Source organism: Filimonas effusa, from assembly GCF_004118675.1.
Classification (GTDB): Bacteria; Bacteroidota; Bacteroidia; order Chitinophagales; family Chitinophagaceae; genus Filimonas; species Filimonas effusa.
In genome coordinates, this window is record NZ_SDHZ01000002.1 from 1 (window position 1) to 57,671 (window position 57,671).

A 57,671-nucleotide genomic window follows, 5' to 3' on the forward strand; every position below is an offset into this window, starting at 1 on the left:
TAATTACTACCAGACTCCGCCAAAAACCTGCCCACACCCGAAGAAAGATTACCATTGCCCTGCAACTGTGCCGCAGCATGACTGCCACTGCCAGCCCCCGCAATGCCTCCAACCAATGATCCGAGCAAATCTGCCACCTGCAACCCAACCGGCGAACCCGGGTTCGCACCATTCAGCCGGTACCAGCTGTTTGCACGGATATTCACCTTATCCCCCGACATTACCTTCAAAACCATTCCGGTGCCAATTCTTTGCCCGTTACCATTTAACCGCTGGGTCCAGTCATTAGGACTCGTATAACCATCAGCAGGATAACCAGGCACTGTGTTTTTGTTCACCCTCCCTCCATCGGGAATAGCATAATACAGCCGCTCATTGGCAAGGGTAGCGTCTTCCAGCGAAGCTACAGGATAAGCATCCGTCTGATGCTCATCTGTTAACACCATACGCGTATTACCCAGGTGATCCTTTAGGAAATAATCATAAGCATACCCGCTAACCGCACCGCCGGCAGCACGTTTCACTCTCGTCCTGCCTTCTTCATGACCCAGGAACTTAAGCACATTGCTCTCATAAACATAGCTGCCCAGATAGGTTGTGTAATGATGCCTGGCCTCGTTATTATTAGCCGGAGTAGCGTATTCTTCCACACGCTTCTCCAGCTTGTTACCCGCCGCATCGTAAACATAGGTGATAACACCTTTGTCCTGGCCGTTATCTCCTTTCACCTTAATCTGCCAGGGCAGGTTTAAATAATTATAACTGATGGCTCCACCGGAAGCCAGGTCCAACCCCGTGCTACCAGTAATACCTTTATTCTTATCAGTTAGCAGGTTACCATTCACATCATAACCATAGTCATCCCCATTGGTATTTTTATCCGTAAAGTCGCCCAGTTGCTGGGCTGCAGTAATGGAGTCTGTTACATGGCTTAGTTTATTACTATTGCCATAGTACCCGTACACCAGGTTATCTATCTGGTTACTGCTGCCGCCGGTCTGAAGCCCCCATTGCTGCATTCGCCTGATATTCCCATTCGCATCATAGGCCGTTCCGTCGTTCCGGCCGTTACCGCCCATCTTCATGCTAAAGTCAATTGTCCGTCCCCCACCAAGATCATTGTTCCAGTTAGCACCATTACGTTGCCTGAAATCAGCGGACAACAAGCGATTGGCAGCGTCATAATCATACCCATAGCTACGCTCCTGCTGGTCGCCGGCGGTTTGCCAGCGCATTCCGGCAATGTTACCATTCAACTGGTTCTTCGAGTATCCCCAGTCATAGCTTAAGTCCATAGCAAACCAGCGATTATCTATCGGCTTTGTAACAGCACTGGCGGCGCTTTCATAGCCTTTCCAGTTTAATCCCTTCAGCCAGCCACGAATATTATAAGCATAATCCTGTGTTTCAAGAAAACCAGATGCTGGCATATTGACCGCATCAGTTTGCTGCCCCAGTTGTTTCGTTTTCAATTGACCTAACTCGTCATAACTGTTATGGGCAATAATACGGGTAGTAGCAGCATCATCATTCAGCGTTTTACGTATCTCAAGCAGCCGGCCGGCATGATCATAATCCAGCTCCGTGTACACCCGGCTGTTGATGGTATTACCCGATGGATTATTATGAACCTGGTAAGTACTGATATTCTTCCCGCCAAAATCATGGCGGGCTATCGTAATATCAGCGCCTCCTTTGTAGTTGTCTGCTTGTACCTGTATCACACGCCCTTTGTCATCATAATAATTCACAGATTCCAGCCAGGCGCCTTTGCTTAAATCATTGGCATCTTCAATCACACGCACCCTGGTCCCGGTTACCAGCGCACTAACCATGCTGCTTGCGGCAGACGGCAACGGCTCTCCATAAACATTATTCCCCTGGCCCAGCTTGTTATTATAAGCAGAAGTATAAGCCTTGTTAGTCCATCCATACCCGTCATAATAAGTAAACGTCAGGGGAATGAACGTCCCTCCCGGAGGCACTGGGTTCATGCTCACATCTTGACTGCTCGTAAACGCAACACCATCTGCAGCTACAATTTCTGTTTCAAATTCTCCACTGCCCGTTAACGCTCCTTCAAACACAATGCTGTTGGTAGCCTTATACACAGCCCGTCCATCATGTTCCGAAACATATAGATCTGCTGGCGTACCTGCACGGGTGCCGGTCTGGGATGCAGCCTGTACCTGGTCAGGCTGCACATTAACATAAGTCTGTAAGTCGGCACGGGTAATAGCTAAGGTCAGCATACCTGTCTGAACAGGCCTGTTGAAAGCATCGTAAAGCGTACCTAACCACCAATCCTTTTTACGCATAGTACCGTCCTGCGTAAACACAAGCCGGTCGCGCAGATCATATACCATATACACCCAGTCGGCGCCAGGAACCTTTTTAGCATACATCCGGTTACGGTAGTCATAAGCATACCGGAAACAAAGCTCGTCGGTTATACCAGCCGCACTAATGCTCCAGTTAACGGAAGGCTGCAACAACGCTTCCACACCCAGCGGCGGAACTACAAAACGAAGCTGGCCAAGATCATCATAAATGTAATACGTACAAAGCCAGCCTTCATGTGCCGTAATAGCCGCAGCGCCGTCATGTTTTATTTCTACTTTTTTTAATACAACCCGCCCCTCCCTGTCTTTATACTCAACCACCCGTTTTCCATTTTCGTCGGTCGTAACGGTCCGGTATAAGGTGGCAGCGCCATAGTAACCTGCCGATGTGGGAATGGCTGCTTCACCGGCGCCAATATCCCAGCTACGCACTTCACCGCCCGTATTCGCTTCATAACTGATGCCAACGCCAATACCCCTTCCGCCCCAGCTATTACCTGGCGCCATCGTTTTAACCGGCCTGTTCAATGGCGAAGCCTCAAATTCTGTTTTGGAATAAAGCACCAGCTCGCCCGCCAGTGCAGGTTGCGCAGCAGCATAGGCACCGTAAAACGCAGCCTGCTGGTTAAAAGGATCTGTCTTGAATGCCCCGTTGGTACCACCGGCATAAGGAAGATATTGGTAAGCCTCGCGTCCAAAAGCATCGTACAACACCGGCTTCACAACATCCGGCGCAGCAGCGCCGCCGCCGCCCCGCCTCGTAACAGTTTGCAAAGGCCGGCCTAGCCCGTCAACATATTGTGTTTGCTGCTGCACCTGCGTGTACCCCGCCGACAACACGGTCAACTCACTGGCTATAGGCTGCACAGGCGTAAAACTGCGCACATAATTAACCGGGTAATCTGTATAGTAGCCGGCAGGTGTAGCAGTAACCGTAACCGCGGCAGGCACGCCGCCCGTAGAAGGCGTCACCTGCGCACATAATGTGGTTGACCACAAAACCGGTACCAGTGCCACCGCTAATTTTAAGAGTATGGTAAGGGTTGATTGGGTTTTCATCGTAATGCTGTTTAGGATTTAAGGGAGTCTTTAACAGGAACAGGCTGCACACCGCTTTCCGAAGCGTTCATCACCTTCTGAACAAAAGGCGACAACAATGATGAATTAGATCCAAGCACAGCATAAAGCTTCCCTTGCCCGTTTATAAAAAATTTATGACCGGAGCCTTTCACGTCCATATCAAAATGTCCGTTCTCCTCTTTGCTGGTCAGCCATTTCATGACAGGCGACTGCCCCCCGCCTTTCCTGGAATACAGCACATCAGTTAACAGTATCCCTGTGTTCCCGTAACGCGCATTTATCGCAGCTTTGGTAGCCTGCGAAGCACCATCCTCCTGCGAAAGCACGCCAATAACTTGTACCCGGTTACCATAAGCGGCCACAAAGCCCTTCAGTTGTACTATAAGCGAATCAGCCGGGTTCACAGGCAGAATCATAAAAAGGATCTTCTTGCCGGCAAAATCTCCCAGGCGCACTTCTTTGTTATTGATATCCCTGAAGCTATGATCGTACAGCCCCTGCCCCATAACAGAACAGGTAGCCAACAGGCAAAACACCGCAATGATGTATGGTAAAAAGACTCGTTGAAGTTTATATAGTTTATGCATAAAAATTAGTAATTGACGGTTATAGTATTGCAACTGCTGGTAAGAGGAATATCATCTACCCATATCTCGCCTTGCGTTTCTGTAAAATAATTACACCCGATCTCGTACGATCTCCAGTCATTGCTCGATGGCATGATATAGATATTGTAATTACCCTGCGGCAGGTTTTGTAACACCGCGTTAGCGCCGTTTACCGAATGCAGCGTGTATTGCTGTAAAGTAGTGGTGTTGGTTAGTTCTATGGTAAAACCACCACCGGCATTATTGATAAAAGTGAAGTTAATGGGCGGAACTACGCAACCACCATGCGCATCAGCATAAGTCTGGGCATAATGCGCAGCCTGCGCATTAGCGTCCGCAAGCGAAATGGTAGAAGTGAACTGCCCCGCAGGCACAGACACATAAATCGGTGTAGGCTGCGCAGGAGAAACACAAACAGAAGAGTAATAAGTACCACTGGCATCACCACTGGTAAAAAATGCCGGCAAAGGACAGGCATTGGTATTCATACCCAGGTTCTTCCAGCGAACGCTGTGGTAATATAAACTACAAGGATTAGGATCACCATACACCTGTTCCTGCTCCTGTTCTCCCGTATTCTGCCCGCTAATCTGTACACACCTGGGCGGTGTCGACGTATTCACCCAATACTGCTCCTGCATATCCTGTACCAACGGATCATAGAGCGGATCGCCAAAGCCAATATAGTAATCCACCCAGCGGATTTGGTTATAAGTCGAGCTGTTCGGATTCACATCCTTTTCTTCTTGCTGCCCCATTCTGCTGTTATAGGCAATATTCAGTTCACAAGGTTTAACCCGCCTGGCGCCGGTAGGCTGCCAGTTGGCACCCGCTACAGGCCCGCAGTTGGTACATTCGCCAAGGTAGTCGTATGTATACTTTTTAAGAATATTATTTTCCTTATCTCTTACAATAGAAAGCCTGCCAAACAAATCATACTCGTAATAAGTGATCCTGCCACCGGGGTCGGTTTCACTGGTAACACCTGTCAACGGCTTATAAGTATAGGTATTCACAAAACAATTCGACAATGTCCGCAGCTTCTGAAGCTCTGTTCGCATCACCGCATCGGTGGATGCACTATTGTTAAGAACCGGTAAACTAATGCCGCTTTGCGCTACTACATCAGCATAGGCCTTACCCACAATTTTAGCAACAGGATATTTCTGGTTATAACCCCATATATAGGTAGTGATCAAACCATCCCTTCCGGTAACCTGCAGTATATTCCCCTTATCATCATACGCATTAATGGTAGCCTCAGTTTCCAACGCATTGCCCGCGATCGATTTCTGAATGGTACCGGGCTGTATGATAGTATTGTTTTGCCAAAGGTTATAATTGGTTCTGCCCCTTCCCAGCTCTTTGTGTAAAGTAATGTTCTCATGCACCAGCTCTATAACAGGACTAAGAATATTACGGCTCACCATGTCGCTGTAAGGAGAAATAGTTGCAAAATCTTTGGGATAACTGTAGGTAGTTTTTACAACTTCATTCTTGCCGTTTTGCACCTGCTCAGTACGCAGAAAGTGATCAGTGGTCTCAAAACCCATGTCGTATTGCGTAACAACAGTTCCGGCAGGCGTAAAATCTTCAACCGTTTTGCTGGTGAGCACTTGGCTGCCAGAACGATATTTTCGATATCCGTATCCATAAACACTGCAACTGCTGTTATGATAATCCTTTGCCGTATTATAGTAGGCATCTAAATCTAAGTCAGTGTTAGGCTCCTGTCTTGTATACACAACGCTGGTATGGGCGTAGGTAGGCATATCCCATGCTTCTTCCTTCAGCAAATAATCATATACATAGCTTTCTCGCTTTACCAGTTCATACTGGTTGTTTGCATATTTATATAGGGATTTTCCCGTCATCACAGGCTTGTAGCATTCATTCTGCGGATCAGAAAATTTCCTCGGGTAAGTGATAGGTTCATCACGATCGCGAACAATGAAATCTGACAACTGCGGATTATCACCCCAGCTATAGGAGCTGGCTGTTTTATGATTTACATACCCATATCCTGCAACATACTCGCTTACATACTCCGCTACAGCATCATATTTAATCTGGCTGCCTTGTAAATCAAAACTAATATAAGGGTCAGAAAGATATTCCCGCATACGAAATCCCATCTGTACATCATGAGGCCAGGCTATCGGAAATGTGGCTCCCAGATCTGTATAATAACGCCAGAAATGCATGGCATTACTTTCCAGAATCGACAGCGCTGCGCGGGAAGTGGATCCCGGCCTTAAATGCTCATTGATAGTTCCATACCCGTTTTCATTGATACCGTATTTGTATGTTTTATGAATCTCCTTTCCTAATACCGGGCGGGAAATGATCTCCGAAATTCTTATACCAGCTGCATCTCCACCATTATACCTGTTATCTTCATACACAAATTCAGTATTCCCGCCTGTGGGGTAAGTAATCGTTTTTATCATCCCCGTTATTTTACTGGCTAGCTGCGGGTTTCTTTCTACAAAAGGCAAACCAACATCCTTGTACCCGCCACCATTCATAAGGTAAGTTACAGGCTGTGCCGGCTGATAAGGCAGCAGGTTAAAAACAAATCGGCTGTAGTTTCCCCACCAGTCTTTCCTGCTCTCCGGTGCCGCCTCGTTATTACCTCCCTCATAATAACTAAATCCGTATTTCTCACTAACGGTATTCTGATCTTCTCCGTAAAAAGCCATGCGATCAAGGTGATAAAGGGGATCTCCCGTAGTATTCTTCGATAGATCAAATTTTATTTTTTTATAGGGTACCGCCTCCCTTTTGAAAACAATATCACTCAATAAATCATTACTATAATTCAATGCAACACTCCCCCCTTCAAACTGAACACCCGACAGTATAGGTACTATTTTATTAATCGCCGATGTCTGGGCTTCACGGTCCGCCGATTGCTGCCAATAGTAGGAAGGACCAAACCGGTTCAATAAACCACACTCGTATGCATCCAACTCACAATCATCCCAGATATACAAAGTAGAACTATTCCTGCGCCTGTCGTATATGGTAGCATGTTGTGACGCTGATACTTGCATCTCATACCGCGTATTATAAGTAAGCAATAGCTCATCCGTTCCATCATTCGACACAACTTTTGTTAAATACCAGGCTGTAGGCACCTCCCCCAGCTTCCCGTCGCTTATATCCCATTCAGGAAGCGTCTCAATTGCATTTGCTGTTGCCGCTGATATTTTTCCAAAAAAATATTTAGTACCATCCACGTCTGTTATCTCTATACGCTCAAAATAGCCCTTATCAGTGGCAGCTTTCGCCATGCTTATTTTCATCGGCGTATAAGGCATGAACATGGGCACTTTTACGCCATTTTCATTTTTCAAAACAAAATGACCTTGTTTGCCATTAGGCAGGGCATAACTGAAAATATCCAGCTCACTATCATAATATGGCTTTGTGTAACCGTTCGATATTTTTCCATCTGTACAGGCACTGTACAACTCATCAAAAGAGGGCTCATGATTCGGGTTCACAGTGTAAGGGGTAAGATAGTTCCATTCATCAGGATTTCCCTTCATCGTACGCGTTACCAGGCCGCCACAATTAAACGTCCACCGGATCCCCAATACCCCGTTAATTTCATTCGCCATTCTGCCCGAAGCATGAAAACTAATGCTCATCGGCAACGAAAGTTTCCTGCCGGAGATATTATGAAGTGGAACCGAAATATCCGTCAGTCCGGTATAAGCCGCCATCGGGTAATCACCATACCGGGTAAATGCCATCGACTGGGGAGAAGGATTGATAACTTTAGGCAAACTATAAGTTTCCTGTCCAAAGGCAGCTGTAAAAAACAAGGTCAGCGCATAAAGCATCGCATATGCCAACGCATTCTTACGTATGAAACGCATATTTAGAGATAAATACATGATAATTGGGTATAGGTTGAAAATCAGGGATTACCCGGAAAGCATTACTTGTTAACCAGGATGAAACAAATTTGAACGCTGTAAATAATAACCAGCATTAGGTCGCATCTTGAAGATGCCGGGCAGGCAATAGTGCAAATAGGTTGAATCCATATCAGGCGTTTAGGGATCGCTGCCGCAATAGTAAGGTTAAAAAATTAGTTTTTAACCAATATGGGGGGTATGGCTCCTTAAAACTATAAAATCAGCAACTTTTGCACACCACACCGAAACATGACTTTTGTCATTGTTATCACCTCCCATTATCCCTATATTACTTGCAACAAAATCACCGCAAATGGCAAAACAAGGCGGCCCATTCATTTTCGAAAAAACACTCGGAATCGTCTCTCTTTACAAGAGATGCGGGGTAGGCCTTGCCCGTTGCAAAAGCAACCTCACCGCCGAACGCTGGCGCAACGATCCCGCCTTCGCAGGCAGCCGCAAAAGCGCCGCAGAACTGAAAGCAGCCGCCGTCATTGCCGCTCCATTCTACAAAGCCCTCCCGGAAAACATCCGCATATTCAGCCTCTATCGCCAGCTCGTAGGACTGGCCAAAAAGCTCTTGGCGAAGCAAACCCCCATACCTGCTATTGAGCAAACCCTGGCACTGGCAGTCATCCGCCTGCGCAAAATGGCAGATACCCTGGCCCAACAAAAGCCAAAGCAGCCCGCCAAAAAAGAAACCGGAAGCACATCGCATCCGGTTACAATAAAATCAGTTGAAAAATACTGGCGCGTAAAACATACGATGCCATTTAAACATACGCCGCCATCTATAAAAGTATTGCCATCGCCACATAGCCTCTGGCCCAATACCGTCCGCTTAAAATCACAGCGCCGACGAACCAGGGCAGGAAGTGCGCAGCTGCCGCTCTTCCCCAATAGCCTCGATAGTATCGCAGCTTAACAAAGGCCGGAAGATGACCAGGGCATTCCTTTGCCCATATCTGCCCCCAAAGATCATTTTTCGCATTAACCACCACCTTACACCGCCTCAGCACCGCCTCACTACCACCTTACACCACCTTACACCACCTTACACCACCTTACACCACCTCACCACCACCTCACCACCACCTCACCACCACCTTACACCACCTCACCACCACCTTACACCGCCGCATCACCACCCTATCCCCGCAAAAATCAGCCTCCCGCCACACATCTTCACATCCCCTTCAGCACCTCTTCCCATCTACGAAGAAATACGCTTTAAACCTATACCCACACTATACGAAAGAGCTTCCTTCAACCTCTCCTCACATCCCCCAAGCTCTCTCCCCACATACCTCAACATCTCCCCCCTCTCTAAAATCCCAATCCCCAAAAATCCTCTGCCCCTACTCTAATGCCTGCACCTCCTTTGCAAATACAGCCCCCGCCGCACCTGCTGCACAGGCACCCCCTGTATCTTGCTCTCCAGCCACGATATCAAATCCAAATACATATAAGATCGCGCCTCCAATGGCCGCCCCTTATACCGCTCCAGCTTCTCCTTCAACGCCTTGAAAGCAGGTATCACCTTATTCGGCGCCAGCGAAAACGACTTCCGCAAAAACTTGAACACCTCCTCCTCCACCACACTCAGGTTCTTCATATTCGCCATAAACCGGTAAACCGACTTGATCAAATACTCCAGGATATCCCAGTTCCCCAACTCAAAATGAGCGATCAGGTGTAATAACCGCGCATAACACTGCAAATCCGTCCGCAGGTCCATCTTCCAATTGATGATCTGGTTCAGGTAATCTATCGCCCGCTCATTATCGCCACTGCCAAAATAAAGACAGGCAATCTTATAATAGAACACCAGCACCCGGTGCCGGTCAATATGTATCCGGTACTCCTCCAGCTTCTCCTCCAGCGCAGGCACCAGCGATAACCCCTCGCTGAAAGTGCCCTCCAGGAAATGACGGTTGATCCGTGCCGTATTTAAATACAAAAAAGTTTGTATACGAACATTGGCGTTACTGCTCCCCGCTTCCGAAGCCCCAAATGCCTCAAACAAGGCCAGCGCCTTATTAAAACCCTCATAATTCTCTAAAGAGAAATGAGCGCTCAGCAAATTATGCAGCCCCTTTATATATTGCCCCGTCTCTATCCCCTTCATCGCAGGCTGCTTCTCAAACAAGTCCACCCACTTCTGCGTATAACGGTAATACGCCAGCAGATCCTGTAAAATAAAGCTATACCAGGCGTACGACTGGTACAAATACATCCGCTCATAAAACTGCATATCCGCTAACTGGTATGCCGGCAAATGCATCTCAAAGAACATCTTCACCGCACCTACATCCTTTTCATCCCGGGCATGCCCCATCTTTATATACCAGCTATATAACTGAAGAGAAAGATTAGATAATTTATTAATAAGTGTTAAATGGGTATTCGCGCTCTCAACTTCAAGCGATAACTGGCTCGCACGGTTCTCCATACTGCGCGTGATATGCAGCATTTCAATCTTTTTCTCGAAAATAAGCGCCTGCATCTCAAAGGTTACCTGGCTGTTCTGCACCGCCAGCTGCTTTATCTTCTCCAGCAACTTCAGGCTTTGATGGTACAACCCCTTATTATATAATATCCGCGCATAGCTCATCTGCTCGTTCAGCTGCATCTCCACATGCTCATCTTTGCTGAAACGAAGGCTCGTTAATATCTGCTTGTACAAATGCGCCTTCATATTCGAAAGCTGCTGCTTCTTTAGCTCAGGGGATTTCAGTAACAGTTGCGCCTCATCATATTGGCTCATACTATCCAGGGCATCAAATAAGGTCACCACCTTCAATTCCTCCGTTCCACCCGCATTTCGCTTCACAAATAGCTTGAAATTCCGCTTTTCTGCCTTTTCAAGCGATTTCACCAACTGAAACAGTTCGTCCGTTGACCTGTTAGACATCGTAATTGCTTTTTTAAAGAATCCTTTACCAGTAAGGGTTTCAGGTATTTTCTACCCGCTTATCCTCCGTAGAACCAGCCATATTTTGGTTTGATAGGCCAGGAAACTAAGGATATTTTCGAAAACTAATCTGTAAACAACAAATTTCGGAAGGCAGAACCAAATATAAAGACAGACAATCTTTCTTTAACAATAATTAGCTATGACAGATCAAAAAATCTACATTTTCGATACCACGTTGCGTGATGGTGAACAAGTGCCCGGCTGTAAGCTGAACACAAAGGAAAAACTGGAATTGGCGCTGCAACTGGAACAACTGGGCGTAGACATTATTGAAGCAGGTTTCCCCATCTCCTCACCAGGCGACTTCGCCTCCGTTCAGGAGATCTCCAAGGTCATCAAAAACGCCACCGTATGCGGCCTCACCCGCGCCGTCCAGAAAGATATCGAAGTGGCTGCCGAAGCACTTAAATATGCAGCGCACCCGCGTATCCATACCGGTATCGGCTCCTCTGATATACATATCAAACACAAGTTCAATACCACCCGCGAAAACATCCTCGAGCGCGCCGCACAGGCTACCAAATGGGCGCGTAACCTCGCCCCCGATGTCGAATTCTTCGCCGAAGACGCAGGCCGCGCCGATAACGCCTTCCTCGCTAAACTCGTCGAAACGGTCATCGCAGCAGGCGCTACCGTAGTCAATATCCCCGATACCACCGGCTATTGCCTCCCACACCAGTACGGCGAAAAAATAGCTTACTTATATAATAACGTACCAAACATAGATAAGGCCATCATCTCCTGCCATTGCCATAACGACCTCGGACTGGCTACCGCCAACTCCATAGCAGGTGCCATCGCAGGCGCCCGCCAGATCGAATGTACCATCAATGGCATCGGTGAAAGAGCCGGTAATACTTCCCTCGAAGAAGTAGTAATGGTCATCAAACAGCACAGCTCCCTGGGCTTGTATACCAACGTCAAAACGGAACTGCTTAACCCCGTTAGCCAACTCGTAGCCGATACCATGCGCGTACCCGTGCAACCCAATAAGGCCATCGTTGGCTCCAACGCTTTTGCGCACTCCTCAGGCATCCACCAGGATGGTTTCCTGAAAGAATCACTCACCTACGAGATCATTACCCCCGAAGAAGTAGGCGCCGGTGGATCTAAAATCGTCCTCACCGCTCGCAGCGGACGCAGCGCACTCGCGCACCGCTTCCAGAAACTGGGCTTCGAATTCAACAGGAATGACGTCGACGTATTATACGAACGCTTCCTCCAGGTCGCCGACACTAAAAAAGAAGTGGAAGACGCCGACCTGCAAATACTCGCAAAACAATACGCTTCAGTAGCAGTAGCAAACTAATATTTACCTACACAAGATATGGCTAAGACTTTATTTGATAAGATTTGGGAAAAGCACGTGGTCAAACAGATTGAAGGAGGCCCCTCAGTACTGTATATCGACAGGCACTTTATTCATGAAGTGACCAGCCCACAGGCTTTCCAGGGATTGGAAAAAAGGGGACTGCAGGTATTCCGCCCCAAACAGATCGTAGCAACAGCAGATCATAACGTTCCTACACTCGATCAGCACCTGCCCATTAAAGAAGAACTCTCCCGCAAACAGGTGCAGGCGCTGAAAGACAATTGCGAAAAATTCGGAATCGAATTATACGGCTTAGGCCATCCCTACCAAGGCATCGTTCACGTGATCGGACCCGAACTGGGTGTTACGCAACCTGGCATGACCATGGTTTGTGGCGATAGCCACACTTCTACACACGGCGCATTCGGCACCATCGCTTTTGGTATCGGTACCAGCGAAGTAGAAATGGTAATGGCAACACAATGCCTTATGCAAAGCCGTCCCAAACTCATGCGCATCAATGTAGAAGGCACTTTGAACAAAGGCGTCGTTTCTAAAGACATCATTCTTTATATTATTTCCCTGATATCTGCCTCCGGCGCTACAGGTTACTTCGTCGAATTCGCAGGCTCCGCCATCCGCTCCCTCAGCATGGAAGCCCGTATGACCATCTGTAACATGAGCATCGAAATGGGCGCACGCGGCGGCATGATCGCTCCCGACGACATCACTTTCGATTACATGAAAGGCCGCCTCTTCGCTCCCAAAGGACAAGACTGGGATAACGCCGTTGCTTACTGGCGTACCCTCTTCACCGATGCAGATGCTGCATTCGATACCGAAGTCAACATCAAGGCCGAAGACATCGAGCCCATGATCACCTACGGCACCAACCCCGGTATGGGCATTGGCGTCAATGGTCATGTTCCCGCGCTCAGCGAAATAGAAGAAAACGAAAAACCTTCCTTCCAGAAATCACTGCACTACATGGGCCTCGAACCCGGCAGTAATATCAAAGGCAAAAAGGTCGATTACGTTTTCATCGGCAGCTGTACCAACAGCCGTATCGAAGACCTCCGCATGGTAGCCTCCTTCGTGAAAGGCAAAAAGAAAGCCTCCGACGTAGAAGTATGGATCGTCCCGGGAAGTAAACAGGTCGAAAAACAAGCCATCGAAGAAGGTATCGATAAAATCTTCAGTGAAGCAGGCTTCCAGCTCCGCCAGCCCGGATGCTCCGCCTGCCTCGGCATGAACGAAGACAAAATACCCGCCGGTAAATATTGTATCTCCACCTCCAACCGCAACTTCGAAGGCCGTCAGGGGGCAGGTGCAAGAACACTGCTCGCCAGTCCGCTCACAGCAGCTGCAGCAGCAGTTACAGGCGTAATAAGCGATGTGCGGGAATTGATTTAACGATCAACGACGCCCCAACGTTAGAAAGGACATTGATTTAAGGGAATGCAGCAGCCAGATCATAAACGTTAGTAACAGAATTAGGCAAATACATTAATAAGTTACAACGTTAATAACAACATTGATCCAGGTAAACGCACCAGTCAGATCATAACAATAAAAAGTAAGAGAACCGGTTTAAACAGTAACTATGCCCGACATTAAATGGAACGCAGCCCTCTACGATAACAAACACAGCTTTGTTTCTGCCTACGGCGAAGACGTGGTAGGCTGGCTCAACCCGTTACCCGGAGAACGTATTCTCGACCTCGGATGCGGTACAGGCCAGCTCGCCAACGACATCGCCACCCGCGGCGCTTCCATCATAGGTATCGATAAGTCGCCCGAAATGATCGCAAAAGCAAAAGCTACTTATCCCGCCCTCACCTTCGATGTCGCAGACGCCACAACCTTTCAGTTCTCCGAACCGTTCGACGCCATCTTCTCCAACGCCACCCTGCATTGGGTAAACGAAAAAGAACTGGCCGCAGCCGCTATCTTCCGTAACCTCAAACCCGGCGGACGCCTGGTCCTGGAAATGGGAGGCAAAGGCAACGTGCATCATATCGGCCAGGCCATCCGCGAAGCCATGAAACTGCAGGGCCTCGAAAATAAAATAGCAGCCGACTTCTGGTACTTCCCCTCCCTGGGCGAATACACCAGCCTGCTCGAAGCCACAGGCTTCAGAATACTGTCTGCCGCCCATTTCGACCGCCCTACTCCCCTCACCGGCGAAACAGGCATGGAAGACTGGATCAATATGTTCGGCAGCTTCTTCTTCAAACACATCACCCCGGAACAGGCAACAGCCGTTACCAAACAGGCAGTTGAACTGCTCAAACCACAGTTCTGTAACGAAGGCGCATGGCACGCCGATTATGTTCGCCTTAGGGTGAAAGCCATTAAACCAGAAAGAAATTAGTATGAGCAAGAAAATAGATATCGTTGCTACATCAGCAGTACCATTGAATATTGAAAATATCGATACCGATCAAATCATCCCCGCACGTTTCCTTAAAGCTACCAGCAGGGACGGATTTGGTAAAAATCTCTTCCGCGACTGGCGTTATGAAAATGACGACGAAAACCAGCCCAAAGCAGATTTCATCCTCAACAACCCCGTTTACAAAGGCAAAATACTCGTAGCCGCTAAAAACTTCGGCTGCGGTTCCAGCCGCGAACACGCAGCATGGGCCATCAAAGACGCAGGCTTCGACGTAGTAGTAAGCAGCTTCTTCGCCGATATCTTCAAAAACAACGCACAGAACAACTTCCTGTTGCCCGTTACCGTCTCGGAACCCTTCCTGCAAAAGATCTTCAAAGCAATTGAAGCCGATGCCAACACCATCATCGAAGTGAACCTGCCGGAGCAAACCATCACGATCAAAGCCACAGGCGAATCAGAAGGCTTCGACATCAATAGCTATAAAAAAGACTGTATCCTCAACGGCTTCGACGATATCGACTACCTGTTGAACATGAGATCCGAAATCGAAGCCTACGAAGCAGCACGCTAAAAAATTATTGCCATAACATGTCTTCTCCTTTTATCATAGCACAACAAATACAGGTAAAGCACCAGCAACAGGTGATCTTGAACCAGCTGAACTTTACCATCAATAAAGGAGAACACTGGCTGCTCACAGGCGAAGCCGGTTCCGGAAAATCAACACTGGCGAAGTTATTGGGTGGCCAAACTTTTTATACAGGCAGCCTGTCTGTGAATTATAATGCAACATCAGGCCAGATGCCCTTCTGGTATGTACCACAATGGCATCACTTCACCAACCACGCAGGCATCAGCGACTTCTACTATCAGCAACGCTACAACAGCAGCGATGCCGATGATGCACGCACCGTAACTGAAGATATAAAGGCCGATTTCCCGCAGGCAGCGGCAGAAGCTATCAACACACTACTGGAACAATTAGGCATCGGCCATAGAGCCGGTGCCTCTTTATTATTACTCTCCAGTGGTGAACAAAAAAAACTGCAACTGGTAAAAGCCATCCTGGCAGCACCGCAGCTCCTGGTCCTCGATAATCCATATATAGGCCTCGACATCGCCTCCCGCAAACAGCTGAACGAAACCCTGGGCAACCTCACACAACAAGGCACCCAGCTCATCATCATCAGCGACACAAAGGAGATCCCGGCCTGTATCACGCACGTAGCAGTGCTCAACAAAACGCCGCAACCAAAACCAGCTGCTCAGTCAAACCCACCAACGCAACCAAAACTAACGGCACAACAACTGCAAATTTTCACGGTAGCCGCATTCAACGCAGCAGACCATCCTGTAAAAAGCTCTTTCGCTTTCGACACCGACCTGCTGGGCGATGCCTTCACCGCTACGCCCGAAAACAGCAGCTTCCAAACCGCCGTTGAACTAAACAACGTCAACATCACCTACGGCGATAAAAAAGTATTGCAGCAGGTGAGCTGGACCGTGAACAAAGGTGAAAAATGGCTCCTGCAAGGCCACAACGGCGCAGGTAAGTCTACCCTGTTAAGCCTCATCACCGGCGATAACCCACAGGCATACGCCAACAACATCACCCTGTTCAATAAAAAACGCGGCTCCGGTGAAAGTATCTGGGATATCAAAAAGAAAATAGGCTTCGTTTCGCCCGAACTGCACTGGTACTTCGATAAGAACACAACCTGCCGCGAAGTCATCCTCTCCGGGTTCTTCGATACCACAGGTTTGTATCGCACCGCCTCCGCAGAACAACAAAAGACTGCCGACGCTTGGCTTCACTGCCTGCAACTGCAGTCCATCACCAATAAATTACTGGCGCATGTATCTATTGGCCAGCAACAATTACTCCTGCTGGCAAGAGCATTCGTGAAGAACCCGCCGCTCCTCCTCCTCGATGAACCCTTCCAGGGCGTCGACGAAGAACACGCAGCACAGTTCATCACACTCATCGATGCATGGATGCAGCAACCAGATAGAACACTCATTTACATAAGCCACCGGAACGATCAGATCCCCGCTTGCGTAAACCATGTATTCGTGCTCGAACAAGGAAAACACCACGTAAAACCCATTAAAAAAACAATCGTATAATCCAATCGCACCCGCAAGGGCTGCCCTGAAAAATAATAAATAGTAAACGAATGAAAAAGAATATCGCAGTTATCTTAGGGGATGGCATAGGACCTGAAGTAACACAGCAATCCATCAAAGTCCTGGACGCAATAGCCCAGCAATACAAACATGAGTTTACCTACACCTACGCCCTCATGGGTGCCGATGCAATCGATAAAACCGGCAGCCCCCTGCCCGATGAAACGCTGTCTACATGCCTCGCCAGCGACGCTATCTTATTTGGCGCCATCGGCCACCCTAAATACGATAACGACCCCGCAGCAAAAGTGCGCCCCGAACAAGGCCTCCTCAAACTGCGCAAATCATTACAACTCTTCGCCAACATTCGTCCTATTACTACTTACCCCGCATTACAACACCTGTCTCCCCTCAAGGCTAAAAACCTCGAAGGTGTAGACTTCGTGATCTATCGCGAATTAACCAGCGGTATCTACTTCGGTAAAAAGAACCTGAGCGACGACAAAACAACGGCCTCCGACGATTGCGTATATACTGCCTCTGAAATCGAACGTATCGCTCACCTCGCATTTAAACATGCACAAAAACGCCGCAAAAAACTCACGCTGGTCGATAAAGCCAATGTGCTCGAAACCTCACGCCTCTGGCGCAAAGTAGTGCAGGAGATCGCGCCACAGTACAGCGACGTTACAGTTGACTATATGTTCGTCGACAACGCCTCCATGCAAATCATCATCAACCCAAAACAGTTCGACGTAATACTTACCGAAAATATGTTTGGCGATATCATCAGCGACGAAGCCAGCGTATTGAGCGGTTCACTTGGCCTCGCTCCTTCAGCCTCCGTAGGCAGCGGCGTCGCCCTCTTCGAACCTATCCACGGCTCTTATCCCCAGGCTGCAGGTAAAGATATCGCCAACCCCATCGGCTCTATCCTCTCCGCGGCAATGATGCTCGACCACTTCGGCCTCAACGAAGAAGCACGCCTCGTAACAGATGCCGTTCAATGGATGCTGCAACACGGGTTCGTGACCAAAGACATCGATCCTATCAATAGCTACGCAACCACCGCCATCGGCGACCTGGTAAAGGATTTCATCGAAAATAAATTACCAACCGAAGCTTATAAAGATAATATCAGGCTTAGCAAGTCTACGATCATCTAAAAACCCTTTATAAAAAATAAAGGAAAAAAGTTCTTTGTTTTGTTATTGGCCGTATGTATATTTGAAGCATCAAATTTCAAACCGCCAATATGTTAGCAGGCAAAATCAATAATATTATCATTCGCAGCACAGTCATTATTGTGGTGGTGATAGTCATTATTATTCCTGCACTGCACGGAGGTGGTCCTAACGTATAATTTCAATAAAAAAGAATACAAAGCCCGCCTCCACAAAGGCGGGCTTTTTTTATGCCCATGCCCGCCGGAATAGGGCAATAATAACGGTTAGCACAATAAGTTATGAGCAAGCAACAGACAGACAGTAACGGAAGCGAAGTAATGAACAAGTACTCTCGTGTTTTAACCCAGGACGAAACGCAACCCGCTGCACAGGCTATGTTATACGGCATCGGTCTTACCGATGGCGATATGGCAAAACCTCAGGTGGGTATCGCTAGTATGGGTTACGATGGTAACCCCTGTAACATGCACCTCAACGGTCTCGCTCAGGTCGTCAAGCAGGGGGTTTGGGAAACTGATCTTGTCGGACTTATCTTCAATACCATCGGCGTTAGCGATGGCATGAGTAACGGCACCGATGGCATGCGCTATTCACTCGTTAGCCGCGACATCATCGCCGACTCTATCGAAGCTGTTTGTGGTAACCAGTATTACGATGCCCTCATCACCATACCAGGCTGCGATAAAAATATGCCCGGATCCGTAATAGCTATGGGCCGCCTCAACCGCCCCGCTATCATGATCTACGGTGGCACCATCGCCCCAGGCCACTGGAAAGGACAGGACCTCAACATCGTTTCTGCCTTCGAAGCTTTAGGACAAAAAATAGCCGGTAACATTGCCGATGAAGACTTTAAAGGCATCATTAAACATGCCTGCCCCAGCGCCGGTGCATGTGGGGGCATGTACACCGCAAACACAATGGCTTCAGCTATCGAAGCCCTCGGCATGAGCCTCCCCTACTCTTCTTCAAGCCCCGCTTTAAGTAAAGAAAAACAGGAAGAATGCGCCAAAGCAGGCGAAGCCATAAAACTGCTGCTGGCAAATGATATCAAACCTTCCGATATCATGACCCGCAAAGCTTTCGAAAATGCCATCGTTACCATCATGGTTCTCGGAGGTAGCACCAACGCCGTATTGCACCTCATCGCAATGGCTAAAAGCGTAAATGTTGATCTGTCGCAAGACGACTTCCAGGCCATCAGCAACCGCATTCCCGTACTGGCCGACTTTAAACCAAGCGGCAAATACATGATGCAGGATTTACATGAACACGGCGGCGTTCCTGCCGTTATGAAATACCTGCTGAAAGAAGGTTTATTGCATGGCGACTGCCTTACCGTTACCGGTAAAACACTGGCCGAAAACCTCGCCCAGGTACCCGATCTTAACTTCGAAACACAAAAGATCATCTACCCTTTATCACAACCTATCAAAGCAACAGGTCACCTGCAGATCCTTTACGGCAACCTCGCCGAAGCAGGCAGCGTAGCCAAGATCAGCGGTAAAGAAGGAGAACGCTTCGAAGGCACGGCACGTGTTTTCGATGGCGAACAGGAACTTAACGCAGGTATCCTGGCAGGAAAAGTAAAACCCGGAGACGTAGTGGTAATACGCTATGTAGGCCCTAAAGGCGGCCCCGGTATGCCCGAAATGCTGAAACCAACCTCACTCATCATCGGTGCAGGTCTGGGTAAAAGCGTAGCCCTCATCACCGACGGCCGCTTTAGCGGCGGCACGCACGGTTTCGTCGTCGGTCACATCACGCCCGAGGCTTATGAAGGCGGTAACATCGCACTCGTTCAAAACGATGACATCATCGAAATCGACGCAGTCAACAATACCATCAACCTTAAAGTAAGCCCCGAAGTGATAGCCGAAAGAAAAGCAGCCTGGAAACAACCTGCCCTCAAAGCAGAAAAAGGCGTGCTCTTTAAATATGCCAAATCAGTGAAAAACGCAGCCTCAGGTTGCGTAACCGACGAACAATAATCTGAATACCGATAAAACTAGTTGTATGAGCAACGCAACGACGACAACAATAGAACCGGCAATAGCCGCACCCGATAAAGCCACTCAAACGCTCTCCGGCTCCCAGGCAGTGCTCGAAGCATGCCTCGCCGAAGGCGTAACCACCATCTTCGGTTACCCCGGTGGCGCTATCATGCCTATTTATGATGCCCTGTACGATTACGCCGATAAACTCGAACATATCCTCGTCCGCCACGAACAGGGAGGCATCCACGCCGCTCAGGGATATGCACGCGCTTCCGGCCGTACCGGCGTCGTATTCGCTACCAGCGGCCCCGGCGCCACCAACCTCGTCACAGGCCTCGCCGATGCGTTGATCGACAGCACACCGCTTGTTTGCATAACAGGTCAGGTATTTGCCCACCTACTCGGCACCGATGCCTTCCAGGAAATCGACGTCATCAACATCACTACCCCCGTTACCAAATGGAACTACCAGGTAACCGATGCCACCGAAATCCCCGCCGTTCTGGCCAAAGCATTCTATATCGCAGGTACAGGCCGCCCCGGCCCCGTTCTTATCGATATCACCAAAAATGCACAGCTCCAGAAATTCGACTACGAAGGATATACGCCCTGTAACCATATCCGCAGCTATCGCCCCAAACCTATCGTCCGTAAAGAATACGTGGCCGAAGCAGCAGCGCTTATCAACGCAGCACAAAAACCTTTCGTTATATTCGGACAAGGTGTCGTACTCGGTAAAGCAGAACAGGAATTCAAAACCTTCATCGAAAAAGCAGGTCTGCCCGCAGCATGGACCATCATGGGCATGGGCGCAATTCCTACCAATCACCCACAGGCGGTTGGTATGCTGGGCATGCACGGCAACTATGCCCCCAACGTCCTCACCAATGAATGCGATGTACTCATAGCAATCGGTATGCGCTTCGACGACCGCGTAACAGGACGCCTCGATAAATACGCCAAACAAGCCAAAGTGATCCACCTGGATATAGACCCGGCCGAGATCGATAAAAACGTGAAAGCCGACATACCTGTATGGGGCGATTGTAAAGAAACTTTACCCTTGCTCACCGCACTGGTAGAAAAGAAAGACCGCAGCAGCTGGCTCAGCGAATTCAGGGAACTGGAGAAAAAAGAACAGGAACAGGTAATAACACCCGAACTGAATCCTTCCTCCGACACCCTCACCATGGGCGAAGTACTCAAATTCATCAACGAACTTACCGAAGGTGAAGCCATCATGGTTACCGACGTAGGCCAGCATCAAATGGTGACCTGCCGCTATGCACACTTCAACAACAGCAAAAGCAACATTACTTCAGGCGGACTCGGCACCATGGGCTTTGGCCTTCCTGCCGCCATCGGGGCCAAATACGGCGCTCCCGATAAACACGTAATAGCCATCATCGGCGATGGCGGTATCCAAATGACCATCCAGGAATTAGGAACCATCATGCAGTTCGGGGCAGCAGTGAAAATACTCATCCTCAACAACCAGTTCCTCGGCATGGTACGCCAATGGCAGCAACTGTTTCACGACAAACGCTACTCCTTCGTTAACATCACCAGCCCCAACTACGTTACTGTAGCCAAAGGCTATGGCATCGAAGGCCGCACCGTAGACCAGCGCGCCGACCTGAAAGCTGCATTGAAAACAATGCTCGATCACCCCGGCGCCTACCTGCTCGAAGTAATGGTAGGTAAGGAAAACAACGTTTTCCCAATGGTGCCGCAAGGTTGTAGTGTTTCCGAAATCCGTCTCTCTTAACCAAGTGAATGTAAGTTGTATGCAAAAGCAAGAATTTACCATAACAGCGTATACCGAAAACCAGATCGGCCTTATCAACCGCATCGCCATCATGTTTTCACGCCGTAAAATAAATATAGAAAGCCTCAACACTTCTCCCTCCGAGATCGAAGGCATCCACCGCTTCACCATTGTCATCAATGAAACCGAAGAAGTGGTACGCAAACTCTGCCGCCAGATCGAAAAACAGGTCGAAGTACTGAAAGCTTACTACAATACCAACGATGAGATCGTATGGCAGGAAATGGGCTTGTATAAAGTACCAACAGATATCATCGCCGAAAAAGTAAAAGTAGAACGACTGCTAAGGGAATTCGGCGCAAGGGCCGTAGTCATCCGTAAAGACTACACCGTCTTCGAAACCACAGGCCACCGCGAAGAGATCGAAAGGCTCATCAAAGCCCTCGAACCCTATCACCTCATCGAATTCGTTCGCAGCGCCCGTGTAGCCATCATCAAAGACAGCCACGGCTTCCACACCAAACTCAAAGAGTTCGAAAAAGAAGAACCCGGCGAAGAAGTGATCGAAAACGAATTCCTCGACAAAAGAGAACAAGTATTCACAATGTAGAAATAGAACAGGCGACAGAATGGTAGAAGCTTATTTATTTAAGGGTCGTTTACCGGCAACAAAATCAGGTAAAAACAACCAACTCCTTGTCATCTGCCATCCTGTTACCTGGTATCAATTTATATTCACAACAAAACAATAAGCAACTAATGGCAAAATTAAATTTTGGCGGAGTGGAAGAAAACGTAGTAACTCGCGAAGAGTTCCCACTTAGCAAAGCCCAGGAAGTTTTAAAGAATGAAACCATCGCTGTAATTGGTTACGGCGTACAGGGCCCTGGACAGGCTTTGAACCAACGCGATAACGGCATCAACGTTATCGTTGGTCAACGCAAAAATTCAAAAACATGGGACAAAGCAATTGCCGACGGTTTTGTGCCTGGTGAAACATTATTCGAAATCGAAGAAGCATTACAGAAAGGTACCATCATCTGCTACCTCCTCAGCGATGCTGCACAAATAGAACTGTGGCCTACTGTACAAAAGCACCTGACCCCAGGTAAAGCCCTGTACTTCTCTCATGGCTTCGGCATCACCTTCAACGAACAAACCGGTATCGTTCCTCCTAAAGACGTAGACGTATTCCTGGTAGCGCCTAAAGGTTCCGGCACTTCACTGCGCCGCATGTTCCTGCAGGGCCGTGGCTTGAACAGCAGCTACGCTATCTTCCAGGACGCAACAGGTAAAGCAAAAGAAAGGGTAATAGCCTTAGGCATCGCCGTAGGTAGCGGCTACCTCTTCGAAACTGATTTCAAAAAAGAAGTATTCAGTGACCTTACAGGCGAACGCGGTACCCTCATGGGCGCTATCCAGGGTATCTTCGCTGCACAATACCAGGTATTGCGCGATAAAGGACACTCTCCTTCCGAAGCTTTCAACGAAACGGTAGAAGAACTCACCCAGTCTCTCATGCCACTCGTTGCCGAAAACGGTATGGACTGGATGTACGCCAACTGCTCTACCACTGCACAACGCGGCGCCCTCGACTGGTGGAAGAAATTCCGCGACGCTACAGCTCCTGTCTTCAAAGAACTGTACGAAAGCGTAGCTACAGGTAAAGAATCTCAGCGTTCTATCGACTCCAACAGCAAAACCGACTATCGCGAAAAACTCGATGCCGAATTAGCTGAATTACGCGAAAGCGAAATGTGGCAGGCTGGTAAAACCGTCCGCAGCCTTCGTCCCGAAAATCAGAAATAACAATAACAACAGAGGCTGTAACCTAACCGGTACAGCCTCTGTTACTTAGCTTCGGGCCGTATCATAAATCCAATAGCGCTGCTACCACCGTTCCAGCTTCTACAGACCGGTACAACTTCCCGATAAAATCTTATTCCAATGAGCACAACAGCCACTTTGCCCGAACTTGATTATAGCGCAGCCGCAGAACGACTGAAGAAAGTAGTTACCAGAACACCCCTCGCCTACAGCCAGAGTCTCTCCAGGAAATACGACTGCAACGTATTCCTCAAAAGAGAAGACCTCCAGGTAGTACGCTCCTATAAATTACGTGGCGCCTATAATATGATGGTAACCCTGAACGAAGACCAGCGCAACCGCGGCGTAGTATGCGCCAGCGCAGGTAACCATGCACAGGGATTCGCATTCTCCTGTAAACAACTTAACGTCAAAGGTGTTGTGTTCATGCCCATTATTACCCCCAAACAAAAGGTGACTCAAACCCGCATGTTCGGCGAAGACATGATCGAAATAAAACTCGTTGGTGATACATTCGACGACTGCGCCATCGCTGCCCGTGAATACACACAGCAGCATAACATGACATTCATCCCTCCTTTCGACGATGCCCGCATCATTGAAGGCCAGGCAACAGTAGCCGTAGAGATCCTCGACGAATTAGCCAACCTCGATTATGTATTCGTACCCATCGGCGGCGGCGGATTATGCGCCGGCGTAGGCTCCTACCTCAAAGCCTATTCACCCAAAACAAAAGTCATTGGCCTCGAACCCGAAGGCGCTCCATCCATGACCGAAGCCCTCAAAGCAGGCCACCCCGTTACACTCGATAACATCGACCGCTTTGTCGACGGCGCCGCCGTTAAACGCGTTGGCGACCTCACCTTCCGCATCTGTAAAGAGGTGCTGCACGACATGCACCTCGTTCCCGAAGGACGTGTATGCTCCACCATCCTCAAACTCTATAACGAAAATGCCATCGTAGCCGAACCCGCAGGCGCACTATCCATTGCAGGCCTCGAAGACTACGCCAAAGAAATTAAAGGCAAAACCGTCGTATGCGTCGTAAGCGGCAGCAACAACGACATCGACAGGATGCCCGAAATAAAAGAACGCTCCCTCCAGTACGAAGGCCTCAAACACTACTTCCTGATCCGCTTCGCACAACGCCCCGGCGCCCTCAGGGAATTCCTCAACCTCGTACTCGGCCCCAAAGACGATATCACCCGCTTCGAATACATGCAGAAAACCAATAAAGAATCAGGCCCCGCCCTGGTAGGTATTGAACTGCAACAAAAAAACGACTACGAACAACTCCTCCTCAAAATGCAGGAATACCGTATCGACTACACCGAACTCAACAAAGACGACAAACTGTTCGGCTACCTGGTATAAAGCCATAAATAGGCAAGGATAAATACCACTACGCTATCCACCAATTCTTAGTGCCCGGCTTTGCTGAAGAAGATTTATGGGACAGTGTCCCACAAATTGAGCTTGCAGTAAATCTCGCAGGCCGCACCTAATTAAAAGTAGCAGCGCTTTTTCGATATCAAAATAATAACGAACAAGCGCTGCTTTCCATAATCACCAGGGAACTACAGGAAAAATAATATTCAACACTAACGATTGTTATAAAAAAAGCATTGATTATCTTCGGTTTAATAATGATAGCAAGGTTTCTTCATATTATCTCTTCCACAACGCTCGTAGCTGCTACGTCTACGATTATCATTATTATTACAACCCGTTAAGGGTTGTACATTTCCATATTATCCCCCGGGCGAATCCGCTGTTCTTGGTAAAAGCCAACACTATTCATAGCTCTATGTTATTATTCTATCAAAAAAATTCTAATCTAATTTTATGCGCGTTCTGAAATTCGGCGGCACCTCAGTTGCCAATGCTGAAAATATCAAAAAGGTTGTCCAGATCTTACAACAACACTCCCAGTCTAAAATCATTGTAGTGATCTCTGCCCTGGGTGGAGTAACGGACCAACTGCTGAAAGCAGCTTCCCTCGCCGCCGCCAAAGACGAAACGTATAAAACGATTCTCACAGAACTCGAAAAACGTCACCTCGAAACAGCCAAAGCACTGCTCCCCGTTACACAACAAAGCAGCTGCCTCAGCAAAATAAAACAACAGTTCAACGAACTCGAAGAACTCTGCGAAGGCCTCTTCCGCCTCAACGAACTGTCACGCCGCACCAGGGATAGAATAGTAAGCTTCGGAGAACTCCTTTCCTCTCATATCCTTGCCGATTACTATACTGCCTCCAATCAATCCGGTGAATGGCTCGACTCCCGTCAGCTCATCCGCACCAATTCGCACTTTGGCAATGCCATAGTAGACTTCGCCGCAACCAACCAACTGATAAGAGAACAGGTGCTGCAATCCACCTCTCCTCTCTTTATAGCCCCCGGCTTCGTAGCCGGCAATAAAGAAGGACAAACAACTACTCTCGGCCGTGGCGGTTCCGATTATACCGCAGCCATCTTCGCAGCGGCCCTCGACGCCGAAGCCCTCGAAATATGGACCGATGTTACCGGTATGATGACTGCCGATCCACGTTGGGTCAACAGCGCTAAAAACATCGCCAACATCTCCTACCAGGAGGCAATGGAATTATCACACTTCGGCGCCAAAGTCATTTACCCGCCTACCATCCAGCCCGTAATGGCAAAACAGATCCCGGTATGGGTAAAGAACACCTTTGCCCCGGATGAATACGGCACCCTTATCCAAAATACACCAAGTGTAGAAGGTGAGATCATAAGAGGTATCTCCAGCATGAACAACGTTGCCCTGCTCAGCCTCGAAGGCAGTGGTATGGTGGGTATCCCCGGCTTCTCCAAACGCCTCTTCGAAGCCCTGGCCGAAGAACAGATCAACGTCATACTCATCACACAAAGTTCTTCCGAACACGCCATCTGCGTGGCCATCAATGCCGTTGACGTAGAAAAAGCAAGACACGCAGTAGATCTCACTTTCGAAGCAGAGATCAAATCAGGAAAGGTCGACCCGCTCAAAGTAGAACTCGACCTCTCTATCATAGCCGTCGTGGGCGATCAAATGAAAAGCCACCCCGGCATCAGCGGCAAAATGTTCGGCGTACTGGGCCGCAACGGTATCAACGTACGCGCCATCGCACAAGGCTCTTCCGAACGTAACATCTCTGCTGTGATCTCACTCAGCGATGTAAAAAAAGCCGTAAACGTATTACACGAAGCCTTCTTTGAATTCGAATACAAACAACTCAACGTTTGCATCATAGGCGTAGGCAACGTGGGCGGTAAACTCATCGACCAGTTGGCACACCAGCAGAAATACCTGCAACAGCACTTGAAACTGAACATCAGGCTGGCAGGCCTCGCCAACAGCCGTAAAATGGTGGTGAAAGAAGATGGTATCAGCATCGGCAACTGGAAAGAAGAACTGGAACAAGGCGAGAAAATGGACATCAGCCATTTCGTGAATACCATTGTTTCTAAAAACCTTCCCAACACCGTCTTTGTCGATGTAACCGCTAATGCTGATGTCGCCGGCATCTACGATCAGTTATTGGCAAAAAGCATCTCGGTAGTGGCATGTAATAAAATTGCCTGCTCCTCACCCTATCAATACTATCAGCAGTTGAAATCGCTATCCCGCGAATACAACGCATTATTCCTCTTCGAAACCAACGTAGGCGCAGGTCTGCCCGTGATAGGCACCCTGAACGACCTGATGCGCAGCGGTGACCAGATCAATAAAATACAGGCGGTATTATCAGGCACTTTAAACTTTGTATTCAACAATTACGATGGTACCCGCTCCTTCTCACAGGTAGTGCGTCAGGCCCAGGCCGAAGGGTATACCGAACCCGATCCCCGTCTCGACCTCGGCGGAACCGACGTCATGCGCAAGATCATGATCCTGGCCCGTGAAGCCGGCGAACAACTCGAAATGGAAGATATCTCCAATACCTACTTCCTGCCCGCATCCTGCTTCGAAGGCTCCGTGGAAGACTTCTACCAGGAAATGGAAAAACAGGAACCACATTTCAAAGCCCTGTACGACGCCGCAGCAGCAAAAGGATGTAAACTCAAATTCGTTGCCAGCTACGAAAACGGGAAAGCCGCTGTAGGACTGCAACACATTCCACCCGCATCCGACTTTTACCACTTATACGGCAAAGACAACATCGTATTATTCTATACCCAGCGTTATCCCGAACAACCCCTGGTAGTAAAAGGTGCCGGCGCCGGCGCCGATGTTACCGCCTCCGGTGTGTTCGCCGATATTATAAGAGCCGCAAGGGTATAGGAATAGAATGGCAGATGGTAGTATAACCACTCAATCATCAAAAAAAGCTGAGAGTTCTTTACAAAGCAGTCATCTACCATCTGCCATCCGTCATCTGTCATTCTACCATCTATTCACTAACTTCAACCATGCAAAAAAAAGTAAAGATCGCAGCACCAGCCACCGTCGCCAACCTGGTTTGCGGTTTCGATATACTGGGTCTCTGCCTTCATGATCCCTACGACATCATGGAAGTAGAACTCCTACAGGAGAAAAAGATCATCGTTAAAAGCGCCGACGGCTACCCCTTACCTGAAGACCCCGCCTTAAATACAGCCGGCGCCCCGCTGCTCGAAATGCTGAAAGAACTCGATGAACCCATCGGATTCTCAGTAATAATTCATAAAAGAATAAAACCCGGCAGCGGCGTAGGTTCCAGCGCCGCCAGCGCAGCAGGTGCCGTGGTCGCAGCCAATCACCTGCTCGGCAACAGGTTCTCAAAAGAGGAACTCGTGCAGTTTGCCATGTTCGGCGAAAAAGTAGCCAGTGGCGTAAAACATGCCGACAATATCACCCCCTGTATCTTCGGCGGCGTAACACTCATACGCTCCATCTTCCCGCTCGATATTGTCCCGCTATCATCACCGCCACTCTACGTAACAGTGATCCATCCGCAGATAGAAGTGAAAACAGCCGACGCCAGGGCCATCCTCAAACAACAGATCCAGCTGAAAGATGCCATCAAACAATGGGGTAACATAGCAGGACTGGTAGCAGGTTTCCTTAAAAACGACTACGACCTTATAGGCCGCTCCCTCGAAGACCACCTGATAGAACCCGTCCGCAGCATTCTCATCCCCGGTTTCGATGACCTCAAAGCCGCTTGTAAACAGGCAGGAGCATTGGGCGGTGGTATCTCCGGCTCCGGCCCCTCTATTTTCATGCTCAGCAAAGAAAAAGCTACAGCCGGAAAAGTAGAAGATGCCATGAAAAAGATCTATACCGATCTGGGAATAGACTTCCACACTTACCTTACTACCATCAACACAGAAGGAGTGAAAATTCTGGAAGGATAATTGCATCAGCAAACCATTAAAATAAACACTTGCATACCGGTAAACCATAACCAACCATTGCAACAAAGGCCACCCAGCAAAAACAGTTCGCAACGCTTAATCAATCATATGAACTACTATAGCCTCAATCGCCAGTCACCAACAGTCAGCTTCGCAGAAGCCGCTGTAAAAGGACAAGCGCCCGACAAAGGATTATACTTCCCGGAACATATACCGCAACTCCCTGCCAACTTCATACAGGATATCCGCCAGTACAGCAAAGAAGAGATCGGTTTCCTCGTTATGAAACCCTACGTGGCCGGCAGCCTCCCCGACGATGTTTTACAAAAGATCGTAAAAGAAACAGTCGACTTCGAATTTCCCCTGGTACAGGTAAACGCCACCAACTTTTCACTCGAACTGTTCCATGGCCCTACCCTCGCATTCAAAGACGTAGGCGCCCGCTTCATGAGCCGTTGCCTGGGTTATTTCAACCGTAACAGCAACAACCATGTCACCGTATTGGTTGCTACCTCCGGCGATACCGGCGGCGCCGTAGCCAACGGCTTCCTCGGCGTAGAAGGCGTAGACGTAGTCATCCTCTACCCTTCCGGCAAAGTAAGCCCCGTACAAGAGCTGCAGCTCACTACCTGCGGACAAAACATCACCGCCCTCGAAGTAGATGGCAGCTTCGACGACTGCCAGGCCATGGTAAAACAAGCCTTTGCCGATGCAGCGCTCAACGAAAAGATCAGCCTCACCTCAGCCAACTCTATTAACGTGGCCCGCTGGCTGCCCCAGCAACTTTATTACTTCTTCGCCTTCCAGCAATGGCAGGAAACAACGCCGCCGGTAATATCAGTCCCCAGCGGCAACTTCGGCAATATCTGTGCAGGCATCCTGGCTCATATATCAGGTCTGCCCGTACAACACTTCGTAGCCGCCTGTAATGCCAACGACGTTATCCCTTCCTACTTCACCAGCGGGGGAAACTATCAGCCCAAACAGGCGGTAGCCACACTCTCCAATGCAATGGACGTAGGTAACCCCAGTAATTTCATCCGCGTACTGGAACTCTTCGGCAACCAGTTTCCCGCCGTAAGCAAAGCCGTTAGCGCTTACAGCGTCGATGACGAAACAACACTGAACACCATCAAAGACGTATATGAAGCCGATGGCTATATCCTCGACCCGCATGGCGCCGTAGCCTATCACGCCCTCTGCGAATACGTAAAAGACTTCGGCGTCATAAGAACCGATTATGAACCGGTGATCCATAACCCCAAAGGCATCTTCCTCGAAACCGCTCACCCGGTGAAATTCCCCGAAGCAGTAGAAAAAGCCACCGGCCAGGCCGTTCCTGTCCCCGATAACGTTAAACACCTTTTCGATAAAGAAAAACAAAGCATCAAAATGTCCGCCTCTTTCAACGACCTGAAAGACTGGCTGATGAGCAGAAAATAGAAAAAAGATAACAGCTGTCAGATAATAGTAAAAGCTTGTATTCAACCACAGTGCATCCAAAAAACAAAACTTTGAAGCACACAATTGGATACAAGCTTTTTAATTACAGTCATCCCATTGCCTGCCTTCATCCTTAGTCCTGTTATCGCGCATTCAATCCTCCACAATTACCTGTTTTGCAATACCCGTTTCTCCCGTCAATTCGTTACTTTGTATAAAAATTCACCATGTTACCCAAAGGTGTACATATCGAAGGTGTTCCTGCGGAACTAGATGTTTTACTGGCCACTGATGAAAAAGCAAAAACCTTTTTTGAAAGTCTTGCAAAATCCTACAAACAAGGCTATTGCGACTGGGTAGGATCAGCCAAACAAGAAGATACCCGTAAATCCAGAGCTGCAAAAGCACTCATCATGCTGCAAAACGGCCAGAAAACACTAAAGACATGAGGAACATCAGCATCCCCTATGGCTTGATTATAAGATTCGGCTTATTGGCAGGATCTGCAATAGTTTTGTTTGAGTCGGTCAACCTGTTTGTGCTTTACCGCCAGATCAGGCTCGACCTTTACCTCAGCATCGTAGCTGCCGCCTCTTTAATAGCTGGTGTGTGGATACGAAAAGAACGAAAAACGACACCAGCCAGTCGTAGGTACAATAGGTTCCCTCATCATCGGCCTCTTCGCGAAAACCCAAAAGCAATAAGCCATCTTCACGATCTATAACGCCTCCAAAAACAGCCTGATTTATAGCGGCTCCTACCTCGCAGTCCGTTTTGTGACAGCAGAGCAAACGCTCAAATCATATAAACAAAAGAGCCTGTATCCTCTCGAATACAGGCTCCGGAATTTTATCGAAGTCCGCTAACTGCTTTTTATTTAATCGGCGTCATCATCAGAAACATCGGCTTATTAACAGAAATAGTAGTACCGCTGGCCTCCAGCAATCCATAGTTCCTGTTAATAACAAAGATCTGGATGTTATTGCTGTCCCGGTTAGCCACCAGCAGGAAACGCCCTGTAGGATCTATCATAAAATTCCTCGGATGCTCTCCCACTTTCTGATGCCCTACCTCCAGTAACTTACCATCGGAGCTGGTTTTGAAAATAGCGATATCATTGGCCTTACCACGATTCGAAGCATACAGGAATTTACCATCAGGCGTAATATGAATATCGGCGGCCCCCATATCATTCTTATCACCGGTTTTAGTAGCCTCTATCGTTTGTACCTCGGTAAGCTGACCGTTGTTATACTGGTAAGCAATGATCTTACCCGATAACTCATTGATCACATAGGCAAACTGCCTGTTAGGACTAAACACAATATGACGCGGACCGGAACCATCTTCTACAGTATAATACTGCGGATCACCGTCAGTGAGTGGCGTTGCTGCATCATTCGCATTGAACTTATACTTATACACCCGGTCATTTCCCAGATCAGCTGAAAACAGGAACTGCTGATCAGGAGAGAAAACCACGCTATGCGGATGCGGCATTTCCTGGCGGGTTACATTAACGCCATACCCCTCATGTCCCAATGTCTGCAAAACAGGCTGTAAGGCCCCGTCCTGGCCCGTTTTATACAAAACGATATTTCCACCGGCATAATTTGCGACAACCACGTTTTTGCCCGTAGAATCAACAGATACATAACAAGGAGAAGGGCCGCCCGTAGTCTGCTTATTGATCAGGCTCAGTGCCCCTTTGGTTTTATCCAGGGCAAAAGCGCTCACCTCACCATCATTGCCACCCGGCAACTCGTTTACAGCATACACATACTTCTTATCCTGCGAAACAGCCATATAAGTGGCATACCCCGTTTCCACCTTGCTGATGAAAGTAGCTTCCCCCTTATTGGGATTAAAGCGGTAGATATGAATACCTCCTTCTTTTGCATCCGAATTAGTGCCTATAAATAAATACTGGATAGGATTCTGACAAAAACCGGCTGCAGCAAGCAGAAAGGAGCCGGCAAACAATAATATTTTGCGCATATGGAACGAATTAGGTTCCATGCAATTTAAGCAACTCAAAGCGCATTGCTTTGCCCATAACGTTAAAAAAAGACGATATAAATAAAACAAGCTCCCGGAATCACTTATATCCCGACAAAGACAAAACGCGCGTTCATACTATACACCACCTGGCTTGTATTTCTGTAGAAGTGCTAAAAAGCATTTTGTTCATTGCTTAGATGAGTCCATTACAAAAAGAGAGGGCGCATCATATGATACGCCCTCTCTTTCTATCTTGAAATCAGCTTATCGCCTATTCGAATTTCAGATCCAGACCTAAGCCTCTCAACTCGTGAACCAATACGTTGAAAGATTCAGGAATACCCGCTCTCGGGATATTATCACCTTTCACGATCGCTTCGTAAGTTTTAGCACGGCCGATGATATCATCGGACTTGATGGTTAACAGTTCCTGCAGGATGTTGGCAGCACCGTATGCTTCAAGTGCCCAAACCTCCATCTCACCAAAACGCTGACCACCAAACTGTGCCTTACCACCCAGCGGCTGCTGCGTAATCAAGCTGTAAGGTCCGATAGAACGTGCGTGCATCTTATCGTCAACCATGTGGTGCAGTTTGATCATGTAGATCACACCAACGGTTGCTTTCTGGTGGAAACGATCACCGGTTTCACCATCGTACAGGTACGTGTGACCCATCTTGGGGATACCAGCGTCAGCGCAATATTGCTCGATCTCAGCAGGTGAAGCACCGTCAAAGATAGGCGTAGCGAATTTCACACCCAGTTGCTTACCGCACCATCCCAGGATGGTTTCGTAGATCTGACCCAGGTTCATCCTCGAAGGTACACCAAGTGGGTTCAGCACAATATCAACAGGAGTACCATCTTCCAGGAACGGCATGTCTTCAGCACGTACGATCTTCGCAACGATACCTTTGTTACCGTGACGACCCGCCATTTTATCACCCACTTTCAGCTTACGCTTAACAGCCAGGTAAACCTTAGCCAGCTTCAGTACACCTGCAGGCAATTCATCACCAATAGAGATGTTGAATTTCTCGCGCTTATAACGGCCTAATTCTTCGTTGAATTTGATGTTATAGTTGTGTAACAGGATGTTGATCTGGTCATCGGTAGCAGCATCACCGGTCCAACCCAGCGGGTTAACGTTTTGGTAATCGATAGAGCTCAGGTTCTTAACATTGAACTTAGCGCTCTTACCAATCAGCATTTCGCCGAAGTTGTTGGATACACCTGTAGAAGTTTTGTCTTTCAGCAGCGTTTGCAGCTTGTTGAGCAACAGTTCTTTCAGGTCTTCTGTATTCTTCTCGTGAACTTTTTCAACTTTCTCAAGCTGGGCTTTTTCACGAACTTTTGCATTCTTGTCTTTCTTCGCGCGCTGGAACAGCTTCTTGTCGATTACTACACCCTCAGTACCGTTAGGCGCTTTCAGAGAAGCATCTTTCGCATCACCGGCTTTGTCACCGAAGATCGCACGTAACAGTTTCTCTTCAGGAGTAGGATCGCTTTCACCTTTAGGAGTGATCTTACCGATCAGGATATCTCCTTCCCTTACATGGGCGCCGATACGGATGATACCGTATTCGTCCAGGTCTTTGGTTGCTTCTTCAGAAACGTTAGGAATATCCGGAGTCAGTTCTTCTTCACCCAGTTTGGTATCACGAACTTCCAGCTCATACTCTTCAATATGGATAGAAGTAAAGAGGTCTTCACGAACTACCTTCTCGTTGATTACGATGGCATCCTCGAAGTTGTACCCTTTCCATGGCATGAACGCCACTTGCAGGTTACGTCCTAAAGCCAGCTCACCATCTTTGGTAGCATAACCTTCGGTAAGGAAATCGCCTTTAACCACCTGCTGGCCCTTCTTAACGGCAGGACGCAGGTTGATGTTAGTAGATTGGTTGGTTTTGATGAACTTGGTTAAACGGTAGATCACCAGGTCGTCTTCGAAGCTAACCAAACGGTCGCTATCATTTCTGTCGTAACGAACATGGATCTCTTTCGCATCAACGAATTCAACAACACCGTTGCCTTCTGCGTGGATCTGGATCCTGGCGTCACGCGCTGCTTTACCTTCCAGGCCGGTACCTACGATAGGTGACTGCGGCAGGATCAATGGTACAGCCTGACGTTGCATGTTCGATCCCATCAGCGCACGGTTGGCGTCATCATGCTCAAGGAACGGAATCAGGGAAGCACTCAAACCAACGATCTGGTTAGGCGCAACGTCCATGTATTCCACTTCAGATTTTTCGAGGATCGGGAAGTCACCGGTCTGACGGCTTACAACCCTTTCGTCTACGAAACCACCTTTCTCATCCAGCTCAACATTGCTCTGGGCGATCTTGGCGGTATCTTCCTCTTCTGCACTCAGGAAACGCATAGAGTTCAACTCTACTTTACCGTCGGCAACTTTATGGTAAGGAGTTTCAATAAAGCCCATGTCATTGATCTTCGCATGCACGCAAAGCGTAGAGATCAGACCAATGTTCGGTCCTTCAGGAGTTTCGATGGTACACAAACGGCCATAGTGGCTATAGTGTACGTCACGCACCTCAAAACCGGCACGCTCCCTGCTCAAACCGCCGGGTCCAAGTGCGGAGATACGACGCTTGTGCGTGATCTCACTCAGAGGGTTGGTCTGGTCAAGGAATTGTGATAACTGCGAAGTACCAAAGAAAGAGTTGATAACAGAAGACAATGTACGCGCGTTGATCAGGTCAACAGGCGTGAACACCTCGTTATCACGCACGTTCATACGTTCGCGGATGGTACGCGCCATACGCGCTAAACCAACACCGAACTGAGCATATAACTGCTCTCCTACGGTACGAACACGACGGTTGCTCAGGTGATCGATATCGTCGATCTCAGCCTTACCATTGGTCAAACGAACCAGGTATTTGATGATCTCGATAATGTCTTCTTTCGTAAGAACCTTGTTTTCCAGTTTCTGCGTTACATTCAGTTTGCGGTTGATCTTATAACGACCTACCTCACCCAGATCATAACGTTTGTCGCTGAAGAACAGTTTGTCGATGATACCACGTGCAGTTTCATTATCAGGGGCATCAGCACCACGCAGCTGGCGGTAGATATGCTGAACCGCTTCCAGTTCACTGTTTGAAGTATCTTTGTTTAAAGTATTGTAGATGATGGCATAATCACCACCAACGTCTTCACGTTGAATAAATACGCTCTTCACATCCAGGTCGGCTATTGTATCAACAGCTTCTTCGTCAAGGATGGTATCACGCTCCATAACGATCTCGTTACGCTCGATAGACACCACTTCACCGGTATCTTCGTCAACGAAATCTTCAACCCAGGTACGCAGCACACGTGCAGCGAGTTTCTTGCCCAGGTGTTTCTGAAGTGATTTTTTATCGGCAGAAACCTCGGTAGCCATACCAAACAGTTCCAGGATATCTTTATCAGTTTCGAAACCAATAGAACGCAACAGCGTAGTTACAGGGAATTTCTTCTTACGGTCGATATACGCATACATTACGTTGTTGATATCGGTCGCAAACTCCATCCAGGCTCCTTTGAAAGGAATAACCCTTGCAGAGTAAATTTTAGTTCCGTTCGGGTGAACAGACTGTCCGAAGAATACACCGGGTGAACGGTGTAACTGCGAAACAACCACACGTTCAGCACCATTGATAACAAAGGTACCGCGTGGGGTCATATAAGGAATATTGCCTAAGAATACATCCTGAACAATAGTCTGGAAATCTACGTGCTCCTCATCATTACAACTTAAACGCAATTTGGCTTTCAGGGGAACGGCATAAGTCAGACCACGCTCCATACACTCTTCAATAGTGTAACGGGGTGGATCAATAAAATAATCCAGAAACTCCAGTACAAAGATGTTACGGGTGTCGGTGATAGGAAAGTTTTCTTTAAACACACGGAACAGCCCCTCTACGTTACGCTTGTCAGGCGTAGTCTCTAACTGGAAAAATTCACGGAAAGATTCTAACTGAATGTCTAGCAGATCAGGAGTTTCAGCTAGGTGTTTGGCTTTACCGAAGCTGACCCTGTTTTGAACTTTAGTTGATGACATATCTGTAATTAACCGGTTTTGCTATGTTAAATGATGGGGAGAGCTACGCCCTCTAATACTGATTATCAGTTGGTTACATGGTAAATGGCCATTCACGTAACCCTAGCTGTTAATAAGCCCAAAATTAAGGATGGCAAAATTAAGGATTTGAAACGGAATTTAAAAACAAATTTTATACCAGCAATGCTTTCACCTGGGGATTTTAATTCCCATTTCCTTCTTTTTTTTCTGCACCTGTCGCATTTAGCCCCTCGTCCCCTCGCAAATGCAATCTGGCACATCTTTCCCTGTTATTAACGTCGTAAAGAATTACAATAGCAAAACAAAAACGCATTAGCAACAAACTGTATAAAAAGTAATGTACCCCAAACCGCATCTACTTGAAAACAGCATATACCTGAAACTATGATAAACGGAACCCTTCTCCAGTATTTCCACTGGTACTACCCTGCAGATGGCTCTTTGTGGAAAAAACTTGTATCAGATCTCGATTACCTGAAATCCAACGGCTTTACCGCCGTATGGCTGCCACCCGCATATAAGGGCATCCATGGCGACAAATCGATTGGCTACGACACCTACGACCTGTTCGATCTCGGCGAATTCGACCAGAAAGGCTCCGTCAACACCAAATACGGAAGCCGTCAGGAATACCACGACGCCGTAGCCGCCGCCAGAGCAGCGGGTCTAAGAGTTTATGTCGATATCGTTGTCAATCACAAAGGCGGCGCCGACGAAAGGGAAAAGATCAAGGTCCTGAGAGTGAACCCCGACAACCGTAACGAAACGCAAAGCGAACCCTTCGATATTGAAGCCTATACCAAATTCACCTTCCCCGGACGTGCCGGAAAACATTCTTCTTTCATTTGGGATTTCAACTGTTTCTCCGGCGTCGACTATGCTGCCGACCTCGACGAAAGCGGCATCTTCAAGATCGTCAACGAATACGGAACCGATTGGAACGATGTCATCACCGATGAATTCGGCAACTTCGATTACCTCATGCACGCAGATGTAGAATTCCGCAACCCCGCCGTAAGGGAAGAACTCAAATATTGGTTTTGCTGGTATCACGATGCCATCCCTTTCGACGGCGTACGCCTCGATGCCGTTAAACATATCACCCCATCGTTCTTCAATGAATGGCTGGATCATGGAAGAAATTGCTTCCAGAGCGAACTGTTTTCAGTAGCCGAATGCTGGAGTACCGACGATGTGGGCATGTTACATAGCTATATCGACGCCACAGGTGGGCGCACGCAACTCTTTGATTCGGTATTACAACATCGTTTTCATACAGCCTCCAAACAGGGCAGGGACTTTGACCTGGCAAGCATTTTAAGTGATACGCTCGTAGGCACCAAGCCGGAGTTTGCAGTTACCATCGTCGCCAATCACGACACACAACCCCTGCAATCGCTGGAAGCCCCGGTAGAACCCTGGTTCAAACCACTGGCTTACGCCATTATTCTTATGCGCAAAGATGGCTATCCCTGTGTATTCTACCCCGATCTGTTCGGCGTAGAATACCGCGACAAAGGACGCGATGGCAATGAATACGACATCCAGATGCCTAAAACAAGCAAAATAGACGAACTTCTTAAAGCCCGTCAGCTCTTCGCTTACGGCGACCAGACCGACATTTTCGATCACAATAATTGCATCGCCTGGATCCGCCACGGCGATGAAGAACACGGCGGCTGTATTACCATATTGTCGAACGGCGACGACGGCTTTAAGGATCTTGAGCTGGGAGAAGATAAAAAGGGTTGGGTATATGTTGATTATCTCGGTAATTGCCAGGACGAAATCACTATCGACGATAGCGGCAAAGCCCGCTTTCATGTAAAGGCAGGCTCCGTTAGTGTTTGGGTTCAAAAACAATCCTGATAAAGCGACAAGACATTAAGCCGCTTCCGGATAAAACTTTGCCGGCTTATAAACGGCTTCTAAACGGCTCGTAAAGCCCTTTAGAACAGTAATAGGGCTGATCTTAAGGATAAGGTCAGCCCTATTGCGCTGTCAGGAATCAATGAAGGTGGCTACGACAGCCAACCATGTATCAAAATTTAAACGCCAGACTTGCCAGGAAATTAAAGGGCTTTTGTGGCGTACCATTGTTATTCCAGTACTTCTGCCCGGTAAGGTTGTTCCCTTTTAATGATATCCTGTAGGTTCTCTGGTCAAAAAATAAAGTTGCATTCACCAGTGTATAGGAAGGTACTTTAAAAGTATTGGTAGCTTCAAACCAGGAATCACCTACATAATTTCCGCCGGCACCAAATCCAAATCCTTTTACCCTTCCCCTGGTAAACACATAGCTCAACCAAACATTGGCAGTGTTATTCGGGCTAAAAACAACTTTTTTACCCTGCAAAGCAGCAGATGCTTTGGTATAATCGTTCTTATTATAAGCGTATCCCGCTACAATATTCAAACCAGCCACGGGGTTCGAAATAAGTTCTACTTCCACGCCCCTGCTTCGTTGCGTACCGTCCTGTAAAGTAAAGTTTTTACCATTGATGGTTTCGGTACGTGTTGAGTTGGTAATATCTATGTTATAGTAGCTTACACCACCGTTTACCTTATTACCCAACAGGGCGAATTTTACGCCGCCCTCCCACTGGTTGCCATACTGCGGCTTCAGCACGAGTATAGAATTATCCGGCTGCGTTACGGGTCCGAGGTTCACAAATCCGTTCATGTAATTACCAAATAGCGACAGCTTATTCTGCATCAACTGGTATACCAGGCCAAACTTAGGTGATACAGAGGTTTGTTTATAAGCCCCTGTATAAGCGCCCGTACTTTGTGTAAAGGTTCCGTCGGTGTTGTATCTGTCGATACGCACGCTTGCCATCGCAATCAGTGAAGGGGTAATATTAATAGCATCCGAAATGTATGCGCTTGCATTCACAGCCTTGGTAGCGGTAACGCTAAAACCTCTTTGCGACGAAAGGGCATTGATCCTGTCGGTATTTATACCATTCTGCGCCTTCTTCAGGTTCACGGTATCGTAACTAACAGTAGCGCGGTACAGTTCGTTATAATTATAATTGTAATCAAAACCAATCACTATCCTGTTACGCAGCGAACCAATATGAAAATCGCCTATAAAATTCTGCTGAAACTCCGTATTACCAAACGTTTCGGGCGTTTGATTTCTTACCGAACGTGCAAATGTAGAATCGGTGAGCATGGTAATGGTAGTCCAGTATAAATGTTTATAAAAGCCATTCGAATAAAGGTAGTTGGTCTGTGATTTCCACTGGTCCGAGAGTTTATATTCTGCCTGTAACTGGATATTGTTGATACCGTTACTGATATCGATGCTGTTATTGATCATTGACGATTTGTAATCCAATGGCAGCTCTTTAAAACTGCGGGCGGTAATATTACTTAAAGACCCCAGCGCAAAAGCAGTAGTCGTATAGTTACCTCTTGTAAACTCTGCATCCACGGTAAACTTCAGGCGATCACCAGCCAGGTAGGTAAAGCTCGGTGCAAATGTATAATTCTTCGCAAAGCCCTGATCCTGGAAAGAGCCTTCGGACTGCAGCCCTGCATTTACACGCATCAGTAATGTTTTGGAGGCATTCAGCGGCGTGTTGATATCGGCTGTAAGCCTGCTGAACTCATAACTTCCCGCTGTTACGCTTAATTCTGCCCCAAAATCAGCAAACGGTTTCTTGGTAACATAATTGTAAACGCCGCCGAAAGTAACATTCCGGTTACTTCCGAACAATGTGCCCGCAGGGCCTTTAATGGCTTCCACACGTTCAAGAATAACAGGGTTCAATGGAACAATAGCGCTTGTAGCCATGCCATTACGCATACCAATAGTAGTAGAGAAACCACGCATACTAAAACCCTGTGAACCACCGGCGGAAAAGTTAGGTACTGCGCCTGGTATGTTACGAAAAAGCTCTGTACGTTCTACTGCCATCTGTTCATTTATCAGTTGGCGATCTACCACGTTATACACCTGTGGATTCTCCATATTACGCAAAGGCATCCTTGCTACCTGCTCGCTGGTCTTATCCGCAAATTTGTTCCTGGCATTGGTTACGGTTACTTCTTCCAGTTGGGTGTTCGATAATGTCAATTGCAAGGCAATGGCAGTAACCTTGTCCTGTTCAACAATAACCTGCTGGCGTAATGTTTCATATCCCACCATTAACACTTCCAGTTCGTAAGTCCCCGGCGCTACTTTGGATAAAATAAAAGAGCCGTTCTCCTCTGTCATCACACTTTTACGGGCTCCTTTTAATATAATGTGTACAAACGAAGCGGGCTTGTTGTCGCTGGTGGTAACTTGTCCTTTAATAGTTCCGGACTCCGGGTCAACAGCTTTGCCCAATGTAAACAAGGGTACTACAAGTAGTAGCAGGTAGGTCAATGACTTCATACTAGGATGGAAAATTTGCGCAAAATTCAGCGTCTCACGTCTGCAACCCTTTCAAAAGCAGGAAAAATAATTTACGCAATGCGAAAATTATAACAACACCGGAACAAATAAAAAAAGGCGTCTCATAAATAGAGACACCTTTTAAACCAACTCACAAATAAGTTCCGCTGCAACAACAGCTCGGTGGTTTTACTTTTTAATAAGCCACCGCGCTTACTGATAACGGAGCAGTAATAGCGCCTGCACCACTTGTAAGCCCCTGGGCTGTAAGCGTATAGTTTTTACCCGCTTCCAGGGTAACATTTTCACGGGTATAAGCATTTTGTCCATTGGCGGAATTATTCAGCTTAACAGTGTATGTACGGGCAGGAATCTCCACAAAGCCCGATACACTTTTGTAGGCAGCATTACTCAGCAGCAGGCTGTCGTTCACCAGCACATTTACAGAAGGCGCGTCGGGAGACATATGTGCCACTCTTACACGAACCTTGCCGGCAGCAGGAGTCTGCAGGTCGTCGGCTACCACTACGGCAGCAAGTGTATTGTCGCCTGGCAAACCTGTTGCAAATAAGGTATAATTACCACTGCCGAAATCCACCGGCGTAGTGAGCAGGGTATTATTACCAGTTGCCGACTTAAATTCTGCCGTTCTTTTTCCTTTATCTATAGCAAAATAACCTGTGCTTTCACCAAACCCGAAAGCTGAAGAGTTACGTTGCGTGCCATCGATGAAGAAATTAACGGAGCCTGCATTGGGAATCGTGTGTACCACCCTTACTGATGCTTCGGTGTCGATAACATCATCGTCATCTTTACTACAGGAAACAAAACCGAATGTGGTGGCTACAGACAAAGCGAGAAACAAATGTTTTTTCATAGTGTTACTAATTTAAAGTTTCACCAGGAAAAATCACAAACCATGCCAGTTAGCTAACTAGCGCAGGCTTAAGCTTTTGGAACAATATCGCTAATCCAATTACCAGCACAGCACCAATAAGATTAAACCAAAGAAAACCAATACCTGTAATATTGTAGCTATCAAGAATAAACAATACAATAACCGCAACCTGTGCAAGAACCGCAGCAATAAACACTGCCTTTCCTTTGATCCATTTCAGGTAAAAAGCAACCAGGAAGATCCCCAGCATTACACCATAAAACAAAGACCCTAATATGTTCACCGCTTCAATAAGACTCCCCATTCTATTGGCAAAACCGGCAACAGCTATGCAAAAAACACCCCATCCTGCGGTAATCCAGCGCGAGGCACGATATTGTTGTAAGCCTTCCCCCTTCTCACACGACTTGAATTCTTTATTGGTAACCCTGCAATAGAAATCAATCATAGTACATGACGCCAGTGAATTCAACGCAGCAGCAATAGAACCCCATGCCGCAAGAAAAATAATGGCGATAAGCAAGCCCACCAGTCCACGTGGTAAATAATCCACCACAAACTTCAGGAAAATATAGTTCGTATCATTCACGTCTATGGAAGCATCCGCCTGCTGCAGGTATCCTTTGTACTGACGCTTCAACGCATCTGCCTCTTGCTGGCTGGCCTGCAGTTGGGTTGCCTTCTCTTGTTTAACCGCAGCGTTATTATCGTGGTCGGCAGTGAGATAGTCCTGTACTTGCTGCTGCTGTTGTAACGTCACCTTATTATAAGCTGCCTGCACCTGTTTCAACGAATCTCCATAAGGTGTATTGTACACCTGTTCACTAACGGCATCATTAAAGAAAATAGGCTGCGGATGAAATTGGTAGAATGCAAACAACAATACACCGATCAGCAATATCAGGAACTGCATCGGCACCTTAACCAGGCCGTTCATCAGCAATCCCAGCTTACTCTCTCTGTCATTTTTAGCAGTCAGGTATCTGCCTACCTGGCTTTGATCCGTACCAAAATAAGACAGCGCCAGAAAGAAACCACCAATCAAACCGCTTACAATATTGTATTTATCCTTCCAATCAAAACCGCCACCGGAATTAACACCGGAAGTAATAATATTCATTTTACCGGCTACCCCTCCCACCTTCAGCGCATCGGCAAAACCAACACCTGCCGGCAGATGGTACACCACGAGATATCCCGCGAGAAACATCCCCAGGAAAATAATAACCAGCTGCAACTGCTGTGTATACGCCACCGCCTTTGCGCCGCCGCTCACCGTATAAATAATGAGCATTCCACCCATGATAATATTGGTCCAGTAAATATTCCAGCCCAGTAACGAAGAAAGAATAATGGAAGGCGCGTAAATACTGATGCCCGTTGATAAGCCACGCGACAATAAAAAAAGCGCAGCCGTAAACAACCTGGTACGCCCGTCAAAACGTTGTTCCAGGAACTCATAGGCCGTAAACACCCTGAGCTTGCTAAAAGCGGGAACAAACGTGATACAAAGCACGATCATCGCCAGTGGCAACCCGAAATAGTATTGAACAAAACGCATCCCGTCGGTGAACGCCTGACCGGGGGCTGAAAGGAAAGTTACAGCGCTCGCCTGCGTACCCATAATACTAAGCAGCACAAGATACCAGGGCATACTTCTGTTACTCAGGAAATAACCTTCGAGGTTCTTTTCTGTACGGCTTTTATAGAGACCATATAAAATGATACCTGCCAAGGTTACCACCAGCACTATCCAGTCGATGCTACTCATGAAAAATGATTAGTGAGCCACACAAAGAACAGGATCTCGGCCGCCAGCACCAGTATCAATGACCAGTACCAGCGCCGCCATTTCTTGAACCCAGGCACTTCGCGCTCGTTATTCATATTGTTACTCGTTCAGCTTATCTGTATTCTCCCAGCCGGCGTATATAACGGCAGTTCGTTAGTTCACTGCCTAAAATTCCTGTATTATCATCACTACCTGACCACAATGCAGGTAATTCATTTGTTAAAGTTCATCATCTCCTGCCACCTGCCAAACTTCCCGCCAGCAGTCCAAGCCCCAAACCTATCACAAGTCCTATACGCACATTCCGGATAGCAAGCCCTATCACAATACCAATAACCACCAGCAACCCAATGCTTACCTTTCTCCGCTTATCCGCACTTTTACGCTCCATTTAATTGCTTTTATTTTGAGGCAATGCCACCAGGTTGGCCATCAAACGAAAAGCCCCCGGCACACCGGCAGGCAGTTCTCTAAAGAACACAAGACCGGTATACACAAAATTACCTTTACCATATGGCGTGATCACCAGGCTGCCTTTGCTTTGCGCTTCTCCTTTATCCGACATTCCCAGCAACAACTGGTAATGTGAATCGGTTGTTTCCGCCTGGTAAATGCTGCGTTCCTGGATCCATCCGTCAAAATCGGCAGCAGTGATCTTATTAGGTGTATTAAAGACAGCATGTGAAGGCATCAGTATCTCTACCGCTGCACGTTCATCCGTAATCCTTTTATTAATAATAGCAAGCGGGTAAGGCGCCATACGTGCTTTCAGCTTAGCATGCGTATTATACTGTACAATATAGTTCCCGCCATTCTGTACATACTGCATGAGAACAGGGTATTTCGTTTCAAGGAACTCATGAATATTATATGCCCTCACCCCTGCAATAACAGCATCAAAGCGGGAAAGATTGACAGGAGTAATATCTGCTTCATGTAAAATAGTTACATCGTATCCCATCTGTGTTAATGCCTGGGGAACCTTATCACCGGCTCCAACAATATAGCCCACACGCTTTTTCCCGCCGGTATTAACCGGGGTCGCAATAACAGAAAGATGATCTTCCAGGAAATAATTGATCCCCGGAATATGGTCATAGTTGATAGAGCGCAGGAAATCCTTATAAGCATAAGCTTTGCCATCAAGCGTCAGCGTCACCACAGCACGTACATCAGCTTTGGCATCTTTTTTCACAATAGCAGACAAAGGCATCCGTACATTATACGCCTTCTCCTTTTCGAGATCCATCAAGGTATCTCTGGAATAAATAACAACATTTCCCTGGAATAACTGCACTTTCACAGGCACCCGTGGATAGTTGAAATAAGATTTGTATTGCAGATCAACCACTGGCTCCTGCGCCAGGGCAGGCGTTATATTGGTGAGCACCATAGAAGGCGTTAATGAAATCACCAACGGCGGCGCCACCGTCACAGGCTCATAGATCTCACCTTTTACAGGATCGGTAAAGCGATACATGACAGGACGCTCCACCAACAGCTCCAGCCCCTTAACATTAATACGGAAACCTGCTGTAAAAGCAGGCCTGTTCTCCGGCACTGCTATGTCGGACTGTTTCTCTAACCGAAAACTCCCCATTTCCATAGGCCGCTGTAACCAGTAGGGCTGACTAACCGGCGCCTCCAATGAAATCCTGCCGGTATAGGCCATCTCCCAGTTTACATTCATAGGAAGCTGCTTCCCGATAGTTGAGTCAAAAACATTACCAAGTGAAACGGCCTCCAGTTTAATATCGTTACTGGACCTGCTGTTGATGAAATAGTTCACACGGAAAGGCTGTCCCTTTATAGCATATGCCGCATCAGTTGATGCCTCGGCAAAAAGACCGGCACACTGAGCGATCAATTCAGCCACTTCCTTCAACTTCCTGGTTTTATAAACGCTATTTTCCGGAAGCGCCTGAATTTTCTTATACAAGCCAGTCAATTGATCAAGACTGTTTTCCGGATGCTCGAAATTAAAATCCTTCAGCAGCCTATCAACCAGCGGCTGAATAGCATTACCACCGTCAACTCTATTCCATCCCGTTACAATGCCATCCATCAACCGGTTGTGCGGAGCATCGCCTCCCGTCGTCAGAAAATACTCCATAGAACGGCCGCGCGTTTTCGCTACGCCAAAGCCCTGGCTCTTATGCTGACTACGGCTATCGCTTGCTATTTCACCATAACCTTTCCCCAGCAGCCGGTTGAAATCACCCACCTCTATATGAAACTGGTCGTCAGTGATCGTATTATTGCCACCAAAATTGAACGTGTTCCAAAGTATCCGCCTGGCCTTCCAGGGCTGTAAACCATCCTTAAAATGCTCCGGAAAGCGGTTAGGATCTGCTGCTGCAACAAAAGCTTCATTCGCCAGGATCGCACTGGCCGCATGATGCCCATGTCCCGCCCTCGCATCTCCGGGAAACCGGGTAATGATCACATCAGGCTGGTAACGGCGAATAGTCCATACCACATCGCTCAATACCGCATCATGATCCCAGATCCGCAATGCCTCTTCAGAACTTTTCGAAAACCCAAAATCATAGGCCCTGCTAAAAAACTGCTCCGCCCCATCGATACGACGGGCGGCCAGCAACTCCTGTGTGCGTATCAGCCCCAGTTCCACCCCTTGTTCATCTCCAATCAGGTTTTGGCCGCCATCGCCCCGGGTAAGACTAAGATACCCGGTAGTAAATTGCGCTTCCCTGGCCAGATAAGCCAGTAATCGTGTATTCTCATCATCGGGATGGGCCGCTACATATAGCACCGTCCCCAACACGTTCAGTTTCTGAAGATTACGATAAATTTCCGCGCTGGTTTGTGATTGCGGCCCCTGAGCCCGCATACGCAGGGAAACCAAGGCCAATAAAAAAAGAAATACCACCCGAATATTGGTCATACCCATTTTCTTGCTCATTTGTCGCTATAGAGGTTGAATAAAGAACGAAGATAAGTTGCAACCTCTAAACCAATGCGACTTGCCTGTTCCCTACTCACGAAACAGCGACAATTAATTAATTTTCATTGATTTTAATTTTGAACCGAATCAACAATAATCAATTGATTTACAACTTCAAATAGCATTTTAGCACTAAATAGCGGAAAGAACTGAAGACAATTGTCTTAAATTATAGACATTTGTACTACCTTTGAGTAAACACTTTTTGTTATGCGCTTTGCAGACATATCATTACAGAAGAAGCTGGATAAACAAATAAAAAATATGGTTCAGCAAGCCTGTTCAGATAAGGTGTATACAGTCCAGCACGATCAACTCACTTTCTCCGATTTCTTATCCAATAAACTGCTACTGGTTTGTGTGATCCGGGGAGGCGTACCTTATGCTTTCTTCGATCTCATCCAGCGCTTTACTCCTTTCGATGATCATTACTGGGCCGATTTTTTGGATATATCGGTTAAATCCCTGCAACGTTACAGGCAAGATGACCGAACATTTAAACCCAGCTTAAGTGAAAAAATTATTGAAATGGCAGAAGTAACTAATATGGGGCTTGATGTATTTGGCAGCATGGACAAATTCAAGCTATGGCTCGATACTCCCAATTATGCGCTGGGGAGCTTACAGCCAGCCGAATTATTAAAAGACTCCTACGGCAAAGCCATGGTAGTGGCAGAATTAACAAAGATCAATTACGGAATTTTGGTATAATGGAAGCATACAGGCTTGCCCGTGAAAAATACGCTACACCCTTATCAGGAATTGGCGCTGCACTGTACGGCGCAAGATGGAATTCTATTGGTAAAGAACTGATTTACCTGGCATCCAACAGGTCATTGGCAATGGCCGAAGTAGCAGTACATCTTACACTGGGCACACTTCCCCAGGATTACATGATGGTTTCAGTTTTTATACCGGACAACATTTCACTGCAAAAAATTTCACCAACGGAACTACCTGCAGGCTGGAACGCATTCCCCCACCCTGTTTCAACACAATACACCGGTGATAACTTTGTAATGGAATCGCTGTACTGTGTGCTGCAAGTCCCATCTGCCGTAACCAGTGGCGACTACAACTTACTGATCAACCCGCTCCATCCTGAATTTAAAAGAATACTTATCACGGAAGTCAGCAAATTCCCATTCGACAAGCGGATTTTTGAATAAAACAATTCGCTCCATAGAACTGTCTTGTATGATCAGCTTTCCAGCTGCGGCGGGAAATCAATGCGCTACAATCTTCGCAGGCCGCACATTCCGCCCATAGTAGATATCAGCGGGGATATGATGCCCGGCATACACCCTGTCAAGAAGATCAAAAAGCACAGGATCATAAGCCTTCAAATCGTCCGGGCTTTGAATCCGTTGTTCGTCATCATAGAATTCATAATTACTCCAGAACCACCATTGCGTACCTTCCGCCCAATACTCATCAACGGTATTGATCGCATATTGCCGCTTATACATTCCTTTTGCTTTTGCATTTTCATAAGCGGCATGTATTTCACGTATCAGCGCAGTATCCGCACGACGCATCGCATTCATTATATTATGACTGAATTCATGTACCAGGATATTTTCACCATAATACCTTGTACCGGCATACCCCAGCAGGTTTTCTTCGGCACAGGATGTAACAGTACCTCCCATGCCTCTTGCTCTTGCATTCCAGTAGGCCTTATCAGATACACTTGCAATGCCACCGGGCTTATCATAGTTCTCTCTTTCTGATGGAGTAAGCCTGGGATCATTCTTTGCAGGTTTTTTCCACTGACTCCGTTCAGGCAGGTCTGTTTCCATTTCCGTCTCAGCCATCACCAGTACACGCGCTCCCTGTTGCACCAGCATTGAACGGATATCAGGACGCTTTACCAGCATATAGTTAACAATATCACGCGCTACCAGCAATGCATCATCTGGTACTTTACCGGATGATAAAACAGGGATACCAAAAGCATCAGCATATTTCTTATAAAAACTATCAGCCTTCAACGCAGGTGAAGGAGCAGTCACCATCTGCTGGTTATAAGATCCAGATAAGGATTGCTTAGTTTGTGCCGATACAGGAGTTATGCTCATCGCCACTCCTACCGCCAACAGTAAGCCATTCAAAAATTTCATACTACTAATATCTGCCAAACTACAGCGATAACATATTAACGCATTACAATTATATTTTAACAGACTGCCGGGCTCCACGAAACACAGAAAATTCTTAACGACAGCCATCCTCAGTTCATCTATACATTTTATCAGTTCGTCGCAATTCACCCATAAGCAGGCAGCATTTCAATAATAGCCGGGTATCCTCATACGTTAGAGAGATTAACCCAGTCATAAAAAAAGAAGACATGAAACAGAAGAGAAACCTGGCCCTGAGCCTGCTGTTGCTGGTTAGCGCAGTAGCCTGCTCCAAAAACGACAGCGATACTATAAGCTCCGGAACCACCAGCAATATAGATAGTACCGGCATTGTATCGGCAACCGCTGAAGGCTCTGCAGAAACCGGCGCCAATGCCGATGATCTTTTAGAGAATTCCTCCTTCACCAATACCGTTACCATCCACTTCGGAAGTACTGTTACCATCACCAATCCACTTGAAGCCAGCGGCGTCACCATTACGCAAAGCGGGTCACTGGTTACCATTACATCTACCGCGAAAGCCGTTGAATATGTGTTATCCGGAACTACCACCAATGGGGGTGTAAAACTCTATAGCGATAATAAATTCAAACTCACACTTAACGGAGTGAATATTACAAACACTACAGGCCCGGCTATCAACATACAGTCAAAGAAACGGGCATTTATAATTCTGGCCGACAATACCACCAATACACTTACCGATGGCAGCAGTTACGCCACGTCAACAGAAGATCAGAAAGCCTGCCTATTCAGCGAAGGACAACTTATATTCAGCGGCAGCGGCAGCCTGAGCGTAAAAGGAAACTACAAACACGGTATTGCAAGCGATGATTATATACGCGTTCGCACAGGCACAATAACAATAACAGGAGCAGTTACCGATGGCATTCACACGAATGAAGCAGTTATCATAGATGGCGGCACCCTTAACATCACAGCATCAAGCGACGGCATAGAAGCCGACGAAGGATATATTATTGTCAACGCCGGCACTATTAATATAACCGCAGCAGACGATGGCATAGCAGCCTCTTATGAAGAAGGAGATACCAGCATTGATCCCTACGTTACCATCAATGGCGGCAATATCAATATTACCACTACCGAAGGAGAAGGGATTGAAAGCAAAAGTGTACTTACCATCAACGATGGTCATATTATCACGAAAACGGCCGATGACGGGCTCAATGCAGGTACTGCCATTTACATCAATGGTGGCTACGTATATTCTTACAGCACCGGCAATGATGCCATGGACTCCAACGGCACCTTTACCATCACCGGCGGCAAAGTGATAGCTATAGGGTCAAAATCACCTGAAGCAGGTATCGACTGTGATGCCAGAACTTTCAAGATCACAGGGGGGATCGTTGTAGGAACCGGCGGCGCCACCAGCGGCCCTACAGCAAGTGTATCAACAGTACGCTCTGTAGTTATGGGCGGCGGCAACGCCAACCAGATCATCCATATTGAAGCGGCGGACGGTACAGAAGCGCTTACCTTCCTTAGTCCAACCAGCTACAGCACCCTGCTATTTGCCAGCAGCAAGCTAAAAGCCAACACCACTTACAATGTGTACACCGGAGGCAGTGTTACCAACGCCACCAGCTTCCAGGGTCTTTATACCAGTGGCACTTACACACCGGGAACAAAAGGCGCCAGCTTTACTACCAGCAGTGTAGTTACACAAATAGGCGGCAGCATCAGCAGGAACTAATACCGTTCAGCATACATACTAATCCATTTATTCCAGGACGGCCCGTAAAGCCGTCCTCTTTTTTTAAAAAATATTTTCGTTGCCAGGCAACCATTCCCGCAAAGCCACGTACTATTACTGTATAAAAATTATATAAACGAGCACTGCGAATTGGAATTACTGGCTACCATAGTAATTGGCTGTATAGGCAACGAGCCCCGTTACCAGCGGGCGCTATACGAGCGTTATTATGGCTACGCGCTGAAGATTGTATTCCGGTATATCTACCGGTACGACAGAGCCGTGGACGTGTCGAACGATGGCTTTGTAAAGCTTTTTGGCAATTTCAGCCGTTTTCATTGCCAGGAACCGGAACATCTTGAGAAAATCCTGATGGGATGGATCCGGAAGATCATGGTGAACACGGCCATCGATGCCTTACGCAAACAGGAGATGATGCCCGAAATAGGTGGCATCCCCGAGCATATCTGGGAAGAAGCAGATCCGGGGCAGTCGGCAGAACAACGTTTGTTTCATAAAGAACTTATTGTTCAGATCAAGGAGCTGCCTCCATCGTACAGGGTGGTATTTAATATGTATGTGATCGACGGCTTCTCCCACCAGGAGATCGCCAGCCAGCTTGGCATCACAACAGGAACATCAAAATCAAACCTGGCGAAGGCAAGAGCCCATTTACAAAAAAAAATGAATAACGACCTACAGGAGTCTGATATATGCAGCAACTAGACGACGATATGGACGAACTGTTTCGCGAAGCCGCGGCCCGATACCCTCTAAAAATAGACGGAGCGAATTGGGACGCCATTCAAAGTCGCCTGCAGCAACAGCATAAACCTGTCAAAGAGGTAAAGCCCGCCAGCAGCCTCCGGTGGTTATGGTTGTTATTGCTTTTGCCCGTGTTTTTCATCGCACATCTGAGGCAGGGGGGCCGCCACACACATGAAGCAGCGGAACAATCCGTTCGTCAGGCCCGCCTAATCAATAAGCAGACGAATGGGCAAGGTCTGACAGCGGGCCGGCCAAACACCGGCAACTCCTACCCCGCAGGCGGACAGCCCCCTAAACCTGTTAAGCCAGCCGTTGAACAGGTTCATTACAAAAAACAGCCTGTTATTATCCCAACTACCGGGTCTGTTCAGACAGAACGTAACCGGTTTGTCCACCAGCCTCAGCCAGTTGGTGAACTGCCTGCTACTGTAAAAGCAAACCAACAGGCGCTGATTCTCCCGGAAAGAGAAACTATAGCCCAACACATAGATACCAACAGGCAAGTTACCGGGCAGGCTACAGTTAAAGGGAATACCCAAGACACTATTACTGGTTTCTCCGGGAAGCCGGTTTCAGACGGAAAGGCTGTTTTGAAAAACGAAAAGAAAAGCGCAGCGAAGGGGTGGTATGCCGGTTTTATAGTGAGTCCCGATCTCAGTATGGTAAAATGGCAGAGACCTGGCAAACCGGGATATGGACTTGGCATTATAGCGGGTTATTCTTTTTCAAAACGCCTTTCTGTGGAAACCGGCCTGCTCTGGGACAGAAAATATTATTACTCAACAGGTGAACATCTTAATCCTGAAAAGGTACCCCCGAACTGGAACATACTGGATATAGACGGATGGTGCCGCATGTTTGAAATACCTGTGCAGGCACGCTATACTTTCAGTATCAGAAAGCAACACAGCTGGTATGTCAATGCAGGCTTGTCTTCCTATATCATGAACCGCGAGAATTACGACTATACCTATAACAGGTATGGCACCATAGCCAAAGGAAATGTTATATACGATAATGAGACCCGAAACTGGTTTTCGGTCATTCATACAGGAATAGGATATGAAAGACGACTGGGCAAAATGGGCAATATGCGAATAGAGCCTTATGTAAAAATACCCGTTACCGGACTTGGCTGGGGCGGCCTTCCGATCACGAGCTTCGGGTTAAACATCGGCATCACAAAACCCCTTCACTGACAATAGCATAACAGATCACACATTAAGCTTAGCATACATGAAGCGAAAAAACATTGTTCTTTTTGCAATAGCACTTCTATGCCTGCTGGCAGGCTTCCGCGCTTACTATCTCTATCAGAAGCCGCGAACAACTGCGGCGGAAGAGAAGACCGAGATCACAATCGAGGCAAAGGCATTGTACCAGGCATATGGAAGTAATGAACAACAGGCAGGGAAACAGTTTAGCAATAAAATACTGGAAGTAAACGGGATCGTTTCAGAAGTGCAGGCTGCGGGCAATAACTTTTCAGTGCTTCTTACCGGCGACGAAAAAACAGGAGGCGGTGTCAACTGTAGCATAACAGATAAAGATTCAGACAAACCCGTAAAAGGACAAACCGTAAAGATCAAAGGGCGCTGCACAGGCTTCCTGTTTGATGTAAATATTTCTGACGCCAGTATCATTTCCATTCAATAAATAAAACACATATATGAAGAGCAAAATCAACCTCCTGCTTGCAGGAGCGGTGTTGTGCTGCCTGTTAGCACTGTCTTGTTCCAAAAGCAATGAAGCTACCGTAAGCAATCCCGGCAATGGCGGCGGAGGCACCCCCACACCTACCTGCGATACAGTCAACATGCAATACACCGCCAATGTATTGCCCATTATAAGAACCAACTGTTACAGCTGCCACGGCAACGGAGTCACATCAGGCGGTGTTTCTCTTGACAGTTACGACAAGCTCAAAACACAGGCAGCAAGCGGCAAACTACTGGCAGTGATCACACATGCGTCCGGCGTACCTCCCATGCCGCAAGGTGGCAAGCTATCTGATTGCGATATCAACAAGATCAGAAGCTGGATCAATCGCGGCATGCTCAACAACTAACATATTATTTAAGCATCCTATCATTTTCAGCATATGAAAAAGTTAACCACAATTCTAATGGCCGCAGTATCATATATGTCTGCACATGGCCAAACCTATCTTACCCGTAACGGGCAGGTCAGCTTTTATTCCAAAACGCCTATGGAGGATATCAAAGCAGTGAATAAACAGGTGTACGCAGCCATTGACCTGTCTACGAAAACTGTAGCCTTCACCTTGCTGCTGAAAGCTTTCCTATTCGACAAGCAACTCATGCAGGATCATTTTAATGAAAACTATGTAGAAAGCGACAAGTATCCGAAAGCAAGCTTCACCGGTTCTTTTAAAGAGAACATACCCGCCACACCCGGCAAGTATCCGGTAGAGATCCAGGGACAGCTTACCTTACATGGCGTATCACAACCTGTAAAGATACCGGCGACGCTGGAGATCATGCCTAAAGGGCTAAGCAGCACCGCCATATTCACAGTAAGGCCATCGGACTATAACATCAAGATACCATCCCTGGTAAAAGAAAAAATTGCGTCACAAATCACTGTAGAGGTTTCGGCCAACTGCTCTACCGTAAAATAGAATCCTATTATGCAGAGAACATACCTTTTTCTTTTTTCATTTCTTATGCTACAATGCATGCAACTGCAGGCCCAGGACAGTTCGTTATTACGTCTGCTGGACGATTCATTAAATGCCGACAGCCGGCAACCGCAGGAAGTAACAGGCACATTCAAAGCCACACAGCTCATTAATTTACCAACAACGGAATCACCGGCAAAGAAAACACTTCAATTCCTGATCATGCACCGGTTCGGGAAACTTAACGAGGGGGCTTACGCTCTATTTGGCCTTGACAACGCCACTATCAGATTCGGCCTTGATTATGGACTCACAGACCGTTTATCGATAGGCATTGGAAGAAGTACACTTGACAAAGCCTTGGACGGATCATTAAAGTATAAACTATTACAACAGACAGAGCACAGCATTCCCATTTCAGTAAGTTTATATGAGCTGGTCAATCATTATACTTTGCGTTATAGCGATAAGCCTTATCTCAATGCGCGTTACCGCACCAGTTATGTATCACAGTTGCTGATCGCCCGTAAATTCTCACGCAGCCTGTCGCTGGAACTGGCTCCTTCGTGGATCCATATGAACCTGGTTCCAACTCCTGACGACAAGAACGATGTATTTGTATTAAGCGCCGGAGGCAGGTGGAAGTTTACCAAACGTATGAGCCTGGATGCCGAGTACAACTATCTTCTGCCTAACCAGGCGGTCTCGTCCAATATAACCCGCTCTCTTTCATTTGGCGTAAGTATAGAAACCGGCGGGCATGTATTCCAGCTGGTAGTTACCAATGCAGCTGGCATGGCAGCGCCTTATTATCTGGCAAAGAATACAGGCAGCTGGGGCAACGGCGATATCTATTTTGGTTTTAACATTTCAAGATCATTCAACTGGAACAGGAAATAAAAAAGCCGTATCATGCTTTGATCCATCCTCCCAAGTCAAACACCTGGGGATACCTTTCAAAGTATGATACGGCCGGTCCACAATAACCTATAAAGAAAGATAGCTGCTTCTTGTCAACCCGTAGATCTCTATATCGTAAAACCGTTCGTCCTTGTAAATATGCTCTTTCAGCTCGCCTTCCTTTTCCATGCTGCATTTCTGCATTACCCGTCCCGATGCAGGATTTCCTTCCAGGTAGTGTGCAGTGATCTTGTTAAGTTCCATGGCATTGAAACCAAAATCTATTACAGCCATGGCGGCCTCAGTCAGAATATTTCTGTTCCAGAAAGGCTCAGCTAACCAGTAGCCGATCTCTGCCCTTTTATGTCTTTGGTCTGGCACCAGGCCAATACCTCCTATAAATTCACCATCCTCTTTTAACCTGATCGCAAAAAAGAACTGAGATTTATGCTCAAAGCCTTTACGAACAGTATCCAGCCAATACAATGCGTCTTCCTCTTTATACGGGTAAGGCAGGTTCAGCGTATATTCCGAAACCTTTTTGTTATTGGCATATTGCACCAGGTTTTGCAGATCCGTTTCCTGTAATTCGTTCAGCAAAAGCCTTTCCGTTTCTAGTTGTGGGAATGATTGCATGGCGTTTGGGTTTTTCTTCAATCAATAATCAATACACCAATATAGTCATTCGGTATGAACATTCCCTATTACCGGCCTTTTAAGAACCTACCAGGCTGGTCATTAGAAACAACCTTTCAAGTTTTGCCCTGGTTTATTTTTTCACCTGGTAGTCAACCACAACACCATTTACCAGCATCTTCTTTCCTTCCAAAGTTTGTCTTCCGCCAGCAGGTGTACATACCATTACAACAGCTTCTCCGGCAGGGATCTTAAACGATGCATTGCCCTTTACATTCTTTGCTATAAAGCTGCCGGCAACGGTATTATAGAGGTCATAATTTTTACCCTCATCTGCTTTCAAACTTACTTCTTTCTCTTCTTTATAGGGATTGTAATACAGGTAAGTAGGGTACGCCCCGGCGCGGAAGAAGTCGGTAGCCAGCAGGTCGAGTTGTAGTATCCCTGGCACAGCAGTGTTACGTATGATACTGCCGAAGATGCCCACATGGGCGCTGCCATAGACACTAAACTGTGAAACTGCCGGATTTTTACCAGGTACCCATTTAGGACCGTCGCCCTGGGCTACCGGCCCTTTGATGTGTTCATATTCTTCGTAAGTGGCATGCCAAACCAATCCCTCGTAGCCGATCACCCCTTTTGTTACCGCGGCCTGATCAGGAATAGCCTGATGTTCTTTGGGGATATATTGCGGGTAAAAGAACCGGGAAGCATTAGCCGCATTCAGCATCCATTTACCGATAGCTTTTGCGTAACGCTGATCGTAACGCACTATAGGAACGAGCGGCCAGGCAGCATCATAAGTATTCATAAGGAAGCCGTAACCACCATGATCAACTGTGCTGCCTACGATACCGGAGATATCGATATCGTTCCAGCGCCCTACCAATACTCCCCAGCCTTCGCGGCATTTGGGTGTGCCATCAAAGCTCCATGCCAGCATTTTTGCCAGATCATAGTTCTCCGACTCCTCCGCATTTATGCGCGCCGCCATATAGGCTCCAAAGGGCATCAGCACTTCGTAAGTAGGGTTTTCGGGTTGTGACTGCAAGGCCTTTAATGCGCTTTTAGCGCCTTCCAGGTACTTTTTATCACCAAATTTTTTATAAGCGGAATACAGTACCCAGGAATGACCGGCTGCGGCATCCGGCTGCGCGCAGATCTGCGTTTTCATGGGTTTCATTTGCGCATAGTCGAAGTAGGAATAGTTATAATTACCAGCCAGGATAGAGTCTGCGGCGTAGAATTTATCTGCAATGGTACGCGCTATGGTATCGAAGCCGGGAGCATGGGGATACTTATCGTACACAGCATAGAACAGTACATTAGGATATACATCGTACCACCAGTCGCGGCCGTACCCGCCGCCCAGCAGCGCGACTTCCGGACAGGTATTGTTCATCATTATATTCCAGTGAACGTCCTTATTAAAATAATTCTTCAGCATACTTACATAATCCAGTTCCTGCTGGTTGGCTTTATTGATACCAACGAGTGTGGCGCCAAGCACGGCGCCCATAGTATTCAGCGCTTCATGAAACATGCCTTTATGAACGCCGGGGCCCTGGCGTACATCGCCGATCGCTGTATATAAGCCTGCAACAGTTTGCCGGAAATTTTTATGACTGCTATCGAACCATATCAAAGGCCAATAGGGACCGGTAGCATTCCTGTCGTATACTACACTATCGAAACGTAAGGCCAACTGGCGATAGTCTATAATCTCCAGCGGCTGTGGCAGGTCGGGCATGGAGTCAACGCGCTGCAGGTTCAGCTGAGCTATCGCTTTACCTTTATTCGCCCCGGCTTTATGATCCTGGCAGGCAGCCGCCAGTAATACAAGACCTGTCAATAAAATACTAATCCTCATAGTTATAACATCTGAACGGTTATCAAATAAGTGCCTGTTTTTGAATAGTTATCAAACAGAATGCATCGTTGCTTCAACCGGATCAATGGTATCTGCAGGAGCAGGAGCTTCCGCTCCCAGGGCCTGGCTTTCCTTTATGATGCGTTTGGAAAGTATAATAGAATACAGTTGTAACACAGCAATAATAATGATGGCATAACGTAAGGCTATTTCAACAGAATAACCATATGCCAGCAAAAGAAATACGCCCGCTCCCATAAAACGGCCGACGTATAGTCCTGCCTCATGGTTTAAGATATAGGCAAACTCTCCACGCTTTTCGATCTTAGACAAAACATCTATCACCTGGAACTGGATAGGGAAATAAGCGAGATCCATCAGTGGTTTTGCCATAAGCAGGAAAAGCATAAACAAGATCACTCCCAGCCCGTTAAACAGGATACCATTGATCACTGCCGCCATCGTAAACAGGATAAGCCCCCCGGCAAATACAGCAACCCTATGCGAAGGCTTTG

The 57,671-nt window shown here is 47.4% G+C and carries 42 protein-coding genes (1 of these 42 running past the window's edge); 27 read left to right on the plus strand and 15 right to left on the minus strand.

The genetic code is table 11. The features are described 5' to 3' along the window. From ESB13_RS11505 to ESB13_RS11515, 3 genes are all read right to left on the minus strand, one after another. Nucleotides 1-3,401 (minus strand): DUF6443 domain-containing protein (locus ESB13_RS11505; RefSeq protein ID WP_129003407.1); only part of this gene is annotated, 3,401 nt, incomplete at its 3' end. An 11-nt stretch (nucleotides 3,402-3,412) separates the two neighbouring features. Beyond that, nucleotides 3,413-3,928, minus strand: coding sequence for a thioredoxin domain-containing protein (locus ESB13_RS11510; RefSeq protein WP_164974180.1), 516 nt, complete (start codon nucleotides 3,926-3,928; stop codon nucleotides 3,413-3,415). Between the two features lie 86 nt (nucleotides 3,929-4,014). After that, nucleotides 4,015-7,935 (minus strand): DUF5977 domain-containing protein, encoded by a 3,921-nt coding sequence (locus tag ESB13_RS11515; protein ID WP_129003411.1) that lies wholly within the window; start codon nucleotides 7,933-7,935, stop codon nucleotides 4,015-4,017. A gap of 337 nt (nucleotides 7,936-8,272) precedes the next feature. Here ESB13_RS11515 and ESB13_RS11520 point away from each other — a divergent pair, with 337 nt between their 5' ends. Then, nucleotides 8,273-8,884 carry a hypothetical protein gene (locus tag ESB13_RS11520; protein ID WP_129003413.1) on the plus strand — a complete coding sequence of 204 codons (612 nt, stop codon included), beginning with the start codon at nucleotides 8,273-8,275 and terminating at the stop codon, nucleotides 8,882-8,884. 438 nt (nucleotides 8,885-9,322) lie between these two features. Here ESB13_RS11520 and ESB13_RS11525 read toward each other — a convergent pair whose 3' ends face one another. Then, nucleotides 9,323-10,873, minus strand: coding sequence for a hypothetical protein (locus tag ESB13_RS11525; protein WP_129003415.1), 1,551 nt, complete (start codon nucleotides 10,871-10,873; stop codon nucleotides 9,323-9,325). Between the two features lie 202 nt (nucleotides 10,874-11,075). Here ESB13_RS11525 and ESB13_RS11530 point away from each other — a divergent pair, with 202 nt between their 5' ends. The 16 genes from ESB13_RS11530 (at nucleotide 11,076) to ESB13_RS11605 (ending at nucleotide 31,061) form a co-directional block, all read left to right on the plus strand. After that, nucleotides 11,076-12,245, plus strand: a complete 1,170-nt coding sequence (locus tag ESB13_RS11530) for a 2-isopropylmalate synthase (protein ID WP_129003417.1) — start codon at nucleotides 11,076-11,078, stop codon at nucleotides 12,243-12,245. Between the two features lie 18 nt (nucleotides 12,246-12,263). After that, entirely contained in the window at nucleotides 12,264-13,661 is a 1,398-nt protein-coding gene (gene leuC, locus ESB13_RS11535; RefSeq protein ID WP_129003418.1) for a 3-isopropylmalate dehydratase large subunit, read from the plus strand. Nucleotides 13,662-13,851: 190 nt separating this feature from the next. Further along, nucleotides 13,852-14,622, plus strand: coding sequence for a class I SAM-dependent methyltransferase (locus ESB13_RS11540; protein ID WP_129003420.1), 771 nt, complete (start codon nucleotides 13,852-13,854; stop codon nucleotides 14,620-14,622). Nucleotide 14,623: 1 nt separating this feature from the next. Next, nucleotides 14,624-15,217: a 3-isopropylmalate dehydratase small subunit gene (gene leuD, locus ESB13_RS11545; protein ID WP_129003422.1), complete on the plus strand. Its 594-nt coding sequence runs from the start codon at nucleotides 14,624-14,626 to the stop codon at nucleotides 15,215-15,217. Between the two features lie 17 nt (nucleotides 15,218-15,234). Then, nucleotides 15,235-16,773 (plus strand): ATP-binding cassette domain-containing protein, encoded by a 1,539-nt coding sequence (locus ESB13_RS11550; RefSeq protein WP_129003424.1) that lies wholly within the window; start codon nucleotides 15,235-15,237, stop codon nucleotides 16,771-16,773. A gap of 50 nt (nucleotides 16,774-16,823) precedes the next feature. Next, complete coding sequence (leuB, locus tag ESB13_RS11555; RefSeq protein ID WP_129003426.1) at nucleotides 16,824-17,939, plus strand: 3-isopropylmalate dehydrogenase; 1,116 nt, start codon at nucleotides 16,824-16,826, stop codon at nucleotides 17,937-17,939. A 299-nt stretch (nucleotides 17,940-18,238) separates the two neighbouring features. After that, nucleotides 18,239-19,951 carry a dihydroxy-acid dehydratase gene (gene ilvD / locus ESB13_RS11560; protein WP_129003428.1) on the plus strand — a complete coding sequence of 571 codons (1,713 nt, stop codon included), beginning with the start codon at nucleotides 18,239-18,241 and terminating at the stop codon, nucleotides 19,949-19,951. A gap of 25 nt (nucleotides 19,952-19,976) precedes the next feature. Further along, nucleotides 19,977-21,725 (plus strand): biosynthetic-type acetolactate synthase large subunit, encoded by a 1,749-nt coding sequence (gene ilvB / locus ESB13_RS11565; protein WP_129003429.1) that lies wholly within the window; start codon nucleotides 19,977-19,979, stop codon nucleotides 21,723-21,725. A gap of 19 nt (nucleotides 21,726-21,744) precedes the next feature. After that, a complete protein-coding gene (gene ilvN / locus ESB13_RS11570) occupies nucleotides 21,745-22,335 on the plus strand; it encodes an acetolactate synthase small subunit (RefSeq protein WP_129003431.1) in 591 nt (196 codons plus the stop codon). 149 nt (nucleotides 22,336-22,484) lie between these two features. Continuing rightward, nucleotides 22,485-23,534, plus strand: coding sequence for a ketol-acid reductoisomerase (gene ilvC, locus ESB13_RS11575; RefSeq protein ID WP_129003433.1), 1,050 nt, complete (start codon nucleotides 22,485-22,487; stop codon nucleotides 23,532-23,534). 138 nt (nucleotides 23,535-23,672) lie between these two features. After that, a complete protein-coding gene (gene ilvA, locus ESB13_RS11580) occupies nucleotides 23,673-24,926 on the plus strand; it encodes a threonine ammonia-lyase (RefSeq protein ID WP_129003435.1) in 1,254 nt (417 codons plus the stop codon). Between the two features lie 471 nt (nucleotides 24,927-25,397). Next, a complete protein-coding gene (gene thrA, locus ESB13_RS11585) occupies nucleotides 25,398-27,839 on the plus strand; it encodes a bifunctional aspartate kinase/homoserine dehydrogenase I (protein ID WP_129003437.1) in 2,442 nt (813 codons plus the stop codon). A gap of 128 nt (nucleotides 27,840-27,967) precedes the next feature. Then, on the plus strand, nucleotides 27,968-28,894 hold the full coding sequence (locus ESB13_RS11590; protein ID WP_129003439.1) for a homoserine kinase: 927 nt from the start codon (nucleotides 27,968-27,970) through the stop codon (nucleotides 28,892-28,894). A gap of 108 nt (nucleotides 28,895-29,002) precedes the next feature. Further along, on the plus strand, nucleotides 29,003-30,337 hold the full coding sequence (gene thrC / locus ESB13_RS11595; RefSeq protein ID WP_129003440.1) for a threonine synthase: 1,335 nt from the start codon (nucleotides 29,003-29,005) through the stop codon (nucleotides 30,335-30,337). A 227-nt stretch (nucleotides 30,338-30,564) separates the two neighbouring features. Next, the gene (locus ESB13_RS11600) at nucleotides 30,565-30,786 is read left to right on the plus strand and encodes a YdeI/OmpD-associated family protein (protein ID WP_129003442.1); all 222 of its coding nucleotides are present in this window, start codon (nucleotides 30,565-30,567) and stop codon (nucleotides 30,784-30,786) included. Then, a complete protein-coding gene (locus ESB13_RS11605) occupies nucleotides 30,783-31,061 on the plus strand; it encodes a hypothetical protein (protein WP_129003444.1) in 279 nt (92 codons plus the stop codon). Before ESB13_RS11600 ends, ESB13_RS11605 begins: the two co-directional genes overlap by 4 nt. Nucleotides 31,062-31,210: 149 nt before the next feature. Here ESB13_RS11605 and ESB13_RS11610 read toward each other — a convergent pair whose 3' ends face one another. Together ESB13_RS11610 and rpoB are read right to left on the minus strand one after the other, a co-directional pair. After that, nucleotides 31,211-32,335, minus strand: coding sequence for a lactonase family protein (locus tag ESB13_RS11610; RefSeq protein WP_164974181.1), 1,125 nt, complete (start codon nucleotides 32,333-32,335; stop codon nucleotides 31,211-31,213). Between the two features lie 274 nt (nucleotides 32,336-32,609). Beyond that, a complete protein-coding gene (rpoB, locus tag ESB13_RS11615) occupies nucleotides 32,610-36,413 on the minus strand; it encodes a DNA-directed RNA polymerase subunit beta (RefSeq protein WP_129003448.1) in 3,804 nt (1,267 codons plus the stop codon). Between the two features lie 405 nt (nucleotides 36,414-36,818). Between rpoB and amyA the strand changes: the two genes are divergently transcribed. Beyond that, nucleotides 36,819-38,303 (plus strand): alpha-amylase, encoded by a 1,485-nt coding sequence (gene amyA, locus ESB13_RS11620; protein ID WP_129003450.1) that lies wholly within the window; start codon nucleotides 36,819-36,821, stop codon nucleotides 38,301-38,303. 172 nt (nucleotides 38,304-38,475) lie between these two features. Here amyA and ESB13_RS11625 read toward each other — a convergent pair whose 3' ends face one another. From ESB13_RS11625 to ESB13_RS11640, 5 genes are all read right to left on the minus strand, one after another. Further along, complete coding sequence (locus ESB13_RS11625; protein ID WP_129003453.1) at nucleotides 38,476-40,821, minus strand: TonB-dependent receptor; 2,346 nt, start codon at nucleotides 40,819-40,821, stop codon at nucleotides 38,476-38,478. A gap of 196 nt (nucleotides 40,822-41,017) precedes the next feature. Then, on the minus strand, nucleotides 41,018-41,698 hold the full coding sequence (locus ESB13_RS11630; RefSeq protein ID WP_129003454.1) for a DUF4397 domain-containing protein: 681 nt from the start codon (nucleotides 41,696-41,698) through the stop codon (nucleotides 41,018-41,020). Nucleotides 41,699-41,747: 49 nt separating this feature from the next. Beyond that, nucleotides 41,748-43,490 (minus strand): sodium:solute symporter, encoded by a 1,743-nt coding sequence (locus tag ESB13_RS11635; protein ID WP_129003456.1) that lies wholly within the window; start codon nucleotides 43,488-43,490, stop codon nucleotides 41,748-41,750. 250 nt (nucleotides 43,491-43,740) lie between these two features. Beyond that, nucleotides 43,741-43,902, minus strand: coding sequence for a hypothetical protein (locus tag ESB13_RS23785; RefSeq protein ID WP_164974182.1), 162 nt, complete (start codon nucleotides 43,900-43,902; stop codon nucleotides 43,741-43,743). Continuing rightward, a complete protein-coding gene (locus ESB13_RS11640; protein WP_246022518.1) occupies nucleotides 43,903-46,434 on the minus strand; it encodes a PIG-L family deacetylase in 2,532 nt (843 codons plus the stop codon). It abuts the gene before it with no gap. A gap of 252 nt (nucleotides 46,435-46,686) precedes the next feature. Here ESB13_RS11640 and parS point away from each other — a divergent pair, with 252 nt between their 5' ends. Both parS and ESB13_RS11650 read left to right on the plus strand, forming a co-directional pair. After that, entirely contained in the window at nucleotides 46,687-47,187 is a 501-nt protein-coding gene (gene parS, locus ESB13_RS11645) for a type II RES/Xre toxin-antitoxin system antitoxin (protein ID WP_129003458.1), read from the plus strand. Continuing rightward, nucleotides 47,187-47,645: an RES family NAD+ phosphorylase gene (locus tag ESB13_RS11650; protein WP_129003459.1), complete on the plus strand. Its 459-nt coding sequence runs from the start codon at nucleotides 47,187-47,189 to the stop codon at nucleotides 47,643-47,645. The genes parS and ESB13_RS11650 overlap by 1 nt, the downstream gene beginning before the upstream one ends. A 57-nt stretch (nucleotides 47,646-47,702) precedes the next feature. Here ESB13_RS11650 and ESB13_RS11655 read toward each other — a convergent pair whose 3' ends face one another. Next, on the minus strand, nucleotides 47,703-48,599 hold the full coding sequence (locus ESB13_RS11655) for a glycoside hydrolase (RefSeq protein WP_129003461.1): 897 nt from the start codon (nucleotides 48,597-48,599) through the stop codon (nucleotides 47,703-47,705). Between the two features lie 230 nt (nucleotides 48,600-48,829). Here ESB13_RS11655 and ESB13_RS11660 point away from each other — a divergent pair, with 230 nt between their 5' ends. The 7 genes from ESB13_RS11660 to ESB13_RS11690 all read left to right on the plus strand — a co-directional run bounded on the left by ESB13_RS11660 (nucleotide 48,830) and on the right by ESB13_RS11690 (nucleotide 54,650). After that, nucleotides 48,830-50,341, plus strand: a complete 1,512-nt coding sequence (locus ESB13_RS11660) for a carbohydrate-binding domain-containing protein (protein ID WP_129003463.1) — start codon at nucleotides 48,830-48,832, stop codon at nucleotides 50,339-50,341. 150 nt (nucleotides 50,342-50,491) lie between these two features. Further along, nucleotides 50,492-51,067, plus strand: coding sequence for an RNA polymerase sigma factor (locus ESB13_RS11665; protein WP_129003465.1), 576 nt, complete (start codon nucleotides 50,492-50,494; stop codon nucleotides 51,065-51,067). Then, nucleotides 51,055-52,308 carry an outer membrane beta-barrel protein gene (locus ESB13_RS11670; RefSeq protein WP_129003467.1) on the plus strand — a complete coding sequence of 418 codons (1,254 nt, stop codon included), beginning with the start codon at nucleotides 51,055-51,057 and terminating at the stop codon, nucleotides 52,306-52,308. Before ESB13_RS11665 ends, ESB13_RS11670 begins: the two co-directional genes overlap by 13 nt. A 37-nt stretch (nucleotides 52,309-52,345) precedes the next feature. After that, on the plus strand, nucleotides 52,346-52,765 hold the full coding sequence (locus ESB13_RS11675) for an OB-fold protein (RefSeq protein WP_129003469.1): 420 nt from the start codon (nucleotides 52,346-52,348) through the stop codon (nucleotides 52,763-52,765). Nucleotides 52,766-52,778: 13 nt separating this feature from the next. Beyond that, the gene (locus tag ESB13_RS11680) at nucleotides 52,779-53,177 is read left to right on the plus strand and encodes a c-type cytochrome (RefSeq protein WP_129003471.1); all 399 of its coding nucleotides are present in this window, start codon (nucleotides 52,779-52,781) and stop codon (nucleotides 53,175-53,177) included. Nucleotides 53,178-53,234: 57 nt separating this feature from the next. Beyond that, nucleotides 53,235-53,750: a YceI family protein gene (locus tag ESB13_RS11685; RefSeq protein ID WP_164974183.1), complete on the plus strand. Its 516-nt coding sequence runs from the start codon at nucleotides 53,235-53,237 to the stop codon at nucleotides 53,748-53,750. A 9-nt stretch (nucleotides 53,751-53,759) separates the two neighbouring features. Next, entirely contained in the window at nucleotides 53,760-54,650 is an 891-nt protein-coding gene (locus tag ESB13_RS11690; RefSeq protein WP_129003475.1) for a DUF5777 family beta-barrel protein, read from the plus strand. Nucleotides 54,651-54,737: 87 nt separating this feature from the next. Here the strand turns inward: ESB13_RS11690 and ESB13_RS11695 are convergent, their stop codons facing one another. From ESB13_RS11695 to ESB13_RS11705, 3 genes are all read right to left on the minus strand, one after another. Continuing rightward, entirely contained in the window at nucleotides 54,738-55,286 is a 549-nt protein-coding gene (locus ESB13_RS11695; RefSeq protein WP_129003477.1) for a GNAT family N-acetyltransferase, read from the minus strand. Nucleotides 55,287-55,419: 133 nt separating this feature from the next. Continuing rightward, the gene (locus ESB13_RS11700) at nucleotides 55,420-57,156 is read right to left on the minus strand and encodes a hypothetical protein (protein ID WP_220399659.1); all 1,737 of its coding nucleotides are present in this window, start codon (nucleotides 57,154-57,156) and stop codon (nucleotides 55,420-55,422) included. Nucleotides 57,157-57,207: 51 nt separating this feature from the next. Further along, a protein-coding gene (locus ESB13_RS11705) for an MFS transporter (RefSeq protein WP_129003479.1) crosses the window boundary here: on the minus strand, nucleotides 57,208-57,671 show its 3' portion. The gene runs 829 nt beyond the window's last position; only the last 464 of its 1,293 coding nucleotides appear in the window; its start codon lies beyond the right edge, outside the window; the stop codon is at nucleotides 57,208-57,210.

What these genes read in the sequence shown, in the direction of transcription:
- ESB13_RS11510 (WP_164974180.1), bottom strand. Translation starts at nt 3,928, where the DNA reads ATGGGGCAGGGGCTGTACGATCATAGCTTCAGGGATATCAATAACAAA.
- ESB13_RS11515 (WP_129003411.1), bottom strand. Translation starts at nt 7,935, where the DNA reads ATGTATTTATCTCTAAATATGCGTTTCATACGTAAGAATGCGTTGGCA.
- ESB13_RS11520 (WP_129003413.1), top strand. Translation starts at nt 8,273, where the DNA reads ATGGCAAAACAAGGCGGCCCATTCATTTTCGAAAAAACACTCGGAATC.
- ESB13_RS11525 (WP_129003415.1), bottom strand. Translation starts at nt 10,873, where the DNA reads ATGTCTAACAGGTCAACGGACGAACTGTTTCAGTTGGTGAAATCGCTT.
- ESB13_RS11530 (WP_129003417.1), top strand. Translation starts at nt 11,076, where the DNA reads ATGACAGATCAAAAAATCTACATTTTCGATACCACGTTGCGTGATGGT.
- leuC (WP_129003418.1), top strand. Translation starts at nt 12,264, where the DNA reads ATGGCTAAGACTTTATTTGATAAGATTTGGGAAAAGCACGTGGTCAAA.
- ESB13_RS11540 (WP_129003420.1), top strand. Translation starts at nt 13,852, where the DNA reads ATGCCCGACATTAAATGGAACGCAGCCCTCTACGATAACAAACACAGC.
- leuD (WP_129003422.1), top strand. Translation starts at nt 14,624, where the DNA reads ATGAGCAAGAAAATAGATATCGTTGCTACATCAGCAGTACCATTGAAT.
- ESB13_RS11550 (WP_129003424.1), top strand. Translation starts at nt 15,235, where the DNA reads ATGTCTTCTCCTTTTATCATAGCACAACAAATACAGGTAAAGCACCAG.
- leuB (WP_129003426.1), top strand. Translation starts at nt 16,824, where the DNA reads ATGAAAAAGAATATCGCAGTTATCTTAGGGGATGGCATAGGACCTGAA.
- ilvD (WP_129003428.1), top strand. Translation starts at nt 18,239, where the DNA reads ATGAGCAAGCAACAGACAGACAGTAACGGAAGCGAAGTAATGAACAAG.
- ilvB (WP_129003429.1), top strand. Translation starts at nt 19,977, where the DNA reads ATGAGCAACGCAACGACGACAACAATAGAACCGGCAATAGCCGCACCC.
- ilvN (WP_129003431.1), top strand. Translation starts at nt 21,745, where the DNA reads ATGCAAAAGCAAGAATTTACCATAACAGCGTATACCGAAAACCAGATC.
- ilvC (WP_129003433.1), top strand. Translation starts at nt 22,485, where the DNA reads ATGGCAAAATTAAATTTTGGCGGAGTGGAAGAAAACGTAGTAACTCGC.
- ilvA (WP_129003435.1), top strand. Translation starts at nt 23,673, where the DNA reads ATGAGCACAACAGCCACTTTGCCCGAACTTGATTATAGCGCAGCCGCA.
- thrA (WP_129003437.1), top strand. Translation starts at nt 25,398, where the DNA reads ATGCGCGTTCTGAAATTCGGCGGCACCTCAGTTGCCAATGCTGAAAAT.
- ESB13_RS11590 (WP_129003439.1), top strand. Translation starts at nt 27,968, where the DNA reads ATGCAAAAAAAAGTAAAGATCGCAGCACCAGCCACCGTCGCCAACCTG.
- thrC (WP_129003440.1), top strand. Translation starts at nt 29,003, where the DNA reads ATGAACTACTATAGCCTCAATCGCCAGTCACCAACAGTCAGCTTCGCA.
- ESB13_RS11600 (WP_129003442.1), top strand. Translation starts at nt 30,565, where the DNA reads ATGTTACCCAAAGGTGTACATATCGAAGGTGTTCCTGCGGAACTAGAT.
- ESB13_RS11605 (WP_129003444.1), top strand. Translation starts at nt 30,783, where the DNA reads ATGAGGAACATCAGCATCCCCTATGGCTTGATTATAAGATTCGGCTTA.
- ESB13_RS11610 (WP_164974181.1), bottom strand. Translation starts at nt 32,335, where the DNA reads ATGCGCAAAATATTATTGTTTGCCGGCTCCTTTCTGCTTGCTGCAGCC.
- rpoB (WP_129003448.1), bottom strand. Translation starts at nt 36,413, where the DNA reads ATGTCATCAACTAAAGTTCAAAACAGGGTCAGCTTCGGTAAAGCCAAA.
- amyA (WP_129003450.1), top strand. Translation starts at nt 36,819, where the DNA reads ATGATAAACGGAACCCTTCTCCAGTATTTCCACTGGTACTACCCTGCA.
- ESB13_RS11625 (WP_129003453.1), bottom strand. Translation starts at nt 40,821, where the DNA reads ATGAAGTCATTGACCTACCTGCTACTACTTGTAGTACCCTTGTTTACA.
- ESB13_RS11630 (WP_129003454.1), bottom strand. Translation starts at nt 41,698, where the DNA reads ATGAAAAAACATTTGTTTCTCGCTTTGTCTGTAGCCACCACATTCGGT.
- ESB13_RS11635 (WP_129003456.1), bottom strand. Translation starts at nt 43,490, where the DNA reads ATGAGTAGCATCGACTGGATAGTGCTGGTGGTAACCTTGGCAGGTATC.
- ESB13_RS23785 (WP_164974182.1), bottom strand. Translation starts at nt 43,902, where the DNA reads ATGGAGCGTAAAAGTGCGGATAAGCGGAGAAAGGTAAGCATTGGGTTG.
- ESB13_RS11640 (WP_246022518.1), bottom strand. Translation starts at nt 46,434, where the DNA reads ATGAGCAAGAAAATGGGTATGACCAATATTCGGGTGGTATTTCTTTTT.
- parS (WP_129003458.1), top strand. Translation starts at nt 46,687, where the DNA reads ATGCGCTTTGCAGACATATCATTACAGAAGAAGCTGGATAAACAAATA.
- ESB13_RS11650 (WP_129003459.1), top strand. Translation starts at nt 47,187, where the DNA reads ATGGAAGCATACAGGCTTGCCCGTGAAAAATACGCTACACCCTTATCA.
- ESB13_RS11655 (WP_129003461.1), bottom strand. Translation starts at nt 48,599, where the DNA reads ATGAAATTTTTGAATGGCTTACTGTTGGCGGTAGGAGTGGCGATGAGC.
- ESB13_RS11660 (WP_129003463.1), top strand. Translation starts at nt 48,830, where the DNA reads ATGAAACAGAAGAGAAACCTGGCCCTGAGCCTGCTGTTGCTGGTTAGC.
- ESB13_RS11670 (WP_129003467.1), top strand. Translation starts at nt 51,055, where the DNA reads ATGCAGCAACTAGACGACGATATGGACGAACTGTTTCGCGAAGCCGCG.
- ESB13_RS11675 (WP_129003469.1), top strand. Translation starts at nt 52,346, where the DNA reads ATGAAGCGAAAAAACATTGTTCTTTTTGCAATAGCACTTCTATGCCTG.
- ESB13_RS11680 (WP_129003471.1), top strand. Translation starts at nt 52,779, where the DNA reads ATGAAGAGCAAAATCAACCTCCTGCTTGCAGGAGCGGTGTTGTGCTGC.
- ESB13_RS11685 (WP_164974183.1), top strand. Translation starts at nt 53,235, where the DNA reads ATGGCCGCAGTATCATATATGTCTGCACATGGCCAAACCTATCTTACC.
- ESB13_RS11690 (WP_129003475.1), top strand. Translation starts at nt 53,760, where the DNA reads ATGCAGAGAACATACCTTTTTCTTTTTTCATTTCTTATGCTACAATGC.
- ESB13_RS11695 (WP_129003477.1), bottom strand. Translation starts at nt 55,286, where the DNA reads ATGCAATCATTCCCACAACTAGAAACGGAAAGGCTTTTGCTGAACGAA.
- ESB13_RS11700 (WP_220399659.1), bottom strand. Translation starts at nt 57,156, where the DNA reads ATGAGGATTAGTATTTTATTGACAGGTCTTGTATTACTGGCGGCTGCC.